Annotated in this window: 37 protein-coding genes and 1 pseudogene (1 of these 38 running past the window's edge); 7 read left to right on the forward strand and 31 right to left on the reverse strand. The window is 51.9% G+C overall.

What is annotated here, in order from left to right:
• The 10 genes and pseudogenes from Q0628_RS02900 to hisE form a co-directional block, all read right to left on the reverse strand.
• Nucleotides 1-855 (reverse strand): annotated as a pseudogene (locus tag Q0628_RS02900) (hypothetical protein); the annotation flags it as partial.
• A 1-nt stretch (nt 856) separates the two neighbouring features.
• Nucleotides 857-1,600: a 1-acyl-sn-glycerol-3-phosphate acyltransferase gene (locus Q0628_RS02905; RefSeq protein WP_298768074.1), complete on the reverse strand. Its 744-nt coding sequence runs from the start codon at nt 1,598-1,600 to the stop codon at nt 857-859.
• 31 nt (nt 1,601-1,631) lie between these two features.
• Nucleotides 1,632-2,636: a dihydroorotase gene (pyrC, locus tag Q0628_RS02910; protein ID WP_298768075.1), complete on the reverse strand. Its 1,005-nt coding sequence runs from the start codon at nt 2,634-2,636 to the stop codon at nt 1,632-1,634.
• Nucleotides 2,637-2,743: 107 nt separating this feature from the next.
• Nucleotides 2,744-3,559: an ATP-binding cassette domain-containing protein gene (locus Q0628_RS02915; RefSeq protein WP_298768076.1), complete on the reverse strand. Its 816-nt coding sequence runs from the start codon at nt 3,557-3,559 to the stop codon at nt 2,744-2,746.
• Entirely contained in the window at nt 3,559-4,437 is an 879-nt protein-coding gene (locus Q0628_RS02920) for an ABC transporter permease (RefSeq protein ID WP_298768077.1), read from the reverse strand. Before Q0628_RS02920 ends, Q0628_RS02915 begins: the two co-directional genes overlap by 1 nt.
• Nucleotides 4,418-5,089: a ribosome biogenesis GTP-binding protein YihA/YsxC gene (yihA, locus tag Q0628_RS02925; RefSeq protein WP_298768078.1), complete on the reverse strand. Its 672-nt coding sequence runs from the start codon at nt 5,087-5,089 to the stop codon at nt 4,418-4,420. The genes Q0628_RS02920 and yihA overlap by 20 nt, the downstream gene beginning before the upstream one ends.
• Nucleotides 5,086-5,682: a recombination mediator RecR gene (gene recR, locus Q0628_RS02930; RefSeq protein ID WP_298768080.1), complete on the reverse strand. Its 597-nt coding sequence runs from the start codon at nt 5,680-5,682 to the stop codon at nt 5,086-5,088. Before recR ends, yihA begins: the two co-directional genes overlap by 4 nt.
• Nucleotides 5,672-6,907, reverse strand: a complete 1,236-nt coding sequence (locus Q0628_RS02935; RefSeq protein WP_298768082.1) for an EAL domain-containing protein — start codon at nt 6,905-6,907, stop codon at nt 5,672-5,674. Before Q0628_RS02935 ends, recR begins: the two co-directional genes overlap by 11 nt.
• A gap of 3 nt (nt 6,908-6,910) precedes the next feature.
• Nucleotides 6,911-7,750, reverse strand: coding sequence for an ATP phosphoribosyltransferase (gene hisG / locus Q0628_RS02940; RefSeq protein WP_298768084.1), 840 nt, complete (start codon nt 7,748-7,750; stop codon nt 6,911-6,913).
• The gene (gene hisE, locus Q0628_RS02945; RefSeq protein WP_072812962.1) at nt 7,747-8,007 is read right to left on the reverse strand and encodes a phosphoribosyl-ATP diphosphatase; all 261 of its coding nucleotides are present in this window, start codon (nt 8,005-8,007) and stop codon (nt 7,747-7,749) included. The genes hisG and hisE overlap by 4 nt, the downstream gene beginning before the upstream one ends.
• Before the next feature lie 106 nt (nt 8,008-8,113).
• Here hisE and Q0628_RS02950 point away from each other — a divergent pair, with 106 nt between their 5' ends.
• Nucleotides 8,114-9,331, forward strand: coding sequence for a hypothetical protein (locus Q0628_RS02950; protein WP_298768085.1), 1,218 nt, complete (start codon nt 8,114-8,116; stop codon nt 9,329-9,331).
• A 24-nt stretch (nt 9,332-9,355) separates the two neighbouring features.
• Here Q0628_RS02950 and Q0628_RS02955 read toward each other — a convergent pair whose 3' ends face one another.
• The 14 genes from Q0628_RS02955 to Q0628_RS03020 form a co-directional block, all read right to left on the reverse strand.
• A complete protein-coding gene (locus tag Q0628_RS02955) occupies nt 9,356-10,048 on the reverse strand; it encodes a methyltransferase domain-containing protein (RefSeq protein ID WP_298768086.1) in 693 nt (230 codons plus the stop codon).
• Nucleotides 10,048-11,268 carry a hypothetical protein gene (locus Q0628_RS02960; RefSeq protein WP_298768087.1) on the reverse strand — a complete coding sequence of 407 codons (1,221 nt, stop codon included), beginning with the start codon at nt 11,266-11,268 and terminating at the stop codon, nt 10,048-10,050. Before Q0628_RS02960 ends, Q0628_RS02955 begins: the two co-directional genes overlap by 1 nt.
• 35 nt (nt 11,269-11,303) lie before the next feature.
• Entirely contained in the window at nt 11,304-12,161 is an 858-nt protein-coding gene (locus Q0628_RS02965; protein WP_298768088.1) for a TIGR02147 family protein, read from the reverse strand.
• Nucleotides 12,162-12,309: 148 nt separating this feature from the next.
• A complete protein-coding gene (locus Q0628_RS02970) occupies nt 12,310-14,409 on the reverse strand; it encodes an AAA family ATPase (RefSeq protein ID WP_298768089.1) in 2,100 nt (699 codons plus the stop codon).
• 3 nt (nt 14,410-14,412) lie between these two features.
• Nucleotides 14,413-18,183, reverse strand: coding sequence for a UvrD-helicase domain-containing protein (locus tag Q0628_RS02975; RefSeq protein ID WP_298768090.1), 3,771 nt, complete (start codon nt 18,181-18,183; stop codon nt 14,413-14,415).
• Between the two features lie 8 nt (nt 18,184-18,191).
• Nucleotides 18,192-21,956, reverse strand: a complete 3,765-nt coding sequence (locus tag Q0628_RS02980; protein WP_298768091.1) for an exodeoxyribonuclease V subunit gamma — start codon at nt 21,954-21,956, stop codon at nt 18,192-18,194.
• Between the two features lie 26 nt (nt 21,957-21,982).
• Nucleotides 21,983-24,316 carry an ATP-binding protein gene (locus tag Q0628_RS02985; RefSeq protein WP_298768092.1) on the reverse strand — a complete coding sequence of 778 codons (2,334 nt, stop codon included), beginning with the start codon at nt 24,314-24,316 and terminating at the stop codon, nt 21,983-21,985.
• Nucleotides 24,317-24,424: 108 nt separating this feature from the next.
• Nucleotides 24,425-25,084: a hypothetical protein gene (locus tag Q0628_RS02990; protein ID WP_298768094.1), complete on the reverse strand. Its 660-nt coding sequence runs from the start codon at nt 25,082-25,084 to the stop codon at nt 24,425-24,427.
• A gap of 207 nt (nt 25,085-25,291) precedes the next feature.
• On the reverse strand, nt 25,292-26,302 hold the full coding sequence (locus Q0628_RS02995; RefSeq protein WP_298768095.1) for an expansin-like protein: 1,011 nt from the start codon (nt 26,300-26,302) through the stop codon (nt 25,292-25,294).
• 81 nt (nt 26,303-26,383) lie between these two features.
• Nucleotides 26,384-27,967 carry a glycoside hydrolase family 43 protein gene (locus Q0628_RS03000; RefSeq protein ID WP_298768096.1) on the reverse strand — a complete coding sequence of 528 codons (1,584 nt, stop codon included), beginning with the start codon at nt 27,965-27,967 and terminating at the stop codon, nt 26,384-26,386.
• Nucleotides 27,968-27,987: 20 nt separating this feature from the next.
• Entirely contained in the window at nt 27,988-30,105 is a 2,118-nt protein-coding gene (locus Q0628_RS03005) for a family 43 glycosylhydrolase (RefSeq protein WP_298768097.1), read from the reverse strand.
• Between the two features lie 234 nt (nt 30,106-30,339).
• Nucleotides 30,340-32,112 (reverse strand): Ig-like domain-containing protein, encoded by a 1,773-nt coding sequence (locus Q0628_RS03010; RefSeq protein ID WP_298768098.1) that lies wholly within the window; start codon nt 32,110-32,112, stop codon nt 30,340-30,342.
• Between the two features lie 125 nt (nt 32,113-32,237).
• Nucleotides 32,238-33,590: a LamG-like jellyroll fold domain-containing protein gene (locus Q0628_RS03015; RefSeq protein ID WP_298768099.1), complete on the reverse strand. Its 1,353-nt coding sequence runs from the start codon at nt 33,588-33,590 to the stop codon at nt 32,238-32,240.
• 14 nt (nt 33,591-33,604) lie between these two features.
• Complete coding sequence (locus Q0628_RS03020) at nt 33,605-34,462, reverse strand: TIGR02147 family protein (RefSeq protein ID WP_298768100.1); 858 nt, start codon at nt 34,460-34,462, stop codon at nt 33,605-33,607.
• Between the two features lie 312 nt (nt 34,463-34,774).
• Between Q0628_RS03020 and Q0628_RS03025 the strand changes: the two genes are divergently transcribed.
• From Q0628_RS03025 to Q0628_RS03040, 4 genes are all read left to right on the forward strand, one after another.
• A complete protein-coding gene (locus Q0628_RS03025; RefSeq protein ID WP_298768101.1) occupies nt 34,775-37,357 on the forward strand; it encodes a carbohydrate-binding protein in 2,583 nt (860 codons plus the stop codon).
• Between the two features lie 94 nt (nt 37,358-37,451).
• A complete protein-coding gene (locus Q0628_RS03030) occupies nt 37,452-39,224 on the forward strand; it encodes a GDSL-type esterase/lipase family protein (RefSeq protein ID WP_298768102.1) in 1,773 nt (590 codons plus the stop codon).
• A 9-nt stretch (nt 39,225-39,233) separates the two neighbouring features.
• Nucleotides 39,234-41,120, forward strand: a complete 1,887-nt coding sequence (locus tag Q0628_RS03035) for a GDSL-type esterase/lipase family protein (protein ID WP_298768103.1) — start codon at nt 39,234-39,236, stop codon at nt 41,118-41,120.
• Nucleotides 41,121-41,216: 96 nt separating this feature from the next.
• Nucleotides 41,217-42,881, forward strand: coding sequence for a GDSL-type esterase/lipase family protein (locus tag Q0628_RS03040; protein WP_298768105.1), 1,665 nt, complete (start codon nt 41,217-41,219; stop codon nt 42,879-42,881).
• Between the two features lie 73 nt (nt 42,882-42,954).
• On the opposite strand, the gene Q0628_RS03045 is transcribed toward Q0628_RS03040, so the two are convergent.
• The 7 genes from Q0628_RS03045 to Q0628_RS03075 all read right to left on the reverse strand — a co-directional run bounded on the left by Q0628_RS03045 (nt 42,955) and on the right by Q0628_RS03075 (nt 54,284).
• Nucleotides 42,955-45,732: a T9SS type A sorting domain-containing protein gene (locus Q0628_RS03045; protein WP_298768106.1), complete on the reverse strand. Its 2,778-nt coding sequence runs from the start codon at nt 45,730-45,732 to the stop codon at nt 42,955-42,957.
• A 105-nt stretch (nt 45,733-45,837) separates the two neighbouring features.
• The gene (locus Q0628_RS03050; protein ID WP_298768107.1) at nt 45,838-48,084 is read right to left on the reverse strand and encodes a family 43 glycosylhydrolase; all 2,247 of its coding nucleotides are present in this window, start codon (nt 48,082-48,084) and stop codon (nt 45,838-45,840) included.
• Nucleotides 48,085-48,095: 11 nt separating this feature from the next.
• Nucleotides 48,096-49,754, reverse strand: a complete 1,659-nt coding sequence (locus Q0628_RS03055; protein ID WP_298768109.1) for a right-handed parallel beta-helix repeat-containing protein — start codon at nt 49,752-49,754, stop codon at nt 48,096-48,098.
• A 16-nt stretch (nt 49,755-49,770) separates the two neighbouring features.
• Nucleotides 49,771-51,600: a glycosyl hydrolase 53 family protein gene (locus Q0628_RS03060; RefSeq protein WP_298768110.1), complete on the reverse strand. Its 1,830-nt coding sequence runs from the start codon at nt 51,598-51,600 to the stop codon at nt 49,771-49,773.
• A 205-nt stretch (nt 51,601-51,805) separates the two neighbouring features.
• On the reverse strand, nt 51,806-52,948 hold the full coding sequence (locus tag Q0628_RS03065) for a PDDEXK nuclease domain-containing protein (RefSeq protein WP_298768111.1): 1,143 nt from the start codon (nt 52,946-52,948) through the stop codon (nt 51,806-51,808).
• Nucleotides 52,949-53,119: 171 nt separating this feature from the next.
• Nucleotides 53,120-54,082, reverse strand: coding sequence for an ORF6N domain-containing protein (locus Q0628_RS03070; protein WP_298768112.1), 963 nt, complete (start codon nt 54,080-54,082; stop codon nt 53,120-53,122).
• A complete protein-coding gene (locus Q0628_RS03075; protein ID WP_298768113.1) occupies nt 54,075-54,284 on the reverse strand; it encodes a hypothetical protein in 210 nt (69 codons plus the stop codon). Before Q0628_RS03075 ends, Q0628_RS03070 begins: the two co-directional genes overlap by 8 nt.
• 642 nt (nt 54,285-54,926) lie before the next feature.
• On the opposite strand from Q0628_RS03075, the gene dcm reads away from it, so the two are divergent.
• Together dcm and Q0628_RS03085 are read left to right on the forward strand one after the other, a co-directional pair.
• On the forward strand, nt 54,927-56,015 hold the full coding sequence (gene dcm / locus Q0628_RS03080; RefSeq protein WP_298768114.1) for a DNA (cytosine-5-)-methyltransferase: 1,089 nt from the start codon (nt 54,927-54,929) through the stop codon (nt 56,013-56,015).
• On the forward strand, nt 56,015-57,671 hold the 5' portion of the coding sequence (locus Q0628_RS03085; RefSeq protein WP_298768115.1) for an AAA family ATPase. 98 nt of this gene lie beyond the right edge of the window; the window shows 1,657 of its 1,755 coding nt (coding positions 1-1,657); it begins with the start codon at nt 56,015-56,017; its stop codon lies off the right edge, out of view. The genes dcm and Q0628_RS03085 overlap by 1 nt, the downstream gene beginning before the upstream one ends.

Here is a 57,671-nt window from a genome sequence, read left to right on the forward strand (position 1 = left end):
GTTGTAATCGAAGGCGCGCACGTTCAGCGCGGCGAAGATTTCGTTCAAGGCGTTCTCAGCGTAGCATTTGTCCTTGCCGTCGGAGATGAAATGTACAACTTTGCCTACCCATGCGCTGGCCGTGGCTTTCTGGAGTTTGTAGAAGGGCTGGAAGGCGTAGCAGTCGGCATCAAAGATCTTGACGGATACCTCAAGCACGCGGCCGTCTTTCACGCGGCCCTTGAAGTCCTTGCCGCACGGTTCCTTGACGCTGTCCACATATTTCTTGATGGCGGGGCTGAAGTCCTTCGGCAGGTTTGCATCTTCCATGAACTTGGTCTTGACTTCTTCCCAGCTAATGTTCAGCGCTTCGGCGCTGCGGTCGACCTTGGCGAGGTAGCTGTGCTTCAGCTTCGGATGCGGATACAGCGTAAAGCTAATTGTTTCGCCTTCCTTACCGGGCGCCTGTCTGCGGTGGCACATCTCGTAGACCTTTCCGGTTTCAAGCTCGTGGACTTCCCAGTCTTCGTCGCCAATCTTGTGCAGAATGCCGCGCTTTACGCGGGTCTCGGTAGACTTGTCGTTCTGCCGGCGACTACGGGCGCCAGGTCGGCGGTTATCTTCGGGATACTGTTCTGCGATTTTCTTAATGCGCTTTTCGCGCTTTTCCTCGACCGGTTCTCCGTCGCCGAGTTGGTATTCCTTGTGGCTGGTACGCTTCAGCAAGCCTTGTTCCACCATGTCGGCGAGCATCTGCTTGAATGCCATTTTCTGTTTTTTAGGAAGTCCAAGTGCGCTGCGCAGGCGGCTACCGACCATGGGTTCGTCGCGGAGAATTGCGATAATCTGGTCTTCGCTAGGTAAGTTATGAGCCATTCTATGCCTCCTTGGATGCTTCGGCGTTTTCGGCCTGCTTGTAGGGCAACGCGGATTCGATCATGTCATGGATCTCGTTGCGCAAATCGTTCATAGTCTTTTCGGCGTAACTTTCGGGAGTCTGTAGCGGGTGCACCACAATTTTCACCACGCCCGGAGTCTGCGCCCACTTTACCTTGGAAAGTCGTTTACCTGTATCTACCAATGTAATCGGTAAAAGGGGAAATAGGTTATCTTTTGCCATTCTGAATATTCCATTCTGGAATGGTAGCAGGCGACCATCGGTGCTGCGGTGGCCTTCGGGGAACACGGTGATGGTGTAGTTATGTTCAAGTCTGTCTTTGACGAGCTTGCCCATTCCAGCGTTCTTGCGCGGGTCCTTGTGATTTACGGGAATGCAACCGACCTTTGTCAGCACCCAGCCAAACAGGGGAATATTCCAGAGTTCGCCCTTTGCAATAAACGCGGTGATTGCGATCGAGGGCCATAGCACGTTGATGTCCAGGAAACTTTGGTGGTTAGCTACGATGACGAATCGCTTGTCGCTTGGAATGTTCTCCTGGCCCACAATTTCGAGCTTGATGCCGAAAATCCTGAAAACGGCCCTGAAGAAGGAGGCGCACACACGGGTGCATTCTTGCCACTGTCCGAGCAGGCCTCCCCTAAAGAGCATGTAGGGGATTCCGATGAAACAGAGCGAAATGCCGATAGTCAGGTAGTATAGAATTGCGCGAATGAATGCCATAGTAATCCTTGCGACGGTTGAATATACAGAATTAGACCTTGATTTTCCAGTCGAGGGTCTGGCCTGCGGCAAGCGGAACGACTCCGTTAACAATGTTGGGCACGACCCATGATTCCTTGACCACTTCTATCTGCTGGGTGGTGCGCGGAAGCCCGTAGAAATCGGCTCCGAAACCTGCGATGAAGTTCGAAAGTTTGTCGAGGTGGCCTGCGCGTTCAAATTCCTGAATGAGTAGCGGAATTGCTACCGGAGCGCTGTAGACGCCCGCCGCACCGCACGGACATTCCTTTTTGCTCAGCTGGTGCGGTGCGGAGTCCGTGCCGAGGAAAAACTTTGGATTGCCGCTGAAGGCGGCTTCGCGGATGGCGGCACGATCTTCAGGCCGTTTCGGCAGCGGCTTGCAGAAATGGTGCGGCCTGAGGGCGTCTCCGACGATATCGTCGAGGGTCATCATCAGGTGATGTACCGTGAAGGTTGCTGCTACGTTGGCAGGAAGTCTCTTGACAGCCTCGACGGACTTGGCGGAACTCAGGTGCTCAAAGACAATCTTCAGCTTCGGAAACTTTGCCGACAAGGTCTCGACGCGCCTAATGAAGGCGGGTTCGCGGTCCAGGCAGAATTCGCCGGGTTCCTCGCCGTGCACGCAGAGTATGAGTCCGAGTTTTTCCATCATGGCGACTACGGGGAAGATTCCCTCGAAATCACTGATGCCATCTGCGCTATTCGTGGTGACACCTGCGGGATAGTACTTACCGGCGACGACGCCCACGGCCATCATGTCCTTCAGGTCCTGTTCCGTGTAGTTTGGGTTCAGCTTGAATGTCATGAGAGGCACGAAGTCGGGACGCACGCTCCTGGCGGCATCGAGAATTTGAGCCTTGTAATCGGCAATCGCCTTTGCGCTTGTCATCGCGGGAACGGTGTTCGGCATAATAATCGCGCGGCCGAATTGCTGCACGAGATCGCGAACGTATCCGGGCATCAGTTCGCCCTGACGGAGGTGGGCATGAAAATCGTCTGGTAAGGGAAGTAGCATACCTTTGAATGTAGAAAATAGAGTTTAGAAATTAGAACTCAGAATGTGCGATGTGAGATGCGTAATGACGAATTTTTCATTTGTCACTTCACATTTCACACTTTCTACTACCCGCTGGTACGCAAATCGCGGAACAGTTCCCTGGAAATGTCGTTGTTCGCGTTGACCCAATAGTCGAATGGCATGGGTTCTGTCAGCTGTTTCTTGTGCAGGAAACAGATGTTGCAGTCCAGTTCCTTGGACATCACCAGGTCGTGAGTCACGATGATGATGGTCGTCTTGAACAGCATTCGCATGTTGTCGATCAGCGGAAGCAGGTTGCGACGGTTGTAGTTGTCAAGACCGGCCGTAGGTTCGTCCATCAGCAAAAGCTTCGGGTCCATGGCCCAGCTGCGGGCAATTGCCACACGCTTCTGCATGCCCATGCTGAGCATGTGCGGAAACAGGTCCGCTTCTTCGCGTACGCGCATGAGGTCCATGGCCATGTTGATCTTTTCGTCGATTTCTGCCGGCGTGCCCATCTTATGGTATCGTAGGGGCAGGGCGATGTTGTCGCGGACCTTGAGATTTGAAATCAGCGCTCCGTTCTGAAACACCATTCCGACCTGGCGCTTGGCCACTTCGAGTGCAGTCAATCTTTCAGGTGGAATATATTCCCCGAAGTAGTAGAGGTTTCCGCGGGTAGGACGGATCAGTCCAGCGATGATTCGGAGAATTGCGCTCTTGCCCTGGCCGGACGGACCTCCGATGCAGATGGTTTCGCCCTTCTTGACAATCAGATTCGCCCCGGCAATCAGTTCCTTTTGCGGGTCGTAGTCGTCGGGCCTGAAGAAACCCAGTGTTCTCGGCGTCGAGAAAGCCGTCCCTGCGATGTCGCGATACGCAAGGTGAACATCTTCCATCTTTAAGGCTTCGTCTAGCATTAGATAATCATCGAAAGGTTGTTCATGTAATCGACAAAATAGAATAGCGATAAAATCACGTCGGCAATAACGACATACAGGAAGGACTTGATGACGGAACGCGATGTCGCCTTGGGAACTTGGCGCACGTCGCGAGGAATGTTTAGGGCCTGGTAGCAAGCGTTGGTCGTGATGATGGCTCCGAATACGAGCGGCTTCAGGATGATGAATACGAAGTCGCTCAGCGTGATGGCGTTCAGAATTTCGTTACTCAGGTATGTCCAGGTCAGCTGAATGTTGATGATGTTGCCGCTTAGGATAATCGCGCCCTTAGTTACAAGGTAGCCTGCGCAGATGGCACTTACACTAAAGAAAATGTTCATGATGAACATGGCGATGCAACCGCCGATGAGTCCCGGCATGACTAGGTATCGGATCGGGTCGACTCCCATGCTGGCGAGAGCGTCCACTTCGGAGTTGATGACCATGCTTCCGATATAGGTCGTGAGCGAAGATCCGCTACGGCCAGCAATGAGGAATGCCGTGAGAATGGGACCCAGCTCGCGGATGATCACGACGACGATGAGGCTTCCGATGATGTCCGAGAAACCCATCTTGCCCATCATGGTTATGACTTCGATAATGACGATTGTTCCGAACAGGGTTGCAACGACAAAGAGAATGGGAAAAATCTCGACACCCGTAAAGAAAGTCTGCAGGATAATGTTTCGGGAGTCCGTCTTGAAACTGCGGCTGCTTGAGAATAGACTGGCGATGGCCTTGATGAACAGTGCGATGAGCTGTCCCCATGTACGGTTCAATATGAAAAGGCCAAGCGAGTGGAACATCCTCGCCGGAAGCGTCAGCCTTTGCCAGTTTCTATAGCTCTTCTTTTCCATTCACCTGTCCCACGGTTCCTGCCGTACCCAAGGCTTCCAGAAGGTTTTCCCATAAGTGATCGAGGCCGACCTTCTTGAAAGAGCTCACGCACAGCGGATTCGAATCCAGCCCGAACTTCTCGCGGATGGAGCGGAGTCCCTTCGCCAGTTCCGACTGGTTTACCTTGTCGCGCTTGCTTGCGACAATCAGCACGGGGCAACCCGAGGCGCGGATGTTCTCGACCGTTTCGATGTCGATCGCGTGTCCGCCGTGGCGGATGTCCACCAGATAAACGAGTCCTTTCAGGTCCTTGCATTTTTCCACGTATTCGCGGATAAAGTCCGCCATCTGGTCTCGTTTGCTGTTACTGACCTTCGCAAAGCCTACACCTGGTAAATCTACAAGAAAAAAACTCCCGTTGATTTTGAAAAAGTTTAATTCGCGGGTTTTTCCGGGGGTTCTTCCCACTTTAACGAGGTCCTTGCGGCCTAGAAGGGCGTTCATGAGCGAGGATTTGCCCACATTGGAGCGCCCGAGGAAGGCTATTTGCGGGAGCCGCTCTTCGGGAAGGTGTCTGAGGCTTGTCGCTCCTTTGACAAATTCTGCCGAAATGATCTTGAATCCGCCAACGACGACTGGAGCGTGATGAGGCTTGTTTTGCTTTTCGATCATAAGCTGACTCTCCCTTCGAAGGCGCGGAGCATGGTGACTTCGTCTACAAATTCAAGATCCGAACCCATCGGGATGCCACGAGCAAGTCGTGTGCGCTTCACGCTAGTTCCCTGCAACATGCGGTCGAGCATAAGTGCCGTGCTGTCGGCTTCGGGGCTTGAACCGAGTGCGAGAATGAGTTCTTCGATATTTTCCGTCTTGATGCGCTGCACGAGTTCGGACAGATGCAGATGCTCGGGACCGATTCCGTCGAGGGGAGAAAGGACTCCGCCCAGCACGAAGTACTGACCTCGGTAAATGCCCGAGCGCTCGAAGGGCACGATGTCCGAACTCTTCTCGACGACGCAGATTGACTTCGCGTCGGACCTTGTTCTGCAGATGGGGCAGAGGTCCTCGTCGGTGAAGGCATGGCAGCGCGCACAGGGATGGACCCTGACCGATGCGTTTATCAGATTTTCCGCAAAGCGCTGGACATCGTCTTTCCGACATGTCAGTATGTGATAGGCGAGGCGCCGGGCGGTCTTCTGTCCGATACCTGGCAGCGAGGCGAATTCACCTATCAGTGCTTCGAGACTTTGCGGCTCAATGTTCATTGGCGAAACTGTATGATTCGTTGATGCAGAGCTTGAGTTGAGCGAAGTTCAGTCCGAGGTCCGTCAGGCAAATGCGTATCGATTCGCGGTCATCGAGTTCGACGGCATCGGCAAGTCGCAGCAGGTTGCCGAGGCGTCCGCTGCGGTTCAGCAGGGCGTCCTGCATTTCGTCGTCGGCAGGGGCGTCGGGCAAGATTGTTTCGAGCGGTGCACGTACCAGGGCGTCCATGCGGCTGATGAGCCCCACCATGAAAGCCTTTGCGCAAAAATCGCTGTCTTCGTTGTCGATTGTGCGGGCGAGGCTCTCGAGGAATTTGGCTCGGTGGCTTGCATTCTGGAACAGGGGAGACGCCTGTGGCGTCATGCCGAGTTCTGGGCGCGCGTAAAGCATGAGCATCAACCATTCCTGGATGCGCTGGATGCCGATCCAGACGATGGCGTCCTTGACCGTCCTGATGGTTCCGTGGCGAGTCAGTGCGTCGGAATTCACGAAACGTAGCAGGTTTTCGGAAAGGTCCGGGTTCCTGTCCAGGAATTCGCAGAGGTCCTCGAGGTTCGGCTTGGACTTGAGACGGAGAAGCAGCTGCAGGATAGTCGCCGAAGTGGCGTCAATCTTCTTGCCTGTCACGAGTTCGGGCTTGGCAAAGAAGAATCCCTGGAAGTAGTCGTAGCCCGCTTCCTCGCAGCGCTTGAAAGTCGCCTCGTCCTCTACTTTTTCGGCGAGCAGGCGAATACCCTTCTGCTTGAAGAAGGTGGCGGCCTTCGTCATGGAGTCGAGCGAGTTGTCCACCACGTCCATCTTGATGTAGGACACGTAGGGAAACAGAGGCTCGAAACGCTTGATGAATTCGTCATTGAAGATGAAGTCGTCGATTGCAAGCTCAAAGCCTAGCGAACGATAACGCTGTACCGATTTCACGATGGCGTCATCCACCAGGACATCCTCGAGAACTTCGAGAACGAAATACTTCGGGTTCAGAAGTCCAAACAGGTTGTCGAGCAGCATGTTTCGGCTACAGTTCACGAAGGCCTTGTTCTTGCCGATCAGACGCTGGATGCCGATATTGTTCAGGACATTTTCGAGTACCTGCGCTGTAGCGAGGACATCGCTCGCTATGACGGCGATATCGCTTTCAGGCGAGTCGCGGAACAAAAGTTCGTAGGCGTAGATTTTGCCTTCGCGATCGAGGATGGGCTGGCGTGCTAGATAGGCGAGAGAATGCATGCGTTAAATTCTTGCGCTCTTGATACCGAACAGGAGAATGCTCCTTGCACCGGCATCCCAGAGCTTGTCCATGATGGAGTTCGCCTCTTCTTGTGGAACCATGGCCTTTACGGAGTACCATTCGCGGCCGTGCAGCTTGGTCACGGTCGGGGCATCGAGACCCGGCGTGAGCTCGCAAGCCTTGGCCAGGAGCTCGGCGGGGCAGTCGTATTCGATCATCATGTACGACTGGGCGACAAGCTTGCCTTCGATGCGACGGATGAGCGTGTGGACTTCTTCGAGTTCGGTCTTCTGAGGGTTGCAGAAGAGGGCTGCGTTGCTGCGGAAGAGCGGTTCGCCCACGATGCGGAGTCCGGCCTGCTTAAGGGTCGTTCCCGTTTCGACCACGTCGACGATCGCATCTGCCACGCCGAGGCTCACGGAAATTTCGACGGCGCCTTCGAGCACCACGAAGTTCATGTCCTTTTTGTAGAAACCTTCCACGATGTGCGGGAAGCTAGTCGCAATGGTCTTGTCCTTGAGCTCGTCGAGCGATTGTACCGGACTTTCGTTCGGCACGGCGGCGCACATCTTGGATGCGCCGAAGGGGAGGTCCAGGACCTTCACTGCGGGGCTCTTTGCTTCGGCATTGAAGTCAATGCCTGTAATGCCAGCATCGATGATGCCGCGTCCCACGTACATGGGAATATCGCTCGGACGCAGGAAGAAAAATTCGATGCCGTTCTTGGTGTCGAGCTGTGTTAATGTCTTGTAGGGCTTGGAAGCCTTGTAGCCGCAGGCCTTCAGGAGTTCCTGGGTGGGCTCAAACAGCATGCCCTTATTGGGGAGAGCGACCTTAATCATAGTTTTGCGTATACTTCTTCGAGGGTTAAACCTTTTTCGGCCATCATCACGGCCACATAGTAGAGCACCTGGGAAAGCTCGAGACATTGGGCGTCACGGCTTTCGAAACGGGCAGCCTGCCAACTTTCGGCGGCTTCTTCGACGAGTTTCTTGCCGATGGCGTGCGGGCCCTTCTTGAAGAGTTCCGTGGTTCCCTTGCCTTCGGGCATTTCTTTTTTGCGCTGGCATGCCAGTGCGTACATTTCTTCAAATGTCATGATAGACCTCGTTATGTTTCTTTACGGTTTAAAAGATAGAAAAGTTGATAGTAGGAAGTAGGAGGCCGGGAGCGGGAAGGGCTCCCCATTTATTATATTAGTGATGATGAAGAAGAAAACTCTACTCAACCTTTCTATTTCCCTTGCCTTTTCCCTGTCGGCACTCGCAGGCTGTTCTAAGGGGCTTAATCCCGACGATCCCAATGTTTATCGCAACAAGACCGGAATCATAGGCGTCTTCCGCCAGGCGGCCTTCTACTGCGAAAATATCGAACCCCAGTACATGACGCTTGGACAGCAGAAAATAATGGTCAAGTCGGGCTGGAGCAGTGAACAGGATAATTTGTTCATAAGTGAAATGAAACCTGGTCTCGCTCCGCTCTATAGCTACGAATACCGCTGCGGCGAAGATGGCAACAAGCTAGTGCTCGATACGACCGACAATGGCAAGAAGGCTTTTCCCTATGCGGTAAAGATTCCCGATAAGGGTTTCTGCAAAATCGTCATTTCGTTCCTTGAGAACGATAACCTGTTCTCGCACAATGACGAGCTGCTTATCGAGTATTTCAAGAAGAACGAGGTTTCCGAAGGATTCCACAACATTCCTTACTGCGAAGTGATCGATACCAAGGGCAACTCGGTCTCGTTCATGGATCGGGATTCCCTGAATAGGGCCCAGTACGAGGCGGCGCTCAAGAATGCTCAGAAACTGACTTCGGACGACATATATCCGCTAGTCTCGATTGATGGTAATTCCGACCTTGCGACCCTGAGCGGCGACAATTCGCAGGTGGTGCTCGTGACCTGGCACAACACCCCAGATGCTTTCAAGGACGGTGAAAATGTCGAACATACCGATAAGGTCATCTGGGCCTTTACCGACAAGGAATTCCTGAAGTGGTTCAGCGAGAACCATGAGAAAGTGGACAACTGGGAACTCCGTCTCAAGCAGCTGTTTGGTATGTCGCCCGAAACGAACTACAGCTACTTTACAGTGTTCTGGGCCGATGTCAAGGACGTGTTCCGTCCCGCATTCTATCCGGAAATCAATTCTACCATCATGAACACGACCTTCTCCAATTCCCTCGAGGAGGATACGAGTGAAAATGCCATGTGGTTCAAAAACTGGTTCGACGAGACGCGTGGCAGGGCATACGGCAAAGATGGATTCCCGTGGACGCGCCTCGGCTATACCTATGACTGGGGCAATCCCGAAAAGAAGTATGGTCTTTCGGAATTTATCGTGAAAGATGGCTCCCGCATCGAAGTCAAGTTCACCCGTAACAACAAGGCGTTCCTGAGCTGGATCAAGGACAGGATGTAATCCTTCCGGATAGATTTGACGAAACTAGCGGCGGACTAGGACTCTGTAGAGTTTCTGGTCCGCTTCTTTGTATTTGCGTTCGAAGGCGGTTTCGGGAATGGCGGGAGCAAAGGATGAGCATTCCGCGCTAAGTTTGAGCGGGAGCGCATCGCTTGCGATACGGGCTGCTTCCGCAAATTCGCGAGCGTAGATTTCCCAGTTGGTGCGCAGCTCCGTGACGGGACTCAGCTTGAGGAGTGTCGGAAAAATCGGATGCAGGTGGAACCGTCTTGTCGCCTCGCTTTCCTTAGGCCACGGATTTGGATAGTAGAGGGCGTGGTGTATGACATTCCATTCTCCGGCCATGACCTTTTCAAGCGCAAGTCGCCAGAAGTCGATGAGTTCCGCGCGAATCCAGATGGCGTTTGGGGGAATGTCGCCGCGCTGCGCCTTCGAAAGGCGGACGGCCGACTTGTCGGTTCCGATGACAGGAATGCCCGGAAACTTTTTCGCGAGGTGTATCGTGCTTTCGCCTGTGCCGCACCCCGAGTCAAGAACGAGCGTGTTGCCCGCAGCGAAGGATTCGATAAACTTGTTGGCAATAGCGAATGATTCGCGGGTGTGTTCCGCTATGGGACGCAAAAAGGTCGTGGCGGCGTATTTTCGCACCACGGCCTCTAAATTTCGGTATATGTCGTCTTGGTTGCTCGAAACGGAACGGACTGCGTTTGCAGGCATCACTTTTCCCAGATGCTTAAGCGGTCGCCGCCAATCAGTTCGATGTCGTCAAGCCAGAGTTCGAACGAGGAATCCTCGTTCGTGGTCTTAAAGTCCCAGGATAGCTGGTTTGCGCACTTGAGTGCTTCCTTGGCATCTTGTAAAGGAATGCTCACGCGTTCCCACTTATCTGCGAGACCATGTTCGTGCTGGATGATTTTCTGATGATCCTGTTCCAGATTCTCGTTGATGACGCTGAATACGATGGCGCCCTTGCCCTTGACGAGGAATGCCACGGAATCGACGGAAGAAATATCGTTGCAGAGCGACTTGTCGCTCTTGCCTAGTTCGATGCCGATGGTCGCCCAGGGCCAAATGGCGTTTCCGGAAGAATCCTCTACGACCTCGCCAAATTCGGCGGCGATATGTGCCACGATGTTGCCGTCCAGGTTTGCCAGCGAAAAACGGTGCTCCTTGCCGACAACGAATTCCGGCGTGACGTTTTCGGCGGAATAGTCAAAGTACCACCAGCCGCCATCATAGACATGCGCCGGCATGAAGCGGTTCTGGTAGTTTGAATCCTGGAAATCGTCGAGCAGGAGCGAGCGGCTTTCTTCGGCGAAGGTGCTTGCGATAGACTTTTCGCCGGCAGAAACGGCCACGTAGCTGCTAGTCGTGTCCCCGTTCCCTTCGGGGATGTAGACCAGGCTCAGGGGGCCTTCCGGGAGCGAATCGAGGGTGAAGTCGCCCTTCTTGACCTTGGTGGAGTGTTCCATGCCGCGAACCTTGATGGTTCCGTTTGCAGAGGTATCGCCGACAGATCCCTTTACCGTCGCCGTGGACTTGAGGGTGGTCTTGCCGAGATCGACACCTTCGCTTGAAACCTTCACGTGCTGCTGCAGGGCCTCGCCGTTCAGCCTTGCCTCGAGAATGTAGTCGCCGTCGGCAACGCCCTCGATATTCACCATGCCGTCGTCATTGGCGTCGGTTTCGTATGCGTCGGTTCCGTTTAGGCTTTCGCTATCCATCAGGCGGACCTTGGCGAGGGCTGCGGGAGTCTTGTCCGCGGTCAGAATCTGTGCGGTGATGGCGTTGCCTGCTTCGGTGCCGCTGGGGCCGCCGCCGGCCGTCTTGTTCTCGCTATCGCTACATGCGGAAAAACCTAGCCCAAAGGCGAGGGCCAGGGAAACGCCGGAAAGCGTCTTCGCGATGCGCGCAGCATTGACGGAACGGTCTAGCATGCTTGAAAAATACAAAAAATTATAAAATTTGCGCATCAGGCCCCCCTGTTTGGCGTGGAGGAACCCGTATCCGGGTCGTCCACCTTGTCGGAGAGGGGGAACATGGCGATGTTCAATGCATATACGCGGTCGGCGCGTTCGCTCTTGCGGGCAAATTGCAGCAGTCCGCGGCGGAATTCCTCGATACGGTGGCGAATTTCGGGCAGGTCGGTCTCGTCGGCCGTGAAGACAACCGAGGAAATGTCGCGTTCTTCGGGCTTGTGGCGGTCGATGGATTCTTGCGCGAGCTCAAGCGTGTGACGGTGGAAATCGCGTACGGCCTGGCTCTTGACTTCGCCCCCCGTACTGATGATCTGGTCGGTAATGTTCCAGCCGCCATTGCCATCGGGAACGACAAGTCCGAGCTGCTTCAGGATGCCGAGCGCCGTACGGGCTTCGTCCTGGGAAATGGCCGGGTTCAGACTCTTGGCGAGCTTGCCGATGTCGCTCGTGTCCTTGGAAATGCCAATCAGGGCGCGTAGCGCCGCGCAGGCCCAGCTGCCGAAATAGGAAAGTTCCGGTGTCGAGAGTACGCGGGTTTCCAGGGAGCGCAGTTCCATGAGCTTGTAGTAGAGCTCCGAAAGCGTCTGCTTCGCCTTGGTCTTGTTGAAGCGATATAAAGTCTTGAAATATTCGGCGCGACGGTCGTCAAGGCCGCAAATGCGGATGAATGCAGGGAGCGTCCCCTCGTTCAGGTGACCTTCTTTCTGGAATACGCGGACAAGCCAGGCCGGGTCCACGCCGGTCTTTTGGCCTAGATAGCGGTACGAGGTGAAGGGGTTGTCCTTCTTCGTTTCGACGAACCAGTCCTTCAGGAACTCGCGGTATTCCAAATAGTCTAATACTTCGGGCATGTCTATAAATTTACCCAATTAAAGACAAGAAATGTTTACATATTATAAAATACTGACGATTTCCGTTGCAAAATTTTCAACAGGTTGGCGTTTTTAGACGAAAAACGTCAATTTTCGCTGTTGATTTTTGCAAAAACGGGACATTGGGCTAGATCTCTATACCCGTGTCGCGCTCAATGACCGTCTCGCAGGCTGCCTTGAAGGTTTCGGGGGTCGCGATGAGGGTGACGGTCTTCTTGGCGCGGGTGATGCCGGTGTAGAGGATCTGGTTGTTCAGAAGAGGGTGGCCTTCCTGTTTAGGGAGGAACATCGTCACGTGATCATACTCGGAACCCTGCGACTTGTGGATGGTAATCGCGAAGGCGCTCTCCACGGCATCGGCAGGCAAAAGGGAAAGGGGGTAGAAAACGTATGGATTATCCGTCTCTTTTTCCGCATTCTTTTGCGCTTCAGACTTTTGCAACATGATACAAGGGGTAGTACCATCATAAACAACGATTCCTGTATCGCCATTGTACAGTTTGTACATTGATTGGTTCTTGGTAACCATCAAGAGCTGTCCTGGGAAATAGGATGTGTCAACAAAATCACCTTGTTGCTCTAATTTTTTCTGCACAATGCGCTTGTAATGTTCACGCACAACTTTGCATACGACCTTATTTATTTGTTCCACCCCAAAAACGCCGCGTCGTTCGGCAGACAAAATGCGTTTCGTGAGCGAAAGTTCCCAAATGGCATTTCCCTTTGTAATATCGAGATTTGACGGATCCAGCTCCATGGCCATCCTGGGTAGATTTGCAAAATCACCCACCCACGACTTCAAGATGGTTTCAATGTTCTCGATTTCTTGCTTTTTAGTCTGCTTTTCAGTCGGAGCAGAATAATAGAACACCTTGTCTACGAGATTCGTTTCCTGTTTCGCAATCTTGGCTAAAGCCGGATGCAGCACGAAAACATGCTCTTGCGCCTTGGCTCCGTCTTCGACACACTTTTTTATTTCAACGGCCAAATTACCGATAACAGAATCATCCGAATAGCGATTCGTTTTCGTCAATCTAACGCAAAAATTTTTATTCGATTTCGGCTTCAGAATTTCGCCAAGCACTGCCCCCGCATCAACGGACGGCAACTGGAACGGATCCCCCAAAATGAACAACTTCGCCTTTTCCGGAATAGCCTGCAAAAGCGACGCAAACAGATTCACGTCAATCATGCTCGCCTCGTCAATCACGAATATTGACTTTTCGGAGAATTGCTCCTTCGCATTATAAGTAAAGCCTCCCTTGCTAGGCGAAAACTTGAGCAATCGGTGAATTGTCGAACCTTCCAAATCCTTCAGTTTTTTGTAAACTTTGGAATTTTCCTTGTATTCCTCCTTAATACCCTTCAAACCTTTCTGCAAACTTTCCTGCATACGGTCGGCCGCCTTGCCACTCGGGGCCGCAAGGTATACTGAATAGTCGCACATTTCGTCGTTGGGAGTTTTTAAATCCTCTTGAGTCAAGAGGCTCCAGAGAATATAGAGGACAACCGTTGTCTTTCCGGTGCCAGGGCCACCCGTAATTACAAGATTCTCGTTCCGCCCACGAAGAACGGCCTCCGCCTGTTCTTCATTCAACTGTAGCGGGAAAAACTTTCCATTCTTTTTATAGGAAGCTATCTTGGCAATCGACTGTTGGCATTTTTTGATTTCCGCATTGTCAGGTAGCTTATCGCAAACATCTACGAACAGCAATCCTGCATACTTTTCAATCAGCAATTTCGCCCTAAAAAAACGTTCAAGATAAAGATAAGGACATTCTCCATCCACCTTCGTCATAATAAGTGGTGTCGAGGGAATGGACTTTCCCGCATATTCCTCCTCATTCAGCTTGCATTCCGTTTTCACGGTCAGAATTTTTGAAAAATTTTTTTCTTTAAGGCTTTCTATTCCGGCAAAAATGATCTGCTTGAAGTCAAGCTGGTTTCCATCATGGAATTCCGAAGTCGTATCAAGACTTTCTTGCAATTTTTTAAGACTGTTCCACTTGCGATTCCAGATACTCTCAAATTTAGCGGCATCCAGAGGGACACGCGTATTGCCATCATCCCACAACGAAAAACAGAGGCAAAGAAATTTCTGCGTATTCCCATCAATTTCTGGTTGTTGCTGGATCAGGAACCGCATTAAATACAAATTCAAGTCAGCAATGCCTCGCATATTCTTCAGGGTTTCAAAGAAAGTTTCAAAAGAATTATTTGAATTCATATTCTACACCTTCCTGCTTTTCATCAAGTTCTTGACATTTTCGTAAGCGGATTTTAGAGTCGCATAATCCTTCCATGTCTGGGCATAGATTCCACGATTACTCTGTCCATCAGTCCCTCGGAGGAACGCATAGTAAATGCCTCCAAAATGTTTACTGAAAATTTCTTCTTCCATCAAATTTTCCGCAGTACCCTTGCCGTAGAATTGCTTCAACCACTGGATCAGGCAAAAACTGTACAGCACGCGCTGAACAGAATACTCCTCATCCACTTTTTTCTTGACAGAAGAATCGTCGTAGGCTTCAAGCATATCCGATTTCCAGTCCAAAATGGAGTAATATTTTCGTCCATCGATTTCGCGGACGAACACCAAGTCGATAAAGCCCTTGCACAGCCGACGCAATAATTGAGAGGCTGTTTTTTCTTCAGAACATTTCGTTTCGTCGTTCGAAAAATCGGCATTCAGGCCAAACTGTACTTCGGGTTTATGACTTTCTAGCGGGAGCGATACCAATTTTACAGGTTTCCCGCCCGTAAACGATCCGCCGGCAATTTCGGGAAGTTCCGCATTTAATGTATTCCACATAAACCGACCAACAACCTTATTCCATTCTGGATGGCTTGCGATGGGGAGTGAAACGGCCTTGAATTCCTCTTCAACCGCATTCAAGAAACTTGGCGTCGGTTTTTCCAAGATGTCTTTAATAGTTTTAAATTTTTCTCCGAATTTCTGGAAGCGGGTTCGTTCCAGGATATTATGCAAAGCATCGCCAACCTTGCTTCCGCGCGGGAATTTTTCGTCGACATCATTCAAAAGAGCAGTCTCGGTACCGACAATATCTATAGACGGCAACAAGGTGACGACTTCGGGATCTACTGCATTTATCTTAACATCCTCCGTTAATTCGGAACGATAGTCTGAAAATCCAGATTCATCCTTGTCGGTGCGAGAATCATCGGCTTCCGCCACCACCGATTCACCACGGCCAGAAAGAGACGAATAGGAATACTGCATCATCGCTTTGCCAGGAAGTTTCTTCTGCAAAGCGGACATTCGTGCAAGAGCTTCCTCCCTTGCCTTAGTGTAATCGGAATTTTCTGCAGGTTTTGCCAGAATTTTAACTACATCCGCATACTTATCGGCAGGGTCCCACTGGCAGTCTGTAACAAGGTCTTCAAGGGGTGCTTTTGATTCGGGGTTGCGATAGTCCTCAATCGCATTTTTTAGAAAGGTGTATTCCGGTGCCGCGCTACGCCCCGTTTCATACCACTTTTTATACTGAGGCAAAACAAGGATAGATGACGCTCGCGTGAAATCCACATAGAATAGGCGCTTCCATTCTTCCAACTCTTCTGCCTTGCGAGCGCTTTTCGCTTCCGAACCAAAGCCCATGTGTATTGAATCGTCTTGAATGTTATGGTAAATATACGGGGGTGTAGTCTTGTCATTGTATTTTTTGTAACCCGCAGCCGAAATAACCACCGGGAATTCAAGTCCCTTGGATGCGTGAATCGTCATTACCTGTACAGCATCGAAATCGGTGCCCTTTTCGACCAAGTCTCCATTTTCGTCATCGGCAACTTCCTCATAGCGAGCAAGTCCTTCTAGGTGTCTAACCAAATCGTCAATGGAACAACGATGATTGTACAGGTAATCAACGGCATAATTTCCAATCTGTCGCAGGCGAGTCATGCTCTGCATTGTCTTGACATTCATCAGGGTCTGTTCGATACCCGTATCTTCGTAAATTTGCTCAAGCATTTCTGCATAACGGAACTTCAGTGCAAGCGAACGCCACTTGGCAATTTGCATTCGTTCTGCATTTTGTGGGTTGTCGAACTCCTTGCTTTCGGCATAATGTAATTCCAGAAGTCCGTCATGGGCGCCTGCCTGCGATATAGACTGTTTTGCCTTTTCGGAAACGACATCCTTGAAAAAATCCGTTATCAAGACTTCGCTCAGCAACTGTCTATTCCAGGATGAAAAATCGGGAGCGTTAATTGCGCGGAAAAGAGCGATCCATTCGGCACATTCACGGCTACGGAACAGGTTGCTTTCCTTGTAGCGCGTATAAGGCACACCGACCGAGCGCATCGTCTCTTCAAAGATTTCCATTTCAGGACGCGAACGCGCTAGAATGGCAAAATCCTTAAAAGTCACATTCTTGTATTCCGAATGACCATCCTTGTTGGCGTCTTTGTCAAAAACCCGCAACACGGTGTTTCCACTTTCATCGCGGGAACACCATTCGATGATCTTCGCGACAACTGTCTTTGCATAATTTTCGGGAGTGATTTCAGGTTCACTCAGCCAAATGGAATTGACATTTTGACCAAGAAGAAGAGGAGGAGCCTTCTTTTTATCGGCATTTTCACCTTCGGGAGCATAGGACTTACTAAAGTCCACCAATTTCGGCTGATTTTGTGCAGGCGTAAAGTATTCTCCACGGAACAAGACGTTACACCCGTCAATAACTCCGTCCGTTGAGCGGTAATTATGCTCCAAGGGCATCCCCACACCTATTTCATCAATAGCCTTCTTGTAGACATTGACATCTGCGCCCTGAAAGCTGTAGATAGACTGTTTGGGGTCACCAACCACAAAGATGGAATGGTTTTCTACACATTTACCATCTTCTTTCAGGAACACCTGTCGGAATATATCCCATTGCAGCTGATTTGTATCCTGGAATTCATCAATAATTGCATACTTGTACTGACTCCGGAGTCGCATCTTGAGCAAATTATCCGAAGCAAGTACTGCCTGATGTACCGACAGAATCATGTCATTGAAGGATTGCAGCTTGTTTTCGCACTTATACTTTTGCCAGGTTTCAAAAACCTTGGGAGTCCATTCAACAAGGAATTTATTTTTTAAAGCGTTTGACACTTCTGCCAAATACTTGTTGACATTTTTTATGCATTCAAAAGGCTCTTCCAGATCACCACTGAACTTTCTGAAAGTCTGTCCATTGTACAATTTCTTTCCGGGAAGCCACTGTTGAAGTTGCTCTGTAAAAACTTTTGCCTTTTCATCTTTTTCCGCGGTACGTTCAAAAGCCTTGACACTTTCTGCAAAATTAGGGATGATATTTAAATCGTTCAACTTTCTGGCGTAAACTATTTGACGCACCATGTCTATGGACACATCTTCATCACCCAGTTTCGGCAACTCTACATTATCAAGTTTTACAATTTCGTTTCCGTCCGAATTCATTCCCTTGTACAGGTTTACGGCATTTACAAACCGTTCCTTCAAATCGTCCATGAAGGTCGAAGTCTTTTCGGCGCCCAAGACCAAGGCCTTGAAATCCTCATCATCTTTCCACTTATCGCGAATGAACTGTTCTACCAAATTTATGACCGCACCATCATCGATCATGGACATATCAAAAGATCGTCCCGCATCGTAGGCGTATTCCTTCAGCGCTTTCTGGCAAAACGAATGAATCGTGAATATTGCTGCATTATCGACATCCTGGTAAGCCTTGCGGAAAAGGTTCAGCTGTTTTTCCGTCAGACGGGGCATGGTCTTGTCTATGGTTCCCTTTTCTAGCACCTCGTCTATTTTTTTGCGGATTCTATCCTTGAGTTCACCGGCAGCTTTTTCGGTATAGGTGACAATCAGGATTTTTTTGAGAGGAGTCTCTTCGGCAATCATCTGCGCCACCATCAACTGGATGGTGTAAGTCTTGCCAGTACCCGCGGAGGCTTCGATATAGAGGCTATTTCCCGTCTTAAATTCGCTAATTTTAAATTCATTACCGTTGCTCATGTTCACCTCTACTTTTCAGCCTTCTTGGATCGGGTTGTTTTCACTTTTGCAGGCTTTTCATCTTTCGGTTTTTCGGGCGTTTTGTACTTCTCAATCTTAATAAGATTTTTCATTTTACTAACGGCAGCATCCCATTCGCCTTCAAATTCTTTTGCTGAAAATCCAACATCCGTTAGGGGATTAAAAAGACTTTTCTTGTCGAAATACGCCCATTTCCCATGCTCGCCAAGCAACTCGTTCCTATATTCAAAAATAGTCTTGTCTTCGGTTTTCTTAGGCCAGCCTTCCAGCATGTCGGCCGGAACGGATTTACTATATGGGAAAGTCCTGTTTTTTTCGTCGCCAAAAGCCTCCGCATAAATTTCTTCCAATTTATTCGTGGCTTCATGCGGAGTCATCGTGACGCTAGTTTCAGCAGGACCGTTCTTGCCTTTGTCACAGGAATAAATAGAAATTTTGATGGTCTGTGACTTTTCTGTCAAGGAATCATCCTTTACACCCTTGTACGCAATCAGCGCCAAAGCCTTGATGTATGGCGACATGTACTTGCCAAATGCAATATCGTCCTTGTTGGATTCAGAAGATGTCACCTCCATGATCTGCGTTACCTTTTCGAGCGAGTTTGAATTCGCGTTGCACCAGTCCAATCTTCCCGACAAGGACCAATGGGTTCCATCGGTACGGGCAAGTTGCAAGTCCTGAATTTTTCCGCCAAAGCTCCATCCAGTCGAGAATTCTCCTTTCGCCTTGACTTGGTCAATAATCAGTTTTTTCTTTACATTCAGCAAGTCAAGCTGCTTCTGTCCAAAGACGTCTTTGGGCATCTTGCCACTCAGTTCCAGATCTTCCTGCAACTTTTCAAGTTCTTGCTTTTCGCTAGTTGTCGTTCCTTCAGATAATTCTGCAGCGACCATCTTCTTTAAAATCGAAGCTACATCCAGATGATTAAAGAAAACGGGTTCGAAGAGTTCCTTTTCGACATCTTCATCATTCTCTTCCCTAAGCATTGTGTCAACGCGGAATTCAAAAGGATCCTTCAAGAACGAGGCCAACGAATAGAAGCTCACTCTTTCAGGAATCTTTACCAAATATTCCTTTGGCTTAGAAATTTCCTGGTAAAGTTTTTCCTGGACGAATGTGCGGATTTTTTCAAGCCGATCCTCTTCACCCAAGTTCATCCATTCGTACGCATTTCTGTTTCTAAGGCTCCGGGGCGTCCATAATTCATCATAATCCCGATTTTCGTCAAGCGAAATTTCTTTTTCTTCCCACTTAGGCTTTTTTCCGTTTTCACCTACAGCTGCAGAATTCTCAATAAATTTCCGTAAATCGATCACAACAGAAGACGGATAGAATTCGGCGTCCTTTTTAAGATCACGATTAACATAGCTCAAATGGAAACTATCGCTTATACTCATCAGCAAACACAAAAAACCGTAGCGGTTGCGAGCTACCGGGGAATCGTCGCCGGGCCATGGGTAACAGGACTTTCGCAGGTCAAGCGTATTTCGTTGACGAGATCCCGGGAAAGACATTGCATCGGCTCCAATAAAGAAGAGATGCTTTGCAGGAAGAATTCTGTTAGGCGCAAACTTCATAAAGGTGATGCCGTTCACGAACAAGTTTCCACAACTGTACTCCGTTCCTTGAGCAGCATACAAAAGGCTCTGTTCCACAATTTTCATCGAAATGCTGTCCGACCCAGCTTCCATTTGCCAATGTAGTTGTTCCAGGCCCTCGGCAACGCGTTTGTAGACAATCGATTCACTTTTTAGAGAATCCGATACATGGCTCAATGCAATCCATTTATCCAGATATTCCGAAAGCAGTCCCAAGTTAGTACAATCCTGCTTGCCGAATTCGATCCATTTTTCCAAATCTTCGACACATTCTATGAATCGGCACAGCGAAGCCTTGTTTGAACAAGCCATATCGGAATAAGGACGTAACTTTTCGGCTTCTCCATAAGCGAAATCTTCCGCAGTCATCTGCGACAGCAGCAAGCGGCGAACCGTCTTGCTCCAGTCTCCGCCGTTTTTATCGCGACATCGATAGGTATTCGTGTCAGACACCCACTGTTGCCAGGCATCGACTTCGTCATTCTTGATTCCGCGTGCAGACTGCACAACCGGATTTCGTACTAGGGCGAAAAAGTCGGGTCTTGTCACGGTTCTTTGATTCAGAATCGCAAATAGGCTCGCTAGTGCATTTTCGGTAAGTGAATTCCTGGCAGGCGAATCAACAATCGCAAATGGGACATGCAAAAAACCGTTTTCTTTTTTCGTTCGTTCATCAGGTTTGGCTGCAGTCTGGTCAAAGACCATGCTAATTGCCGTGCGATATTCGTCTAAACACGGCGATACAACAAGAATGTCCTCAACGCGGACTTTCTCGTCGTCTAGTAGCGCACAAATTTGGGTATGTAGGTTTTCAATTTCGCGAATTCTGGTGGGAGCCGCAGTCACGTCAAGCGAGCCGTCTGTCAATTCCGGCAAATTTACGTCGCGGAGCGATTCACGATGCGCTACGGAATATTGCACCTTGTGTAAAAGGCTGTCTTGCGGTAAATCGGATTTGCCCGTGCCCTGAAAGTTGAAATCGTAATCTGAAGCCTGACACCAAAGTTTGATATTGTCCCTGCCGGTTCGTCCCCAATTCAGAAGCAGTGCGTTTTCCTGGTCGGCTAAAGCGCTTTCCGGAATGTCTTCGACATCCGTCACGGGATTCTTTTCTGGATTATCAACAATCTTCTGGACACTCATGCGCTCCTTAATGCCGGACATATCCGCATTTTCTGCAGAGTTCCATTCACCGTCCTTTGAAACATTCCATGATCTACACACATTTCTGTTATCGTGGACTGATCCCAAATCCTCCCAAAATTCCATACACGGATTTTGGATGTAAGCAAAAATTTCGTGCTGTTCAGCAAATTTTTGCAAAATTACGCGATAGAACTGCCCCATTCCCGAGAGACCAAAAATGAAAACAGGAGCCCCGTTCAGTTTTTTCTCAAAAAAGGGTTTCTCGCCTTTTTTTTCGCGTTCTTCGCACAAACTGAAAAGATATGGAATTGTAAGATAGTCAATCTTCTGTTCAATTTCAGTTCGCCCCTTGCGTTGGTTTTCTTTTTCAAAAACCCGTGTCAGCAAGGATTTGTCTTTTCCATGGAAAATGGCTGAATAGAGTTTCTGCTGCCAAGCTTCACGCTCAACGATATCGTCTGCATTGTTGTTTTCTGAAAAGAACGGTCGCAGAGCTCCGTCTTTCCATTTTTCTAAAATGCCAGGAGCGTCTCCTTTCACATTTCTGGCAAAGCCTGCCGGTCGACTCGTTTCGTACTCGAGGAACAGCGACGCCATTTTTGAAGCAAAATCAAAAAGACAATTTTCATCCAAATTGCCGTTTTCGCCACTAAGGTAGCGACACACCTCAGGCGCCAGCGTTTGCCAATGCTTTTTCGTTGAATCAAGTTCGTCTTCTTGGCTCAAATACGCAAGAATCACATTACGGACCATATCCGCCGAAAGCTTGAGTTTCGTGTCATCTTCCCCCACCAAAATATCAAACAAAAACCTGTCAATGGTACTCTTGTTCAGGTTGGCGAGCACACCCTTCTTCTTCATCCAGCGCAGGCGGAACCACTGTTCTAGTTTCGGGTCCGGGAATATCACGACCGGGGCATTGAACGGGTCGGTCCAGGCGGCTGTGAGTGTATCAATCATTTCATCAGCGAGATTTTCCAGATTCAGGGCGAATTTTAAGTGTAGCATATTACGAATATATAAATGTGAAAACTTTACAGCCCCATGGTACGGCCTTCGCGGCCGTCCTTGTAGGCTATTTCGGACTTGAGCGCCTCTAGGATGACGCCATCGGTGAGTTCGCACTCGTCGTAAAAACGGAGCGTGGCATAGGCCGCGTTGAAGTCGCCCGGAGTGAGCATGCGCATGTTGCGGGCTGCGTCGGGCATCTGCACGGTGGGGAAGAAGCCCTTCCACAATGCTTCGATGCCTTCGGGCTTCAGGTAGCCGAACTTCACCTTCAGCGCGAAACGCCTGCGGGACGCCGTATCAAGTTCCCCCTCGAAGTTCGTTGCCGCTATGAAGATGCCCTTGAAGTTCTCCATTTGCGTGAGCATCTCGTTCACCTGCGTTACTTCCCAGTTGTGGGTGGCGCCGCTACGGTCGCGGATAAGACTGTCAGCTTCGTCGAGGAAGAGAATCGCCTTCTTCTCCTCGGCATCCTTGAACATCTTGCGGATTGCCTTCTCCGTTTCGCCCACGTAGCAGTTCAAGAGATCGCTCGTCTTCTTGATAATGAGATTGCGGTTGAGCGTGCGCGCCAGATGCTTCGCGAATTCCGTTTTGCCGGTACCCGGTGCTCCGTAGAGGAGCATGTTCAGGCTGTCGGGGCGGTCGCCTTCCTTCATGTCCTTCCATTTCGCATCGAATGTACTCAGAACCTTCAGGATTCTTGGCATGTCCGCATCGGTATTCAATGCATCGAGAAGGTAGCGCGGGGCGCGTGTCTCCTTGTCGCGATTCACATATTCCGTGTCTAGTTTCAGGAGCTCGGCCTGCGCTTCCGCGATGGTGCGGATTGTCTTTGCCGGGTCTACCTTGCAGCCTGCGTCCAGCAACTTCTTGGTGCCGACAATCGCCTGCGTAATGCCGCCTGCCGTAATTTGGAGCTCGGAGGCGAACTTCTTCATGGTTTCTTCGGGAATGATGTCCTTTGCTCCCTGCTCGCTCACCACCGATTCCCATACCTGCGTACGCCTCTCGGCGTCGGGGCGGTCGAAATGGATGGAATAGTCAAAGCGGCGCAGCGTGCTATTTTCGATCCAGTTCACCGTATTCGAAATCCAGATGACGGGTACCTTGATTTGCTCCAGGAAGAAGTTCAGCGCACCCTTTTCGCAGCAGTTGAGGATTACGTCGGCCTCGTCGACTAGGAGGATCGCCTTCTTCTTCTGGTACTTGGTGGCTGCGTAAAGGATGCTGCCCATACGGCTACGTACCACCGAATTGTCCTTGTTTTCGCGATGGGAGCCTTCGGTGCTGATGTTGGTGAGCACGAGCGGGCGATTGAGTTCCTTCGCGATTGCTTTCGCAAGTTCGGTCTTGCCGGTGCCTTCGACACCGTAGAAGAACATGTTCAGGCCATTGCCTACCTTGTTGTGCTTGAGCATGTTGAAAGCGAGTTCCACCTTCGGATTCTTGCGGCAGAGCTTCTTGAACGGTACGCAGTTGCTATCGTAAACCCGGAAGTAGAGACTGTCGAGATCACTTCCCGAATGACCGTCCAGAAACATGCCGATGCGCTTGGAAATGTCGAGATCGTCGTCCAGGATGCTCATTTTCTTGAGCGTTCCCCTGTTCGAAACGGTATTCTCGAAATCGACATTCGGGTAAAGCTGCGGGAAAATGTCCGGAAGGGTCGCGTTATGGAACCTTCGGGAGCCCAGCATGTCTAGAAGGGAGCTACACTGCTCCTTGTTGAAAAAGATCCACGAGAACATCAGGATTTCCATCTCATCGTCGTTCAGGTTGAAAGCCTTCTGCACGATGTTTAGGCGCCTGAAATAGCCGTCGTCAACTTCGGAATTCTCTTTCAGGAAGTTTTTCAGTTCGCGCATGGCGCTTTCGTAGAACACCTTCTGCGAGGAAATGTCGAAAATTCCCTCGCCGCACAGGTAATTGCGCACGAAGTCGCTGATGTCCTTGATGGAGCACGACCTGTCGATGACATCGTTGAAACGCACGACAGCCATTTGGCGCCTCTGGTAGGCGACGCTCATTTCCTCGCTGTCCTCGTTGCAGCGGAGCCTCTTTCCGGCATAGGTCACGTTCGCTTCCTTGACGAAGGATTTCTTCTTGGAGATGGGAATCCGGTCTTCTTCGGCGTTGAGCCTTTCGAAGTGGTCCGAGAGGTCCTTTAGTACGCGCGAGGCGCGTTCTTTCGGGAAAATGGCGATGCAGTCATCCGCATCGGGAAAACTCTTGCTAATCCGCATCATGCGGATCCAGTATTCGTAGCTCTTGAGCGTCACAAAATCGAGCGATACCTTCTTCTCGATATTTCCGGCGTGAAGCGAGCTCAGTACACCCTTAAAATAATCTTTTCTCATAAATATCTCCCACCATATATCGTCTTTTTCAACGAAATCGTAAAAGATATCGCATTAATATTTCTTTATGGATTCAATATACAATATGTTTGCGACAAATAATGTCATTTATTGATTTTCCTGAAATTCCCTCAATTTCAGTTCCGAAATCATCTTTTCCAGGCTGCACTGTTCGCTCACCTTGCCGAAAACCCTCGAGGAAAATGCCTGCGAGACCGCCGCCTCTTCGTTGTCGAGGGTGATTCGCACTTGCCGGACATAGTCGCCAAAGGGCCTGCTACGGATCCCGTGAGTCTCGTTCTTGCAATGCGGGCAAATGGCCCCCGCGACGGAAATTCCCGTAAGCGGGGAACCGCCGAAGGAACGGATGTAGGCTGTATTGCCGCAGCTGCAATTCACCTTGTATGTCGCCGTTCCCCAAATTCCGAGAAGCGAGCCGAGCGTGATACCCACCGTAACGGGAACCCCGGCTGCACAGAACTTTCTTTGCATCGCAATCGGACCGATATAGGCGCCGCCTCCACGCAGCGCGTAATGCATGTCAATTTGGGCATACCGGGGCGTTTTCATGATTTCGTCCCGATGCCGCATGATTAAGTCGAGGTTGTCGAATAGCAACTTGCGCTTGCGATCCAGCCGTTTTTCGAGCCACTCGAAGTAAAGCTTCTGCTCCGATTCTTCCTGGTTAATGGCGTCCGTCGCGAGCGATATGCCTTCTTGCTGGCGCTTGCAGAACTGAGCGAACCCTTCCCTGACGACTTGGGACATAAAAATCTCCTTTTTTTGCCGGTTTTCGGACGATATTGACAAAAAAGCCCCTTTGGGGCAATCATTCAACTTTCGCGGTCTTTTGTATTATGCGTATATATAAATATATGCATAGTTATTATCAAAATGCAAGGAGATTTTGTAAAAGAATTGTCAAATTTTTGTTGAAAGTTCTAATTGAATGTTGTCGCCTTCGTTATAAAAACACTATTCCCGATGCTCGTGCAGGTACAGGTTCGCTTCGGGCACAGCGAGGTCGGAGCCCTTGATTTTCCATTCGTCATCGGTGCCTGTGCGGTAGCTGACAACGACACGGTAGCGGTTGTCGGTCTGTAAAACCGTCTCGGGGACGACCCAGAAGTTTTCGGCACCGTCAAACAGCTTGAGTTCATGGTAATCACGGGTGTCTATACCATTAATCGCGATAGACTTGACCATGTCTTTCGGATTTCGTACCTGAACAACGCCCCAGAAAGCATTTGCTCCGTCCTTTACGAACAGCGAAGTAGAATCGCCCCACACGCCGTCTATGCCTTCGCAGCTCACGAATTCCCATTCGCCGTAGTAGCGGCCTACCTGATTCCCCATGATGTCTGCGGCAGGAGCGCCGCCCAGGTCCACGCCACAGTTTGCGTCGGGACAGCGGTCGGTAATGCGCACGGTCACCTTTTTCCAGCCGTCGGGTGTTTTCGCCTTCACGCGGACGCAGCCGCCGCAGGCAAGGCCGTCATTCCACGGACCCAAATCATCGCCGGGGGAGACGTTTACATGGATTGCTGCGTAGTACTGGATGTTTGTTTGTCCGTAATTACAGGCGCCACCGAGGCTCGTTTCTTTTTCCGTAATGCTCCCATAAGTGGTCACGGATCCCTTGCCGCCGTTTTCGGTAAGTTCGGGATCTGCCGCGGTGTAGCTGTCGCAAGCGGTACACTTGCCGTCGTCACCACCGCTATTGTCGGATGAGTAGGTCTCTTCACTCGACGAAGATATCACCTTTATCACGGACGAAGAAGACTCTGGTTCAATGAATGCAGAAGATCCTGACGGCGATTCGGAAGAAGTCGCTGCTTTTTCAGAGGAACTAGAACCTTTGGCGGGTTCCTTGGTTTTTTCGGATGACTCTTGATTTTCTGCGGAACTGCTCGAATCGTCTCCGCAGGCGACAAAGCCTGCGCCTACTAGAGCGCAAAAACATAAAACATGGGCAAGATTTCTCATATTTAGCAATATAAAAAAAGGAAATCCCGGCGCTGTGGCCGGGGTGAACTTGCCTTACCGCAGCTCTATTGTTAGTTATTGCTAGAACATCACCCGGTACGGAATCTGCTTGTCGAAACTGCGGCCCTTGAGGTCGCGGTAACCCTTGCGAGCAGGCACCTGCATTCCCTGGCGAGCTGCGCGCGGAGCAATCGCGGTAGTTCCACTGCTAGAACTTTCGGGCGCGACTTCGGAACTCGAAGAATTTTCGGCAACAACGGAACTGGAAGATTCCTCGATGCTAGAAGACGATTCCGGTTCAACTACCGGAGGGGTCGCCTTCGCGAGTTTCACCTTCTGGTTGTCGGCACCGGTGCGCACCCAGGTAATCACTGGCATGCCCGCGTCCTTCGAGACATTCAGCACGTCGCCCACAAAGTCGCTGTCGTAGTCACCGTACAGGTAGTAGCCCTTCGCGGCAGAGGCGTTCTCGATGCGGATTTCGCAGGCAGTCGCCGACGTCTTGACGGTATCGAGCAGCGTCTTGGACGGGCAATAGTAGCGGCCGGTACCATAATTCTTGAGCGTGTAATGGCGGGCATTTTCCGCGCTGCGTTCCACGGTCCAGAACTGTTTCGCATCCTTTTCGTTTTCGGGGCGCTGCACCACGATTCCGTTTTCTTCGACAAAAGACAGGTTGCTGTGCGAAACGGTCAGGCGGTATGTTCCATTCTCTACGAGTGCGTTATTTACTTTGTCTACACCCGTGGTGGTACGCTTGATTTTCTGGATATTCGCATTCTCGTCGTAGTACAGGTAGTCAATATTCACGGAGCGGCGGTAAGTCCAGCCGCCCGGAGCGTTTGCGCCATGATACATGAAATACCAGTGCCCGAGATACTTGAAAATCGCCTGGTGATTCGTCTCGGAATTGTCGAGTTTGTCGTTCAGCACGCCCTTCTGCGTCCACGGGCCATTCAGGCTCGTGGCCATGGAGTAGTTTGTCGTAGACGGGTAGCCCGAGGCGTAACTGAAGTAGTAGTTGCCGCGGTACTTGTGCATCCAGGGAGCCTCGAAAAAGTCCCTTATCTTGATGTCTTCGGGCGTACTCGCGAGCTCAATCATGTTTTCCTTGAGTTTTACGCGACGGCCCGCGTTCCACGAGCCCCAATACATCCAGATATCGTTCCCGTCGTAGAAAATTGCGGGGTCGATATTCAGCGCGACATCGTTCGGGGTGTCGTCGGTCACGAGCGCCTTGCCAATGGCATCCTTCCACGGACCCGAGGGATGATCGGCCACCGCGACGCCAATCGCGAAACCTTCGTCGCGCACGACGGTCGCATGATGCACAGCTACGTACCAGTAGAACTTGCCGTTACGGTATTCACAGTGGCCCGCAAAGGCGTTGCCGCTTGCCCACTTGAAGGTCCGCCACGAAAGTACCGCACCGTAGTCATGGTAGTTTTCCATGTCGTCGGTCACCAGCACGTGCCAGTCGTTCATCAAGAAGAACTTGTTGTTATTCCCCTGAGCGCCCTGCTCGTCGTGGCCCGCAAAAATGAACAGGCTGTCGTTGTGCACGAGCGCCGCGGCATCGGCAGAGTAGAATTTTGTAGTGAGCGGGTTTGCAGCCATCGCAACGGCCGCCACCCCCATCAGCATAGATAAAGTGCGTTTAAACATACCCAAACATCCCTTTTCTGTTAGCGACTCATCACCTTGAAGACGTACTTTCCTTTTGGCAGTCCCTGCAGCGACACTTCAGATTCCATGCGCACCGTCTTTCGAGCCATCAGCTGACCCATCGGGTTCATCACGAAGACTTCGTAATTGCCAGGACGATCAAAATGGAGGGTGTAGCCCAAAGCATTTGCAGTCAATTTATAGCCGGTTTTCAAAGACTTTGCCTGAGCGAGAGCCGTCGAAATTTCGCTGGAACTGGAAACTTCAGCGATGCTGGAGCTAGATTCCACCGGAGCCGCGCTAGAACTAGATGCCGGCGGATTCACGCTAGAACTAGATGCCGGCGGTTCGATAGAGGCTGCCTTTCCGAAGCGGATGTTGCCCACCAGCACTTCGCCGCTCATGCCGCTACCCGTGAGGTAGAAGTCCTTGACGCCCGAAAGCTTCTTGGTGGCAGAGCAGTTCACTTCGGTCCAGGCGCCGTTTGCGCAGCTCGAAGGAACAGTGCACTTGGAAAGTTCCGTACCCGAGGCAGAACCCTCGCGGATACTGAGCGTCCCGCCGCTGCACTGCTGCAGTTCGACCTTGACTTCGGTGCTCCTGATGGAATCCGTCACCACGTTTTCGAAGATGGCGTAGCCACCGTTCTTGACGGCAAGCTTGTCGTCCTTCGTGAGGCGCACCTTGATTCCGTTATCGAATCCGTTGCCCGGAATGGTATCGCGAATCACGCGCAAGAAGTCGATACGGTCCAGTTCCGCAAAATTCTGGTCAGGTTCCACCTCAATAAAGTTGCCGCCGCGCTTGAGCTTTGCAGGCACCATCGCCACGGACTTTTCGGGGAAACTGCCCCAGGCGCCCGTCTTCGGGAGCTTTACCGTCTGCGCCTTTCCATTCACCGTTACTTTATGCGTAGCATCATTATCGCCGCCGTTCGCGTAACGGTAACGCATAATGTAGTCGCCCGCCTGCATAATGTTCATCGGCAAGCGAATCTTGGAGCCCTTCGTATTGATGTAGCCCACGTATTCGCCGTTCGAGGCTTCCTTCGTGTAATTGAAGGTCAGGTCATCCGTCGCACCGCGTGTCATGATGCCGTGTTCCGCCTCGGCACTCAGGTAGCGCCCGAGGAAGGGCTGCCCCATTTCGGGCCAGTTGTCGTCGGTAAACACCAGGTCGCGAATGTGGATGTGGTTGTACTTGTCGCCGGTCAGGTCGTAGTAATGATGCACAAAGCGGATGCGGTTCAGGTCCTTGAAGGCCTCGCCGCCGCCCGGGCCCACATAACGGCTGTAACGCTGCATCAGGATGGTTCCGCCGCCCTTGTTGAGTTCCTTGCCGCTGCGGTCCTTGTAGGTTCCGTTCACCTTGTCGGCGCGGCCCATGGCCGTCTTGTAGGTGGTCTGTTCGATTTCGTTACCTTGTTTGCAACATACGTCCCAGGCCGTGAACAAGAAATACTGCCCGCCGTGCTCGATGAGGCTCGGGCCTTCGATACCCGTACCGCCACGCGTCGCAATCTGGTAGTTCGTCTTGTCATCGCTCGCCTGCTTGCCCGTCTTGGGGTCCAGCTTGATCAAGCGGATACCGCCCGCATTCCACGAACCGTACGTCATCCAGTACTGGCCATCGGGAGTCACCACCACGTCGGCATCAATCGCGTTGTAGTTGTTGCTGTTCGTAGTGCGCGTTACCTCACCCTGGTCCGTCCAACCCTTTGCCGGATCCGAGAAGTTCAGGTTCGCGTTCGTCGCGACACCGATGGCAGAGGTGCGCTGGCCAAAAACGGAGCCGCAGTAGAACACGCCGTACTGGTTATTGAAATGGAACAGGTCCGGAGCCCAGATGCCGTCGGTCTTGCCGCCCACGGCATTCTTGAGCCACTGCGGGCTATCCCTGAAAATCTGGCCCTTCGAACTCCACTTGACCATGTCCGTCGAGGTCCACATGGCGAGGTTGTTATTCGTGGACATAAGGATGTAGCCATTCTCGTCCCTGTACATGGAGGGGTCATGGCCCCCTTGACGCACGTCAGTTGCATACCACGACTGAGCGAACGCACCTTGGCCCGCCAAGGCGAGCGTGAAAATTGCCGCGGATACCACTCCGCGAGAATTCAATCCCATCACACCAAACATATTTATCTCCCTTTTTACTATAAGGTTTACTATTCAAATATACGCTTGTTTTTATTAAAAGTCAATGGTTTTGCAACAATTTCAGATAAAATGATGAGATTTCTGCAACGCTTTGCTTGAAAAAAGTCTACACTTTGTAAAAGTTTGTTTCAAAAGGAATCATCAAAGAAAAATCCCCGACTACCTCGGCTGGGGATTTTTCATCAAGTTCTATACAATTCAGTCGCAACGCGATCAGTCTTTTCGGATCAGCTTATTTACAATTCCACCATTCAGCTTCTGGCGGACGATGTAGCGGCCCTGCGGAAGGCCCTGCGTAGTCATGCCCACATAGTGGCCGTTCATATCAAAGATGCCTACCGTGACAGCATCTGCGCGAAGACGATACGTGTCAGCGAGGCGCGTAATAGATGAATCTTGCGTTGCCATGTCCGAGTCGCTTGAATCCTGCGCCGTCGTATCGGCGGCGATATCGTTTTTTTCCACAAGCACCTCGACGCGGCCCGTATATTCGGTATTGTCGTTGCCCTTCACGGTGTACTTGAACGAGGCGAGCCCGCTGAAATTCGCCTTGGGCGCAAACCTTGCCGTATAGCCGTCACCCGCCAGCTCCACGGTTCCGTTCTCCGCAGCAGACACACTGTAGGTCGGCGACACATCCTTGAACCCGCGCGTAATCGTGCGCAGGTCAAAATCGAGGGACTTCCCGCCCACAGCCGACGCGTGCATGGCGCCCAGCCAGTTGATGTATTTCTCGATACGCACGTAGCCGTCGCTTTCATTGGTCATCGCGTCATCTTTCGAGTTGTCATAACCCATCGCTTCTTCGAAGTAATCCGGCATACCGTCCTTGTCGGAATCTGTCGCGGCCTTTCCCGCAATCACCTCGCCCCAGCCGTTATTGGTTTTGATTCCCATGGCACCAACGCTTTTCACCAAGGCTCCTTCTTTCCCAAGTGTCCCCACCTGGTGCCATATCAGGGAATCAATGTCGTCGTACGGGAGCACGCCACTCTGCGACGTCACGTAGCGCCACGCACTTGCGGCACTGAGCATCGGGCCCGATGTCGTAAGTTCGCTCCAGGGTTTCGCAAGTTCCTCGCCCGCGCCCTGGTAGTAGTAAATGCTTGAAGGCCCGCCGTTCAGTTTTCCGTCGCGGTCCGTGTCAATCATGTTCCCGCTGGCGTAGATGCTCTGGTTCTTGTCTACCTGGAACCATGGGTTGCTTCCCTTCGGACCGTAGACAAAGTAATTGTTTACGATGTCGTGGTTGAAGTGCGTGCTAGTGTGCGTCGTGTAGCCCGCCTCGAAGTTGTAGAGGATGTTGTTCACGAACACGTCGTTGATCTTGTCAAGCGGGTTTCGGTTGTGCGTATTCACGAAGGCATTGTAGTACCACGCCCAAGTGCCATCTACCGATTCGATGTGCGCCCCGAACTGCTGTCCGATAGGGTTTGCAATCAGCGAGTTCTGCACCGTTACGCCCGTCACACGGTAATCTTTATTATCAGAACTTCCGCCGAAGTTGTTCCACGACGCAAGTTCCACCGAGCAGTGATCCACAATCACGTTCTTCGCATCGTAAAGGTTGAGCGCATCGTCCTTTTCGGAGGCGGTATTTTCGCCCGGGCGTATACGCAGGTAGCGGATGATGATATTGCTCTGCTTGCCCGTGCTGAGCTTGCCGCCGTGAATGGCGATTCCCTCGCCCGGGGCCGTCTGCCCCGCGATGGTAATGTTACTCTTGATGGAAACTGCCGTCTTGATGTTGATGATGCCACCCACGTCAAAGACCACAATGCGGTTTCCCTGGCTTACCGCGTCGCGGAAGGATCCCGCACCGTCATCGTTCAGGTTCGTCACGTGATAAACGCTGCCGCCGCGGCCACCTGTAACATTCGCCCCGAAGCCCAAAGCTTCAGGAAAGGCTAACGGCTCGGCACCCGCCCCGATAAAACCAAACACTGTTAGGCAGAGCGCCGATACCGCCGTCCTTGAACCAAGCATACCCATAATCATCCAACCTTTTGATCCGTTTAAGGATTTCCTTTGGGGAATATACCTTCTTTTTACGCCAAGAGGGCGACATTCCCTAATAACGGTTGTCCATGGACAACACGCAACCACAATCCCTAAAGGTCACCAGCCACACGTTTTTGCAGGGCGTAGAAGAGCCGCATCCAGTCGTTGGACTGCGTGCCGTCAAAGAAGAACACCTCGTCGATTCCGCCGCGAAGTCCGCCGTAGCCGATCGACGGGTTGAATGCGGTGGCAAAGCCTTCGCCCGCATCGAACTGCCTGGTTTCAAGCAGCGTTCCGTCGATGAACGTAGTCACGCTATCGCCATGAATCTTGAACGAGTAGTTGTGCCACGTGCCGTCGAGCGCTCCGTTCGCGCGGCCCACGACCGTATTGTAAACGCCCGTACGCGTGTCGAGCCTGAGGTTCACCGCGCCCGACGTTCCGCGTTTCTGCAATCTGAATCCCGTGCTGTCCTTCTTGGCTGAAATAATTTGAGCGTATTCGCTCACCTGCATGGAATCGATATTGAACCAGATTGAAAGCCCCATGTAGTAGCCGTCTTCGGAGAAGGGCCTGAAATCGGAGATGTAGAACCAGTTGTCGGTAGAATCCGTCCAACGGGAATTGCCAAGCACGGATGTGAGTTCGTTGCCGGTAGCGAGAGCCGCTTCCGAAGGCGTGGCCGAGTCAAAATGTTCCGCGTAGCGGGCGAGTGCAAGTTCAATCCGGTCGCTGGACTGGCACGATTCTACGATGTCAAGGGAAATCGCGCCATTCTCGTCGAAGGCGACCTGCGGCAGCATGCCCCAATAAACAGCGGAATCGGATGCTTTTACCGTAGGGGAGTCCGAAAGATCGGCACGACTGAGGCGCACCATGTTGCCGTTAGCATCCAGCAGGCAGGGATTCTTTACTTCCGGGAGCCGGACCGCGAAAGGCATATCTTCGAACACTTCATCCGACAAGGCCAAATCTTCAAAGCCCTCAGGAAGCACAAGCGCGACAGCGCCCTTGAATTCCGCATCCAGCGCGCGGTCGATATTCGTGGAATTTTCCTCGACGTTCCAGGAAACAGCCACCGTACGCACGTTACCTTCCAGAGGGTGCACCGAAACGGATTCGTAATCGCCCACGGGCAGGCTATCGAGCGACATCACGCCCGACGCGCACTCAATCGAGGTCGCCACATGCCTGTAATTCACCGTATCTACATACAAAGTGTCGCCCACGGTGTCGGCGCTCACCTTGAACACCACGACAGTATCGCCTGCGACAATGTTCAGGTTCTCGACAGAAACGAGAACCCGAGCGACGCTCTTGTTGCCGGTATTCGTCTCGATAAGGATTCCGGCGGAATCCGCAGAAGACGTATCGCTGCAGCCCGCAAAGAAGGCGAGCGCGCACGCCGCGACAAAAGCGAACGCAAGTCGTCCCGAGCTAAACATATTCCTAAAGCGTCCCATAAACACCTTCCTCCCTACGCCTCGCCCGTTCCGGACGGTTTATTGTTTTCGCGGATGTTGCTGAACACGTGTAGGTTCACGTGCTCTACGACGGTCGGTGTCTCGTTGTCGGCCATCACGATCTGGCGCACCTGCGCCTTGAATTTTTCGGCAGCCTTCTCGACCTTCGCCTGCGCGGATTTCGACACCGCGAACGTGAACGTGGTCATGTCGCGTGATTCGCTCCCTTCGGATTCCAGTGCCTGCTTCGAGAGTTCCAGGCACTGCTTCTGGAACTGGAGCACCATCTGGCTCTTGCTCTGCTGCACTGTGGCAAGGCTATCCTTCGTCGGCTTCCAGAACCCGCGTTCGTCCTTGCGCACGAGCGACATCTTCTGCATGAGTTCAAGGCTTGCCTTCAGGCGCTTCTCGGACACGGGCGGGAAAATCTTCGCCGCAAGTTCCGACACGTCGTCGCCCACATCCATCACCTCGAGAATCGCATAGACCGTGCTGTTGTACCAGTTGCCAAAGAACTCGTAGCTGTCCGGGTCCACAATCGCCTGCGGGTTCTTGTTCAGGCGCATCATGGCATCGAACGCCGCTTCGCGCACCTGGGCAGTCTTCCCCTGGTCGAAATCGACCATCGCCTCGAAATACCTCGCCTCATTTCCCTTGAGCCCGATGACGTTTATAAAACGCTCGCGCATGTTGTCGGTCACGCGTTTGCCCTGCACCACGTCATTGAAATAGCTGCGGGTATTGGGAAGTCCCAGAAGATTACAGAACTCGGTACGCGAAAACGAGGGCTCCGCCGCCTGACGGCGCTCCTGGTATTCCGCCAGGAACTTGCGGAACTTGGTAAACTCGAAAATGTTTACGAAGGTATTCATATTATTAAATATACATAAAAATGTAGTACATGGTATAGTAAAAGTTGAAAATTTTCCCTGTACGGGACGCGTTCAAGCCCCGCCTCGGGGTGTTGACACTCGAAACAGGCGCAAAAAATGGCGAAAACGGGGCATTTTTCGGCAATTTCTCTACAAATGTGGACATTTTATAGTAATAAACAATCGACAGACTTTGTAAAATAAGGTAAATTATTGAGAAAATGTAGACTTTTAATAAAAATTTAGATTATATTAAAAATCGGTACGATATGTACCGTTTGGTGAAACATCTACCCTTTTGGGGAGGAAAATATGGTGTATTGTGGTAAGAAAGCGCCGCTTGCGGCGTGTGTAGCGTTGTCCTTTGGACTCGCCATCCCGTCTTTCGCGGCCCCGCGTCAGATGGAAAACCTGAGCCGCGGTCTCGTGGCTTCTAACGTCGGAAAAGGCATGCTGGTCAGCTGGCGACTGCTCGGGAGCGACGCCCCGAATACCGAATTCAACCTCTACCGCGACGGGACAAAAATTGCGACCATCGCAGGCAACGGCGCGACAAACTACCTCGACGCTTCGGGCAAGGCGACCTCCAAGTATACGGTCGCCGCAGTCGTGGACGGCAAGGAAGGCGCGCAGGCCAGGCTCTCGTTCGTGTTCGACAAGTCGGCCAATTCCGACGGCAAGAACATCCCGTACGCGACCCTCAAGCTCGACCGCCCGGGCGACCTCAAGATGCCCGACGGTTCCAGCTGCAGCTACACCTCGAACGACATGAGCGTGGGCGACCTGGACGGCGACGGGGAACTCGAACTTGTCGTAAAGTGGGACCCGAGCAACCAGAAGGACAACTCGCAGAGCGGCTACACGGGCAATGTGTATATTGACGGCTACAAGATGAACGGCAAAAAGCTGTGGCGCATCGACCTGGGCAAGAACATCCGCGCGGGCGCCCACTATACGCAGTTCATGGTCTACGACCTGGACGGCGACGGCATCGCCGAAGTCGCCATGAAGACAAGCGACGGCACGGTCGACGGTACGGGCAAGGTCATCGGCGACAAGAGCAAGGATTACCGCACAAAGACCGGCACCATCATGAGCGGGAACGAGTTCCTGACCGTGTTCAACGGTAAAACCGGTGCGGCCATCACGACCATCGACTACGTGCCGGGCCGGGGCGTCACCAAGAACTGGGGCGACACCTACGGCAACCGCAGCGAACGCATGCTCGCGGCCATCGCCTACCTCGACGGTGTGCACCCGAGCCTTATCATGTGCCGCGGTTACTACACCAACGCCTACGTGGTGGCCTACGACTTCGACGGCAAGCAGCTCAAGCAGCGCTGGTACCACAAGTCCGAAACGAGAGGCCAGGGAATCCACGGCCAAGGCAACCACAACCTTTCCGTGGGCGACATCAACGGCGACGGCAAGGACGAAATCGTGTACGGTTCCGCGGCCCTCAAGTCCGACGGCACGCTCCTTTACCGCACGGGGCTCGGCCACGGCGACGCGCTCCACCTTTCCGACATGGATCCCGACCGCCCGGGCCTTGAATCGTGGGATGTTCACGAAGAAAAGTCCGCCGCCTATACCGACGACTTCCGCGGCCCCGACGGCAAGATCATCTGGGGCACCAAGCAGCCGAACCCGGGCGTAGACAACGGCCGAGGCCTCGCCGCAGACATCGACGCGGACCACCGCGGATTCGAGATGTGGAGCAGCGCGGGCGACGGCGTGAAGAACGTGAAGGGCCAGAAGATTTCGGGCAGCAAGCCCTCGGTGAACTTCCGCATCTATTTCGACGGCGACTTGCAAGACGAACTGCTTGACGGCGCAATAGACAAGTGGAGCACCAAGGACAAGAAGGCGAACCGCTACTTTACCTACGGCAACGTGAACAAGTCCACTACGAACAACGGAACAAAGAAGAACCCGAGCCTCGTGGCCGATTTGTTCGGCGACTGGCGCGAAGAACTTATCCTGCGTTCGGGCAGCGACGCCTCCATGATTACGATTTTCGGCACTCCGGTCACGACGGATTACCGCGTGTACACCCTGATGCACGACCCGCATTACCGCGTGAGCATTGCCTGGCAGAACGTGGCCTACAACCAGCCACCGCACCTGGGCTACTACCTGCCCGACGCGGTAAAGAACCTGAAGCAGCCTTCCATTTATCTCGCAGGTGACGGTACTACCCCTGTGGTTATTGACCCGGTGATTGTCGACCCCGTTATTCCCGAGATCAAGCACGACATGACGAAGGAATCGTTCGTGGATGCATCCGCCCCGGCAGAAGGTAAAGGTACCTTCGAAGACACGAACGAAGGCTGGAAAGAGAAGGGCTACTACAACTTCGACAACGATGCGGCGAGCTTTGCCACCTGGAAAGTGACCGCGAAGGAAGACGCGAAGACGACCGTCTCCATCGTGTTCGCAAACGGCGGGAACGATGCCCGCGACATGAACCTCTCCGTAAACGGTGGCGAAGCGGTCAGCGTAAGCCTGCCTTCTACCGGCAGCTGGACCACATGGCAAGAAGTCCAGGTTCCCGTGAACATCGTGAAGGGAGAGAATACGCTCAAGCTCTCCTCCACCACGGAGAACGGCGGCCCGAACGTGGACGGTTTCTACTTCGGGGTACCGGGTGTGACGCTTTCCTCTGCAGAAGGGACGACCGCCCTTGCGACAAGCGTACAGAAGCTTGCCCGTGGCGGATATGCCGAAATCGAGATTTACAACATGAGTGGCCGCATCGTGGGGACCATCGCGAAGTTTGTCGCCGCGGGCGAGAGCGCCGTGGACCTCTCGCAGGAACCGCTCCCGAAGGGGAGTTACCTCGTGCGCGTAAAAATCGACGGCAAGTACATCTCCAAGGGAATCTTTAAGAAATAGAACCCCCATAAACTCCCCGTCTAGCGCCCTTTCTCGGAAGGGCGTTAGGCGGCTTTTAACATTAACGGATTTTACAAAAAGGGATTGGTTTAAAATGAACGGATTTTATTCAAAGATTTGGCAAAGCCTCGTGGCAATTTCCATGGTCATTGCCCCGGCAGCCGTATGGGCGAAAGTAACCATCTACATGTGCGGCGATTCCACCATGCAGGACTGGAACGCAGGCTATTACCCCAAACAGGGCATCGGCCAGAATTTCGGATACTTCTTCGATTCCGGGCTCGCGACCGTCAAAAATTACGGTGCGGGCGGTACCGCCGCAGAAACTTATTACAACGGCGGGAAATGGACCCCGGTCAAGAACGCCCTCCAGAAAGGCGACTACGTATTCATCAAGTTCGGAATCAACGACCGCAACTACAGTTCCGAAGCCGGTTACCGCACCTACATGACCAAGATGATCAACGAGGCGAAGGCCAAGGGAGCCTACCCCATCATCGTGAATCCGGTACGCCGCAGCGATTTCCGCGGAACAAAGCAGGATTCCATTTACGAGTCCTACCACAATTACCCGATTATCGCACGCGAACTTTCGAAAACGCTCAACACGCCCATCATCGACATGGACACCCTGAGCCGCAACTACTTGCTTTCCGTAGGCCAGTTCTACGCTCACCATTACCTGAACGTGGTGCTCGACAAGGGCGAATACAGCAACTACGCGAACGGGAACAATGACAACCTTCATTTCCAGCAGAACGGAGCCATCGCTTTCGGGCGCATCATTACCGAACAGTTGCGCGTACATCCGGACGCTCAGGTGAAAAAACTCGCCGACTACTTGGCGCCCATGTACAAGGTAGACGTGAAAGTCAGCCCCGCAGGTTCCGACCAGGCAACGACTATCAGCTCCTATTATCCCAAGGGCATGACGGTGACGCTCAAGACTACACCAAAATCCGGCAAGAAATTTCTTGGCTGGTATGACGGCAACGGCAAAAAGGTAAGCGGGAACGCGAATACCACGGTAAAATCAGACAAGATATACACCTTCGTCATGGGTTCTGCCAGCACGCAATACACCGCAGTTTATGAAGGCGGCACCGCAGAAAAATATACCGGCGACGGCAAGGCTTTGACAAGTTTCCCGACAGGGACGCCGAAAAAGCTTTCCGACGTGACTTACTCCGTAGACACTACCGCGAAAGACTCCGTCCAAGAAGAAGAAAAGCATATAAGCCTAGACATCAAGAACTTTATCGACGCCGCCAATCCCGACACGGGAAGCGGCGCCACCGAGGCAAACCACGAAGGCTATACGGGAAACGGTTTCTTCAATTTTGAAAACGTGCTGAATTCTTCCGCCGAATACAAGATGAAGTTTCCCTCCGCGGGCTACGTGACCATGGGAATCCGCTATTCCTTTGCCGGCACCGAAGAGCGCTCGCTGAACGTGTACCTCGACCACGATTATATCGTGAAGTTCAAGCCTACGGCAGATTGGGACACCTGGGATACCGCCTACGTGGATCTAGACCTCATCAACGGCGAAGGAATCCTCAAGTTCATTTCCATGACCGAAAACGGAGGGCCGAACATAGACGCATTCGGGTTCAGCGTTGACGGTGTGGAACGAATCGTCCCCGAAGTCGAAACAACGTCCCTGAAAGGCAACATTCTTTCTGTCGCGAAAAACGAAAACACGAGGATAGATGTTTTCGACATGTCGGGCCGTCTGGTCGCCCGCAAGCTCTCCGGCAGCGACAACATAGACCTGTCCGACATCGTCCAGGCAAGCGGCATCTACCGCATCATCGTCCGCAACGGGAAACACAAATTTAGCACCACCTGGGCCAACGTAAAATAAGGAGCCAGCATGAAGAGTCTTTTCAAATACGCCATCGTGGCCGGCCTGTTTACAAGCCTTGCCGTGAGCGACAGCACATCCTTCACCATCCATGTCATCGGCGATTCTACGGTCTGCAACTACAAGGATTCCGCATACCCGCAAAAAGGTTGGGGCCAGGTGCTGAACAACTTCTTCGACGCCTCCCGCGTGAAAGTAAACAATGTGGCCATTGGCGGGCGCAGTTCCAAGAGTTTCATCGTTGACGGGCGTCTAAAAAGCCTCGAGCCAAACATCCAGAAAGGGGATTTCGTGTTCGTGCAGTTCGGGCATAACGACCGCACCGCAAACAAGCCGGAACGCTACGTGCCCCAGGATTCCTTCCCGTATTACATGAAGCAGTACATCACGACGGCGCAAAAGCGCGGGGCAACCCCGGTGCTGGTTTCAACCGTCACCATGAGCGGGTCGCGCAACGTATTTTCTACCGGGAGCAACAACTACGATTCCCGCGGCATGATGCTAAAACTTGCGAAGGATTACAAGATTCCCTTCGTAGACCTGAACATGAAATCCTACAATACCTATAACAATACATACAAAGGAATGATGGATTCGTATGTCAAGAAATTCCTTTATATGCAACTGGATGCAGGACTTTACCCCAACTACCCCAACGGCAGTAACGACGGGAATACGCACTTCCAGGAAATGGGCTCCATGGGCCACGGCACCATGATTGCAGAAGAACTGGAAAGGGGCGTAAACGACACCTTCCTTTCGCCCGAATCAAAGGCAGAACTCACAAAGCTCGTTTCGGCGTTACGCCCCCGCTACAAGGTGACCGTAAAGGCGAACATCGCGACAAAGGGCGCTATCACGCAGGATCAGAGTTTCCCGGGAGGTTCCCCCATGACCCTTCGGGTGGCCCCCGCAAGTGGCGAGACCTTTGAATACTGGGCAGACGAGAATTGCAAGAAGATTTCGTCCAACAAGCTCTACTACGGTTTCAAGACGCCCAACCACAATACGACCTACACCGCCATGTTCAAGGGCGGCGCCGCCTGTGTCGCAAGCTCAACTACCGAAAACGAAAGTTCCAGCTCTGTAATGCCCGCTTCTTCCAGTTCCGAAATCCCGCAATCCAGTTCCGCCATCGTAGAATGCTCCAACCTCAAGGGAATCAAGGCTTGGCCGTCTCCCATCGATATGGCGAACCCGGACAAGGGAGACGGCACCACCGACACGAATCACGAGGGCTACGTAGGCAAGGGATTTTTCAACTTGACCAACGACATTTCCAGCACAGCTATGTACAAGCTCACTTCCGACAGGTCAGCCACCAACGCGCGAGTTATGGTGCGCTACGCATTTGACGGAACCGAAAATCGCGATATGAAAATCAAGATCGATGCAGTCACCTACGATATAAAGCTACCCCCTACCGGCGGCTGGGATATCTGGGACACCGCCTACGTGGAAGACGTTTGGCTCGATGCCGTGGATTTCGACATGGTCCTCTATTCCACGACAAATAACGGAGGCCCCAACATTGACATGGTGTCCTTTACCAACGAGGCCGTACACCGGGTCGGATGCCCCGTCGCCGAAGTACTCAAGGACTCTAGCGGCACGCAGGACCCCGAAAAGGGCACCACCATCGCCGCCACCATGCAAAAGAAGCAAATGGGTTTTGACCCTCGGAACCTCACCTTCCGTTCTGCCGGCGGCTTGGCACACATACAAATCATGAATGCACTCGGCAAGACGGTTGTTGACGAGACCCGCATGGTTTCGGCCGGCAGCACAGCACTCCTGCAGGGAGGCGCTCGGCTTTCGGCCGGTCGCTACTACCTGCGCATAGAACTTGACGGGAAAATCGCCATTTTGGCGCATTTTGCGGTTTCAAGAGAATAATTTACAAAAAATTTTGAAATTTTTTCTTGCATTTTTAAAAATTTTATAGTACATTTTGTAGTACAAGTATAAACGCGTGTTCAAAGGGATGGAATTATGGATTACAAAACTGAAATCAAGGGCTACGATACCCTTGTCAAAACCGCCACGATGGTGACTGTCGCAGCGCTTCTGGCAGCTTTCTCTATGGCAGAAGCCGCAGAAAACTACAAGTTCGACTTTGGCGAGGGCCCGGTTGCCGCGGGCTACACGCAGGTCAAGGCCAACACCAAGTACAGCGACTCGCAGGGCTACGGTTTCGAAAGCGGGACGGTTTCTTCGGTAGACCGCCTGTGGGACGACGACCTCACCACGGATTTCCTGACGGCGAAGGGCGACATGGTTTTCTCGGTGGCGCTCCCGCAAGGCAATTACGAGGTGACATTCATTCTCGGTGACGGCGAAAACGAAAGCGAAACCACCGTATGGGCCGAAAACCGCAAGCTCATGCTCGACCGCATCACCCTCGCCGGCGGCGTGTTCAGCAGGCAGACCGTTTCGCTCAGGCGTATGGAAACAAGAAGCATGGACGGCTCGGTGACCATGAGCATCAAGGACCGCGAAAAGGATTACCGCACCTGGGACAAAAAACTCACCTTCGTCATCAGCGGCAAGGCGCCCGCCGTCGCAGGAATCGAAATCAAGCGTAACGACAACGTGACCACGCTCTGGCTCTGCGGAAATTCCACCGTGGTCGACCAGATAATGGCACCGTGGGCGGGCTGGGGCCAGATGGCCCCGGGATTTTTCAAATCCAGCCTTGCCATCGCGAACTACGCCGAATCGGGCCTTACCGCCAGCGGGTTCTACAGCATGAAGCGCCTCGCAAAGATTCTTTCCGAAGTCAAGAAGGGCGACTTCGTGACCGTGCAGTTCGCGCACAACGACCAGAAGAACCAAAACGACGTGAACAACTACGAAGCGACCCTCACCAAGTACGCAAACGAAATCAAGGCGAAGGGCGCCATTCCGCTGTTCGTGACATCCACCGCAAGGCAGAACGAGACCGACCCGAAAACAGCCGTGGGCGGGCTTCCCGAACGTATGCGCGCCCTCGGCAAAAAGCTCGGCGTCACCGTGCTTGACCTGAACCAGCACAGCATCACGCTCGGCAAGGCGCTCGGAGGCAACAAGGAAAAAATGTACATGTACACCGCGAGCGACAAGACGCACTTCTGCGAATACGGCGCCTACGAACTCGCCCGCGCGAACATCGAAGAAATCAAGGCGAAGGTACCCGAACTCGCCAAGCACCTGCGCGATGATCATGATGCGTTCGATTCCAGCAAGCCCGATCCGCTCGACATTCTCACTCGGGCAAAGACGCCCATCACCGAAGGCGGGCTGATTCAAGTGGAACCGGAATCCAGCTGTTCCGAAGATCCGGAATCCTCTTCAAGCGAAGAAATCACCGGTCCGCAGTCTTCCAGCGCAGAAGGCGCATCTTCCGGCACAGAAGATACCGAAGGCGTCACCGCTGTTGAATCCTTGACTCCGCACAACGCCATCAGCGGGCGAATCGACGGTAGCACGCTCCGTCTCGAAGGCATCGACGGAGGCGCGCACGACATCAGCATCTTTGACATGCAGGGTCACCGCATCGCTGAATTCCGCGCCATGCAGGGGAACGAACTCCACATCACCCTGCGGCAAGGAGCCTTCCTCGTCAAGGTCGCGCAAGGCAACAGAACTCTCGGTTTTTTCAAAGCCGTAAGGTATTAACTCTCTCGCAACAACACACCTCCAAAAAATCCCCGGCCGATTGGTCGGGGATTTTTTTATCGCTATAAGAAAACTACTTGCGAATCACCTTGATGGTCTTGTTCATATTCTTGCCGTCAACAAAAGTTCCACGGACATTCACAAGATAGATTCCGCAGCCATAGGGCCTCAAGTCAGCCGAAGCCACTCCATTTGAAGATACAACAGATTTCTGCATCATCACGCTCTTACCACTCATATCGGTAACGGTAATGCGAGCCTGAGCCGGAATTCCATTCAGTAACACGACATTATTCGAAACAACTGCAGAAAAGCGCCTCAAGTCGCCCTCGGCAACTCTCAAGGCGGTCGTTTCGCCCTGCGAAGAATCCGCTTCGTTTGTCATGGACTGTCCCTGCGTCACGCCGATGTAGCGGCTAAAGGTATCGCCCGCGTTGTCCTTCAGCGTAAATTGCACATAGCCCGCACCCGCAAAGCTGTCGGCGAGTTTCACCGTCAACCTGGAACCGCTCACGGTCGCCGTCACGCCGCTCGGAGCCGACACGGTGTAGGTTCCGCCGTCGTAACCGCGGGTAAACTGCGAAAGGTCTATCACCTGGGTTTCGCCCTTCGCGAAGGTGTAGTGCGCGCGGGCCATCCATTCCAGGTAGCGTTCCAGTTCCGTCCAGCCGTCACCCAGGCGGTCCTTGTTTGCATCGCTAAAATCGCCGCTCTTGGATTTCGGATTGTAGCCGTACATATTTTCCCACCAGTCAGGAAGCCCGTCCAAATCGCTGTCGTAATCATCAGCCCAACTCACGCTCGGGTACGGTTCCCATCCCTTGATGTTCGCCGTATCCTTCACGTCGGTTTCGCGGTCGGGAATGCCCGCCATGCCGCCCACGGAGCCTCTCATGCTGTAAGTTCCGTTCTTGGTCTCGTCTATCACGCGGGTATCGTGATTGTCAAGTACCGGCATGCGCTGGCCCACATCGCTCAGCACATCCTTGTAGGCGGCCTTCGCGCTCTGGACAGTCGCATACGAGGCAAAGAAGGGCTTGCTGTTCCAGGGTTCCCAATCCAGCACCTGCCCGCCGGAAAGCGAATACTCGCGACCGCAATTGTCGTTGGTGCCGTCGCAGGTGAACTTGCCGCCCGCAGCCTCGAGAACGTTATTGTGATAGTAATACGCCTGCGAACCCTTGCCCGTACCTTCGAACTGCGCACGCAATGTATAGCCGTGCAAGGTGGTGGCGGCGCCCTCCTTGTAGTAATTGCCCACGAAGTTCACCTCGTGCGCACCGCCATCGGTCACGCGGCTCACCCAGTTATAGACAACGTTATTGAATATGTCAAGGCGACCCGCGTAGTAGCCGTTCCCGTCGAGGCCACCGCCCAGGCTCCAGTTGCGGCCCGCATTGTGCGCAAGCAGGTTGTGGTGGAAACTGCCGATATCGCCGCCGATGGTCGCCGCGTACCCGTGCCCCGTCCCGACAGGGTAATTCTGGTGGTCCGCAATGTTCAGCGCTTCCGAAATCAGCGTGCGCTGCAGCGTAAGGTTCTTGCCGCCTCGGCTACTGAAGGCTTCGTCAATCGTCCAGCTGATGCTCGCATGGTCCAATATGCTGTGGTCGCCGCCGGTGAGCCCCATACCGTCGTAGGTAGCGCCGTAGCCCAGGCGCACGCGCATGAAGCGGATGACCATGTCCTTGCCCGTGAACCCGATGGGGGCGCTCTTGATGGTAATACCCTTGCCGGGAGCCGTCTGCCCCGCAATCGTCACGTAATCCTGATTGCAGACCAGGCGCGATTTCAGCTGGATCATTCCCGACACCTTGAACACGATGGTACGCGGGCCAATTTCTGCTGTGCACGCCTCGCGCAAGGAGCCTGCACCGTCATCGTTCAGGTTCGTCACATACACCACCTTGCCGCCACGGCCACCCAGGGCGTTGCGGCCATAACCTTCGGCACCTTCGAACGCGACGCGGCCCGGCTTGAACGACCAGACATTCCCTGCCGTAACTGTTCCGTTCGCATCGACCTCATCTACGCGCCAGTAGTATGTCTGGAGCGGAGTCGTACCGCTCACCTTATACGAACTGCCGGATTGTTCACCCTTGTAAACCGCAGTACTCGAGGGCGTTGCCGCAAGCACAGCCGCCGAATCCGTCCCGAAATAGACGCGATGCTTTACGGCTGACTTCGCCGCCGTCCACGAAAGCGTCAGCGCTCCGTTTTCGTGCGGAGCGTGATAATCCAGATCCGCAGGCGAAGGCCCTGTCGCCTGTGCCGCCGCATTGGGCACGTTCAGCTCAAAGCCGTTCAGGGTAACCGTTCCCGTATTCAGCTTTATCGCGGTCGAGGCACCCGTACCGCTTACATTAAAAGTCACGTAGGCAATCGCCGCCTCGCCTGTCGAGAGCGCACGATTCGTGGGCTTGACCGACGCCTGCTTCGAGTTGTTCACGTAGACATCGATGCTGTTGCTTGCTGCAATTCCATCGACATTGTTCAGGTACAACAAGAGACTGTGCGTCCCTGCCGCAAGATTCGAGAAGGTGAGCGTAATCGCCCCACCGCCTTCGACCATCACGCCGTCGCACACAAGGCGCGCATAGCTCGGGGACTGCACCCCGGCCTTGTACCAGTTGGCCTTGAGGTTCGCGCTTCCGGCGACATTCACCTTCACACCCGAAAGCGTCGTATCTTTCGAAGCGACACCCGAAACCACCCAGGGCACGTAATTCGGTTCCGTAACCTCGCTCGAATTGCGGCCGCTCATGTCAAAATCGACCTTGATGACGGGCGATGCAGCAAAGGCAAGCGCCGCCGAGAGGCCCAAGACGCGAATAGAGTTCAAACATCCCATACAAAACTCCTTTCTGCCCACAAAAATACCCTCGGATTTGCTCCGGGGGTAGGGTAAAAGAAATTTCCAGTTGTCCGCGGACTACGGCGGGCACCTGCGGTGCCACTACTTTGCGAATGTGGGCTGCATTGCCTTGCGGTTGCCTGCACGCCGGGCATTCACCGCGCGGCCATTCACGTAGAACCGCTTGCCTGTGCGGGCCTTGGATATTTCCGCAGGGGCAATCTTGCGCAGTACGGTCGTACCGGAGTCTGCCCGCACGAACTCAATCTTGTCGATATTCGGGGCACCGTCTTCCGTGAGCGACGCAATTTCCAAGGTGTTTACGCCGGCAGGAATCTTGAGCGTCAATTCCGCATCGTTCCATGTGGTCCATCCACCCGTCGGCTCCAGGTCCAGCTTTTCTAACAGAACCTTGCCGTTTACCGAAATGCTTACGGGGCGGTTCGCACTCCCGCCATTTGCGAAAGTCAGCTTGACATTGCGTTCATCGCCTTCGGGTAGGCAAAGTGCAAACGTAATCGAGGAACCCACCGCATTGTTCAGGTTCGCGTAGCCCTTGCCCGAAAAGCCTTCGTGCTTGTCCTCGAAAAGCGTCTGATTGAATACGGTATTTTCCGCCTCATATTTGAGCGAATCCTTGCCCACGAACTTGAACGCGGCACCAAGATTCACGTCCTTCGCGAGACTTGTCACAATGTATTCCTTGTCGAGCCCGCTTGCATCTCCGCTCCAGCCTGCAAATTCCCAGCCGTCCAGAGGTGTCGCGGTAAATGTGACATTCGAGCCCTCGGGAATTTCCGTGCCGGCAATATTCTGGGCAATCGTCCCGCCAGTTCCCGCATCGAGCGACACCTTGTAGCTCTTGCCCGACTTGATTAGTTCGATGTCGTCGACAGCAATCCACTGGCTAGAAGAACCCGCGGTGCTAAACCCGATGGTTATCTTCCCGTTCGTCACGGTGATGTTTTCCACTGCCTTCTTCGTCCAGTTGCCTGCAGCCGCGGCAATAGACACGCTCTGCTCGCTGCCGCCGAAATCCTTCGCGAACATCTTCGCGGAACTCTGCCCACCGCTACTCTGCACATAGGCGCTCAGGGTGTACTTCCCGTTGGGCACCGTCAATGTCTGCGTAAGCGTCTTGCTGTCCGTCAGGTAGAGCCCCCAGCGGCCCGTGCGTTTCTTGGATGTGGAATTGATATTGTTGGCATCGGCCTTGTCCAGTTTCCAGCCCGTCAAGGTCGTCTGGCTCACGCGATCCGCCTCGAATGTCGGATTCAGGCAATAGTTGTTGCCCGCGCCCACGCTCCACGTGCCTTCCTTCACGTTGATGTTCCACTCGCTCAGGGAATGGAACACGGGTTTGCCCGTCTCGAAAGAAATAGGCAGCCACTGGTTGTAACCGAGTCCATTCCCTGCGAAATCGCTCCAGCGGTCACCCGCGTTCACCACAAACGAACCCTTCGAGCCCTTCACCATGACAAAGAACCCGGTCTGAGTCACGTGACTAAAGTCGTGCTGCGTTCCTTCAAGTACGAACTCTTCGCTGTAGGGGCCCAGGATGTTTGTCGCCGACATGCAATACGTCTGCGAAGTGTTCCAGCCGTGCAAATCAGAAGAGCAGAAGTAGTAAACGCCGTTCTGCTTGAACATGGCGTTCCCTTCGCGGCCACCCACGCGACTCTTGTGGATATTCACCGTCCTGGAACCGTCAATCGCCAAAAAATCCGATTCACGGAGCGGTGCTACATACAAGTTAGTACGGCCCTTCACGTTAGACGCAATCACGTACGCCTTGCCGTCATCATCCTGGAAAAGCGTCTGGTCGCCGGTATTGTTGTTCACGAAGAACGTCATCTCGCTTTCGGGCTGCACGCGTGCAAACTTGAACGGCCCCGTAGGGGAATCGCTGGTAGCAAAATACTCGCCGAATTCCCAGCTCGGGCTTGCACCCTGGCCCGCGAGCACATACTTCTTACTCTTCGCGTTGTACACGACGCCAATGCGCCCGAACCATCCACCGCCCGCTTCGCTCGGCTTCAGCACGATTCCCTCGAATTTCCAGTTGACCAAATCCTTCGAGGAATAGCAGGTGACGCCCGCAAATCCGGTATCGTCGTTTTTCTTGGTAGGGTTCGCCGCGTATGTAACGGCGCCGTTGTACTTGACTCCGTACCAGTAGAACGTATCGCCCACCTGGAGCACGCCACCGCCCTGCGAATAGATAAAGTTGCCGTCTGTATCTTTCCAGAAACGGTCATTTACGATAGTCTGCGCCGTAGCCGTACCGGCAAGGGATGCAACAAGCAATCCCCCGGCAAGCGCCGTCTTGAATAAACTCATCTTTTTCATAAACCACCCCGTTATTTTGAATAAGTCCTGATTCTCGATGCCTTGCGGTCACCTGTACGCAGCGCATTTACCGAGCGACCGTTCACGTAGAACAGGCGGCCCGGCTGCTGCATGTTCGGCTTGCGTTGCGGAAGCGGGCGCACAAACGTCGTCGAATCACCCACAGAAACTTCCGTAGAATCCGCAATCGTATCGACCGGCGCAACCGACGTATCGACCGGAACGACAATCGGCGTTACAGCAGTATCCTTCGGCGTGGTATCGACCGGCACTATAACAGGCGACACATAGCCGTATTCGTATGCGCCCAGGTCCGGAGCCTTGCCCTCGTACTTGAGACCCATGTTCACGCCCTTGTCAATCATCTGGCTGTTCTTTGCGAGCTTCAGGAAGTCAACATCCGGAAGGCTACCGTCGGCCTGGCGCGGGCCGAACGCACCGCCGAGAGGCCCGAGTTCCCTGCCCGTCACGGTCATGCTCGGGTCCGACACGCTCACGAAATCCGATTCCTTCGGGGTGATGTTCAGGTTCCAGGTATTGTATTCGCCCGCCGCATATTCACCGCCGATGTAGGCCGTCTTGTTCGGGAAGGCAATGTTATTCTTCATTACGTGAGCCTTGCTGCCCTTGAGCACGACACCGTCGGTGCGGTTGTCATTTGCATCCCAGGTGCTCGCCCACATGTTGAACGCCGTGCCGTTCATATAGGCCGTATTGTTGAACCAGTCGTTACCGCCGCTGCTGTGGTTTGCGTAAAAGCCCGACGCCTTGTTTTTCCAGGCGACGCAGTTGCGGATGGTGTGGCGCACACCCGTCTTGCTGCTCCCCGCCTTGAAACCGTTGCCGTTGCCATCCTTCGGTTTGCCGGTCCCGTAGTTGCTGTAGCCGTGGCCCATCGCCCAGCTGTTCTCGATAACCACCGGGAACTCCTGGCTAATAAAATCCCAGCCGTCGTCGCTGTTCCACCAGGCACGGCAACCGATGAACTTCGTTGTATCGCCACCCTGCTGGTAGTGCACGCCAAAGCCATCGGCATTCTGGCCGTCTCCCTGGCGTCCGTTGGGGTCGTAGTTGTCGTGACTGTCGCAGTTCAAGAACAAATGTCCGCCGCCGCTTCCCGAGCCCTTCTCGTTTACGAAGAATCCCGAACCGCCGTTGTGGTGGCTATCGATCAGTTCCAAGAAGATATGCTTACTGCGGGACACGTACACGCCCACATTCGATTCGCCCTTCATGGGAACGTTCTTGACTTCGAGCCCCTTCAAGTGCAAGTACTGCGCCTGAATGAGGATACCCGAAGTGTACCTTACGTTGTTCGAACCGTTGGCAATCGGCATCTTGCTGAAGTCAATGACCGGCTTTTCGCCCGGGTACGCGAGGTAATGAATGCGCTTGTTGTCACTTGAACCGCTCTTGGTCAGGTGAATGCCCGCGAACATGTTGTCGTTTTTCACATAGTTCGTGTCCGTGTGCAGGTAGGTGCCGCCGCGAATCCACACGGTATCGCCCGCGTTCACCACGGAATTCGCCTTGTTGAGGGTCGCAAACGGGCTATCCTTCGTTCCCTTGTTCGTATTCTTGCCAGCGGGGGCCACGTAGTAGGTCGCCCCGAAAGTTTCCGCAGCAGCCAGGGCAATCACGGCCGCACACAACACGCGCTTCATTTTCATACCTCGCCTCATCCTGTTACTTTGTATATACCCTGATTCTTGACGCGCGGTTCTTCAATGCACCCGCAGAACGCCCGTTCACCAGGAAGTTCCGGCCACCGTTACGGAGCGTATTGCTGCGCACAGGGATCCGCTGGAGCACCGTCGTGCCGCTGTCGCCCACCGCCGAGTCGCCGGGATTGACAGGAACCACCGCGTTTTTATCCACGAACTCGATGCGGTCGATATTCGGGCCGCCATCCTTCGTGAGCGAGGCAATAGTGATGGCGCTTGCACCCGCAGGCAACCTGAGCGTCACCACGCTAGAATCCCACGATTCCCAGGCACCCGTCGATTCGAAGTCCACCGATTCCACCTGCACCTTGCCATTCACCGCAACACTTACCGGGCGGTTTGCCGTAGAGCCGTTCGCAAAGACAATCTTCACGTCCTTATCGCCCTCGTCGGCAGCAACCACGGAAAGCGTCACCGAAGACCCCTCCTCGTTATCGAGATTCGCGTAGCCCTTGCCCGAAAAGCCCTCGTGCGTCGATTCAAGAACCGTCTTGTTGAACACGCCGTTTTCCGCCTCGTACTTGAGCGAATCCTTACCCACGAACTTGAAGGTCGCGCCCAGGTTCACATCCTTGTCGAGACTTGCCACCGTGTATTCCTTGCCGTTACCCGTATTGTCGCCGGTCCACGCCACGAATTCCCAACCCTCCTGCGGAACGGCCGTAAAGGTCACCTTGCTCCCTTCGGCAATTTCACTACCCTCGATGCTCTGCGCAATCGAGCCGCCGTAAGCGACCGTCGTCTTCACGTTGTACTTCTTTACGGCCTTGCCGTTCTGCACCCAGTCCGGGAGCGTCGCGTTATATTTTTTCGCGATATCGCGCAGTTCCCTAAGGCGCGCATTCGCCGTATATTTCTGTCCGTCGCGATCGAACATCGGTTTTTTGCTGTAGCGGGTCGGCTCCCACACGAAGGTTCCCCAGCCCAGGTCGCCAAATTCATAGAACACCGAGTTCACGAGGGCCGTGCGTTCGCCCGTATATTCGCAGCTCAGCACCGCCTTCTTGTTCTTGACCACGAGCCCGAACATATCGCGCCAATCCTGCCCGTTGTTCGTGGTGCCGTAGGTGGAACCGCAAATGGCATCGTAGTCGATGTTCGCGTGAATCTTGTTGTACCAATCCGCGAAGCCCTTCTCGGGGCGCGGCTGACCATGCTGCATCACAATCTTGATAGAAGGATCCGTCTCGCGCACCGCACGCACACCCGAATTGATGATGTTCGCGAAGTCCGCCGTCTTGCTCAGCGAAACGCCCGCCACCCTCGAGTTGATTTCATTACCCACCTGCACCATGTCGGGGCGAAGTCCCGCCTTCATGAGCGCATCCATGGTCGTCTTCACGTGGTTATAGGCGAGCTTGCCCATCTCGGCATTGCTCTTGCCCGCCCAAGAGGCCGGAACATCCTGGTGGCCGATGGAGGCCCACGTGTCGCTCATGTGGAAATCCAGGAAGAATCCCATGTTGTGCGCCTTGATGCGCTTCGCAAGCGCAATGGTATGTTCCAGATCGCACCAGCACACGTTGGAATTTGCGCCGGAGTAGCTGTTCTTCGCGTAGCCGATGCACGAATTCACGAAGGTGCGCACGCGGATAAAGTTGATTCCGTGGTTCTGCAGGATATCAAAAAGGTCCTGCTGCTTGCCGTTATCGTAGTATTTTGCCCCCAGCGACTCGTCTTCGAGCACCCACGAGACATCGACACCCACGATATACGGGCGCGCAAGCGCCGCAACCGCCACGGCACCCAGAACCAGCACCGTTTTCCTGATGACTTTTCCCAATCCAAACATCCTTCACTCCTTTGATTTTAGTTTATCGCTATTTTGTTTACGCCTTTTTCAAACTTTGTTGTACTATAAATTGTACTATAATTTTCTATAAATATAACTCTTTTTACTACAAAGCGTACTATAATTTTTGAAAAATTTTAAAATTGGCGATTTTGGGCGAAAAACGGGCCCACAGGGGCCGGTTTTTGCTGTTTTAGGTCGTTTTTTACAGTCCCATCTCCTTCACTTCCTTAATCAAGAAGTTTTCCAACTGTTCACGGTCGGGAAGCCGCAACTTGTATGTCGAGACAAACAGTTTCTCGTCCATGCCGTTTAATACATATTGGACCATTTTCGGTCCTTTTTCCGTACAGAGCAAAATCCCGATCGGGGGATTATCCCCGTCCGCCATCTCGCAATCCTTGAAATAAGAGATGTAGGCATTCAGTTGAGCAGCGTGTTCAATGCGGAATTTGCCAACCTTCAACTCCACGATTACATTGCAGTGCAGCAGACGGTTATAAAGCACCAAATCGATAAAATAATACTCGTCATCTATGATAATGCGCTTTTGCCGAGCCTCGAAGCAGAACCCTTTGCCCATCTCCAACAGGAACTCCTGCAAATGGTCCATGATAGCCTGCTCCAATTCGGTTTCGGAGAACGCATCCTTGGCATCCAGGTCTAAAAAGTCGAGAGTATACGCGTCCTTGACCGACAAAACGGCATCAGTTCCGCCCTTTTCCACCCTTTGCAGCAACAGTTCCGGCTTTTTGCTGATTCCGCTCCTGAAATAGAGTTTCGTGTCGATTTGCCGACGAAGTTCTCGCACGCTCCATGTGCCTTTGATACATTCAAGTTCATAGAAGAACCTCTCCATAGGGTCGTCAATGGTCATTATTTCTTTAATATGCGAGAATGAAAGCCGACTGACAAGCAATTCCGGCGGCGTTTGGAATTTGCGAGACACTGTCTCGCAAATTGCCTCCCTGATTTTTTTCTTAATAACAACCAAATTTTCGGGAAAATAGTCTATTCCCTGCAATTTGTGCGACACCGTCGCACAAATCTGTGGATATTTCACGTAAAACATCCTGCATGCGTTCAACAACTGACGGTCAAGCCCCTTGATGGACAGTTCGTCGGCCAAATTTTGCAATAACCGAGCCCCGTATTTGGCGCGGTCGCACCCCTCTTGCTCATATTCGACTATATAGCAGCCGATAGCCCAATTTCGTATAGTCAGAAGCTGGTTTACGGCACCCTTGGCTACGGAACTTGTCGCATTATGGACGTCTTTTACCCGTTCCGCAAGGATTTCAAAAGTTGTTCCGTCGGCCTTACTGATAGGCGGTTCACGCTTATTCATCTTCTACTCCTTCCGCCTACAAGCAAAAAAAGGCGGGGTAAAGTGTTCTCGATACAAATATACATTCCCCGGATGTCACATTATGACAATCGTCGAAATTCGCGGAAATTTTGAGAATTTTGACGCCCCCCCCCGCAGGCGGTTGAAATCTGCATTGTCACCTTGTAATGCCTAGCTTTCTTTTTCTGCCTGAATCTTCTGCGATTCCTTCAACACTTCGTCCAACGTGAAATCTTCCTGCGTAAAGAAAAACGTATTCTTGCCCAAATCCTTGAGCGAAGCCCCGAAGTGGTAGGCCGTATCGTCTATGAACAAGAATCGGTCGTGCATTCCGTAACTGGGCAGAACTTGCATAGGGCTGTCTGGATATTGTTCGTTGTAAGTTGCCAGGTCTAACTCGAGAACCTTGCTCTTGTCGTAGGTGTAAATAGTCACGGAAACGCCTTTTTCCCGCTTGAGCATCATCGTCAAGGTTTTCTCGTTTACATATCTATCGACCAGCACAATTCTCTTTTTGGCTTGACGAATGAGGTTGCAGACAAATACATAGGCATCGAACTCCTGGTTGTTGTAAAATAAGCCCTTAGATTTAAGCTCGCCACGGTCCATCGCCTCGAAAAGTTCGTCAAATTTACGGTCGTGGTCAAGCAGATGTTCGTCATGACCAGTCAAGCGGCTGTCCTGTTCCAAATCCTTCGCTTCGACATTAGAAAGGCGATTGACAATTCCGCCATTTTGATATAAATACTGCCGCATGGCGACAAACGCATCCATGATTGCGATGGATACATTCACGGCAACCTTGCTTTTCAGGACGGATGAAAGCATGGCAAAGCCCTGTTCTGTAAAAACATAGGGCTTAAACCTGTCTCCGCCCCAACTTGAAATCACATTTTGTGATTTCAAGTTGTCTAATTCACTTTTTTCCAATTGGAAACAATATCTGTCAGGGAAACGTTCTATATTTCGCTTGACGGCCTGATTTATCGCCCTAGTTTCAACACCGTATAATGTTGCAATATCGCGGTCCAGCAGCACCTGCTTGCCACGAACAACCCGAATCATCTTTTCTACATCCAACTCCATAAGCGGGTTAGGTGCGAGATTATCCGTTTTTTCGGTCTTTTTAGCCATCTTCTACTCCTATAAACGCAAAAAAGCCGACCTTTGCTATATAAGAACGCCCAATTTTATTGGGGATATAACAAAAAGTCGGCTTTTCTAGTCGAACTTGGCTTGCAAGCGGATATTCGCTGCCGGTGCCTGTCATGGTGCAATATACAAAAAGCTGAGTAAAAAAAGGCAAGGGAACTCCCTTTTTGTCATCTTTTGCCATTCCAAAAATCTATATTTCAAGGCAAATAGAGTTTTCTCTTGTTCTCTACTTGAAACTTCGACAATTTCTGCAACGAGAACAAGGCGACGCTCACGTCTGCGACCGGCGCAAGCCTGCCGCATCGTTTTGGTACATGCATATTTTGTAAATCTGCCTGTAGGCAAACGGCCATTTGGGGCGTGAGTTGTTTGCGTTTATTCGTTGCGGGCAGTCGAAGGCCTCAAGTAGGTAAATGCATTCAACTCCACGCCTTTTTTATTTCCCAAAAAGACTGAAGAAATGCAGAACAGGGGTGGACTCGCTGAGTTTTGCTCTTGTCCTCTACTTGGAACTTCGACACTTTCAGCAACGAGAATAAGACAATAACTCGCCATCGCCCGTGGATTGCATGGGCGTAGTGTACCCTGGGCGTACTGTATCCGCTCGGGCTTGTTTTGCAACGTCATTGCGAACCCTGAAAGGGTGAAGCAATCCATTGCAAGATTATGCGGGTGTATTGTATTCTTTTGAAAATGTCGCGCTTTTAGGCGGGGAGTGAGTCGGCTCCCCGCCGTTCTTTTTTGCCCGCACCCCGGCCAAGCGAATCGGCCAGAACCGCTTCCGCGAGAGTGAACTCGTTCACTTTCAACACGGAGCGAAAAGATGCCGAGTAAAAAGGTTGTCAAGGACGATAAAAGCAAACCGAAGTTCAAGTTCATCGATTTGTTTGCTGGTATCGGAGGATTTCACTTAGCAATGGAATCTGTTGGCGGTGAATGCGTCTTTGCGAGTGAAATAGATAAATTCGCTCGACAAACTTATCAAACAAATTTTGAACGAAAATCTCCTGAACTGTTCAGCTTAGGAATGTTCAACGAAGATATAAATAAAATCGCTCCTAAAGATATACCAGACTTTGACTGCTTGTGTGCGGGATTTCCTTGTCAGCCTTTTAGCTACGCTGGACAAAAAAAGGGCTTTGAAGATAAGACTAGAGGAACTCTTTTCTTCAACATTAAAGAAATATTGAAAGAAAAGAAACCGAAAATGTTCTTCTTGGAAAATGTCAAGGGACTGGTTTCACATAAAGGGGGTGAAACCGTTAGTACAATTCTTGACATTCTTGAAAATGAACTTGGTTATCATGTATTTTCAACTGTTTTGTCGTCTCTAGATTTTGGACTACCACAAAAAAGAGAACGTTGGTACTGCGTTGGTTTTCGCGAAGATGTGAATTTTGATTTTCCTAAGCCTTTAAACAAAAAAGCTGTATTACGAGACATTGTTGATATTAATAATGATGACCCGACATTGAAATTGACTCAGTTCGAGTTGGATCGCATCAAATATCATTTTGAACATGCTAAGGATGAAGTCAGGGTAAAGCACGATAACTCCAAGTATAAGCCAAATACTAAAAAAGGGAAATATGGCATCTATTCATTCCAAAAGGCTGATGGTTCTTTGAGATTTCATGTTGGCGATCATGCAAAGACGCAGATACAAGAAGCATTCTACTCTTGCTTGGATACATATGCGTCAACCATAATTGCGAATAGAACGCCAAAACTTTGGGATTTGGGCCGAAAACTATCTGTTAGAGAATCACTTCGTTTACAGGGTTTCCCAGAATCATTCAAAATGCCTGTTTCCGATATGCAAGCGTTTAAACAACTTGGGAATTCAGTAAGTGTTCCCGTTCTTAAGGCTATTGCAAGGCAAATGCTAAAAGCATTAGAAGGGGGTAAATAATGAGATTGAGCCTACAAACCGTTCAACGGGCTTTTGATGAAATTGCTCAATTGGGAATTGACAATAAATTTTGGGGCGTTCTGACAATTGTAAAGAATGTCAAAAAATATTTGAAATTGCCTACATCAATTGGAACCATGAGTCTCATTGTTTGTGATAAAAATGGTGTTCAAAATGATTTAAAAAATTTCTTTTCTCTTCAAAATACAACAGATAATAATAAACAGGCGAATGATGATGATTGGCTGTTGTTGCGAAAAGATTTTGCTTCTTGGGTTTCTTATGAGTTACTCGCCAATAAAAGGGTAAATTTTCTTTCTTTGGCTGTATTTTTATTTCGAAATACATCTTTTCAGGAACGACTTACAAGTGATTTATTAATACAGAAAGTCAAAAGTTTTTTGAATATTCCCAAAGAATGGGAAAAAGATTGGTTTAAAGAAATCGCTTCATTTGATATAGAATATGAAGATTCCTTTAATGAATCTTGGAGTTGCGATTTTTCTGTTGGATGGCGTAAATATAAATTTGACAAAACGCATGGTTCTATTGTATTTAAACCATCTAAAGATATTTATTCTGTTGTTGCAAAACCTGATGAATTAAGTAGAGGGCCTTTTTATCAACCTTTGTATGCCGCTCAAGGAAATGCAATTTTATTTATAAAAAAGGATTTCTTTGAAAATGTTGAGGAGATAAAGAAAACTAATGAGGATGTTGGTGAGGTTAAGAAACAGAATAATACAAATTCCATCACCCCCTCTCAAATCATCTACTATGGTGTTCCGGGGTGTGGAAAGAGCAATAAAATCAGAGAGCAACTGAAGGACGTTCCTGAGAAAAACAAGGTTCGCGTCGTGTTCCACCCGGAATACACCAACGCCGAGTTCATCGGGCAAATTTTGCCAGTCACAAATGACGGTATTCGCTATGAATTTACACCCGGGCCGTTTACGCAAATTATCAAGCGGGCTTATCTCAATCCCAACGAACAATTCTACCTGGTTATCGAAGAAATCAACCGCGGTAATGCGGCTGCCATTTTCGGGGACACCTTCCAGTTGTTAGATAGGCTTAAAGCGGGGGAAACGGACTCTCTCGGCAATGACCCTGCAAATGCTTCTGTAAACACGTTTACAGAAGGCTGGAGTCAGTATTTTGTCCAGAACGATGATGTCAACGCCTATATTCGGGGAACTGAAAACAGCATTCAGATTGGGAATATTCGCTTTGATTCGAATACGGCTATCCGCTTGCCGCCTAACCTTTCCATCTTGGCGACAATGAACACCAGCGACCAAAATGTGTTCACGTTGGATAATGCCTTCCAGCGTCGTTTTGACATGGAACTAGTCCGCAACGAATTTGACCTCACTAAGCCTGCCGTCAATGCTCAGTACAACGCAGAAATTGACGATACCGGTATTAAATGGGGGCAATTCTGGGGATGGATCAATGCCAAAATTACGGCCACCCTCAAGGGTCTTTCCAGCACCGAAGACAAGCGGCTGGGAGTTTGGTTCGTGAGCAACGTGGGCGGTATTATTGACGACAAGGTCTTTGCCGAAAAGGTTTTGAAGTTTCTGTGGGATGATGTTTTCAAATTCAAGCGTCCGCAAGTATTTGCCGAAGGAATTGATACTCTGGAAAAGTTGA

Origin of the sequence: uncultured Fibrobacter sp., from assembly GCF_937877005.1 — a bacterium.
Taxonomy (GTDB): Bacteria; Fibrobacterota; Fibrobacteria; order Fibrobacterales; family Fibrobacteraceae; genus Fibrobacter.

Excerpts from the sequence above, each read along its gene's own strand:
- Q0628_RS02905 (WP_298768074.1), bottom strand. The coding sequence starts at position 1,600 with ATGGCATTCATTCGCGCAATTCTATACTACCTGACTATCGGCATTTCG.
- pyrC (WP_298768075.1), bottom strand. The coding sequence starts at position 2,636 with ATGCTACTTCCCTTACCAGACGATTTTCATGCCCACCTCCGTCAGGGC.
- Q0628_RS02915 (WP_298768076.1), bottom strand. The coding sequence starts at position 3,559 with ATGCTAGACGAAGCCTTAAAGATGGAAGATGTTCACCTTGCGTATCGC.
- Q0628_RS02920 (WP_298768077.1), bottom strand. The coding sequence starts at position 4,437 with ATGGAAAAGAAGAGCTATAGAAACTGGCAAAGGCTGACGCTTCCGGCG.
- yihA (WP_298768078.1), bottom strand. The coding sequence starts at position 5,089 with ATGATCGAAAAGCAAAACAAGCCTCATCACGCTCCAGTCGTCGTTGGC.
- recR (WP_298768080.1), bottom strand. The coding sequence starts at position 5,682 with ATGAACATTGAGCCGCAAAGTCTCGAAGCACTGATAGGTGAATTCGCC.
- Q0628_RS02935 (WP_298768082.1), bottom strand. The coding sequence starts at position 6,907 with ATGCATTCTCTCGCCTATCTAGCACGCCAGCCCATCCTCGATCGCGAA.
- hisG (WP_298768084.1), bottom strand. The coding sequence starts at position 7,750 with ATGATTAAGGTCGCTCTCCCCAATAAGGGCATGCTGTTTGAGCCCACC.
- hisE (WP_072812962.1), bottom strand. The coding sequence starts at position 8,007 with ATGACATTTGAAGAAATGTACGCACTGGCATGCCAGCGCAAAAAAGAA.
- Q0628_RS02950 (WP_298768085.1), top strand. The coding sequence starts at position 8,114 with ATGAAGAAGAAAACTCTACTCAACCTTTCTATTTCCCTTGCCTTTTCC.
- Q0628_RS02955 (WP_298768086.1), bottom strand. The coding sequence starts at position 10,048 with ATGCCTGCAAACGCAGTCCGTTCCGTTTCGAGCAACCAAGACGACATA.
- Q0628_RS02960 (WP_298768087.1), bottom strand. The coding sequence starts at position 11,268 with ATGCTAGACCGTTCCGTCAATGCTGCGCGCATCGCGAAGACGCTTTCC.
- Q0628_RS02965 (WP_298768088.1), bottom strand. The coding sequence starts at position 12,161 with ATGCCCGAAGTATTAGACTATTTGGAATACCGCGAGTTCCTGAAGGAC.
- Q0628_RS02970 (WP_298768089.1), bottom strand. The coding sequence starts at position 14,409 with ATGAATTCAAATAATTCTTTTGAAACTTTCTTTGAAACCCTGAAGAAT.
- Q0628_RS02975 (WP_298768090.1), bottom strand. The coding sequence starts at position 18,183 with ATGAGCAACGGTAATGAATTTAAAATTAGCGAATTTAAGACGGGAAAT.
- Q0628_RS02980 (WP_298768091.1), bottom strand. The coding sequence starts at position 21,956 with ATGCTACACTTAAAATTCGCCCTGAATCTGGAAAATCTCGCTGATGAA.
- Q0628_RS02985 (WP_298768092.1), bottom strand. The coding sequence starts at position 24,316 with ATGAGAAAAGATTATTTTAAGGGTGTACTGAGCTCGCTTCACGCCGGA.
- Q0628_RS02990 (WP_298768094.1), bottom strand. The coding sequence starts at position 25,084 with ATGTCCCAAGTCGTCAGGGAAGGGTTCGCTCAGTTCTGCAAGCGCCAG.
- Q0628_RS02995 (WP_298768095.1), bottom strand. The coding sequence starts at position 26,302 with ATGAGAAATCTTGCCCATGTTTTATGTTTTTGCGCTCTAGTAGGCGCA.
- Q0628_RS03000 (WP_298768096.1), bottom strand. The coding sequence starts at position 27,967 with ATGTTTAAACGCACTTTATCTATGCTGATGGGGGTGGCGGCCGTTGCG.
- Q0628_RS03005 (WP_298768097.1), bottom strand. The coding sequence starts at position 30,105 with ATGTTTGGTGTGATGGGATTGAATTCTCGCGGAGTGGTATCCGCGGCA.
- Q0628_RS03010 (WP_298768098.1), bottom strand. The coding sequence starts at position 32,112 with ATGCTTGGTTCAAGGACGGCGGTATCGGCGCTCTGCCTAACAGTGTTT.
- Q0628_RS03015 (WP_298768099.1), bottom strand. The coding sequence starts at position 33,590 with ATGGGACGCTTTAGGAATATGTTTAGCTCGGGACGACTTGCGTTCGCT.
- Q0628_RS03020 (WP_298768100.1), bottom strand. The coding sequence starts at position 34,462 with ATGAATACCTTCGTAAACATTTTCGAGTTTACCAAGTTCCGCAAGTTC.
- Q0628_RS03025 (WP_298768101.1), top strand. The coding sequence starts at position 34,775 with ATGGTGTATTGTGGTAAGAAAGCGCCGCTTGCGGCGTGTGTAGCGTTG.
- Q0628_RS03030 (WP_298768102.1), top strand. The coding sequence starts at position 37,452 with ATGAACGGATTTTATTCAAAGATTTGGCAAAGCCTCGTGGCAATTTCC.
- Q0628_RS03035 (WP_298768103.1), top strand. The coding sequence starts at position 39,234 with ATGAAGAGTCTTTTCAAATACGCCATCGTGGCCGGCCTGTTTACAAGC.
- Q0628_RS03040 (WP_298768105.1), top strand. The coding sequence starts at position 41,217 with ATGGATTACAAAACTGAAATCAAGGGCTACGATACCCTTGTCAAAACC.
- Q0628_RS03045 (WP_298768106.1), bottom strand. The coding sequence starts at position 45,732 with ATGGGATGTTTGAACTCTATTCGCGTCTTGGGCCTCTCGGCGGCGCTT.
- Q0628_RS03050 (WP_298768107.1), bottom strand. The coding sequence starts at position 48,084 with ATGAAAAAGATGAGTTTATTCAAGACGGCGCTTGCCGGGGGATTGCTT.
- Q0628_RS03055 (WP_298768109.1), bottom strand. The coding sequence starts at position 49,754 with ATGAAAATGAAGCGCGTGTTGTGTGCGGCCGTGATTGCCCTGGCTGCT.
- Q0628_RS03060 (WP_298768110.1), bottom strand. The coding sequence starts at position 51,600 with ATGTTTGGATTGGGAAAAGTCATCAGGAAAACGGTGCTGGTTCTGGGT.
- Q0628_RS03065 (WP_298768111.1), bottom strand. The coding sequence starts at position 52,948 with ATGAATAAGCGTGAACCGCCTATCAGTAAGGCCGACGGAACAACTTTT.
- Q0628_RS03070 (WP_298768112.1), bottom strand. The coding sequence starts at position 54,082 with ATGGCTAAAAAGACCGAAAAAACGGATAATCTCGCACCTAACCCGCTT.
- Q0628_RS03075 (WP_298768113.1), bottom strand. The coding sequence starts at position 54,284 with ATGGCAAAAGATGACAAAAAGGGAGTTCCCTTGCCTTTTTTTACTCAG.
- dcm (WP_298768114.1), top strand. The coding sequence starts at position 54,927 with ATGCCGAGTAAAAAGGTTGTCAAGGACGATAAAAGCAAACCGAAGTTC.